At 66.8% G+C, this 57,671-nt stretch carries 46 protein-coding genes (2 of these 46 cut by a window edge); 9 read left to right on the forward strand and 37 right to left on the reverse strand.

Annotated elements, in window-relative coordinates; genetic code table 11:
- From AC5P8J_RS09130 to AC5P8J_RS09140, 3 genes are all read right to left on the reverse strand, one after another.
- Positions 1-839, reverse strand: the start of a protein-coding gene (locus tag AC5P8J_RS09130; RefSeq protein WP_495216764.1) for a TonB-dependent copper receptor. The gene continues 1,225 nt to the left of window position 1, outside the view; 839 of the gene's 2,064 nt are visible here — the first part of the coding sequence; its start codon is at positions 837-839; its stop codon lies beyond the left edge, outside the window.
- A 72-nt stretch (positions 840-911) separates the two neighbouring features.
- On the reverse strand, positions 912-1,343 hold the full coding sequence (locus AC5P8J_RS09135; RefSeq protein WP_312546216.1) for a DUF2946 domain-containing protein: 432 nt from the start codon (positions 1,341-1,343) through the stop codon (positions 912-914).
- A 595-nt stretch (positions 1,344-1,938) separates the two neighbouring features.
- Positions 1,939-2,922, reverse strand: coding sequence for a LysR family transcriptional regulator (locus AC5P8J_RS09140; RefSeq protein ID WP_019660022.1), 984 nt, complete (start codon positions 2,920-2,922; stop codon positions 1,939-1,941).
- Positions 2,923-3,129: 207 nt separating this feature from the next.
- Between AC5P8J_RS09140 and cysK the strand changes: the two genes are divergently transcribed.
- A complete protein-coding gene (gene cysK / locus AC5P8J_RS09145; RefSeq protein WP_495216765.1) occupies positions 3,130-4,089 on the forward strand; it encodes a cysteine synthase A in 960 nt (319 codons plus the stop codon).
- Positions 4,090-4,302: 213 nt separating this feature from the next.
- On the forward strand, positions 4,303-4,902 hold the full coding sequence (locus AC5P8J_RS09150) for an O-acetyl-ADP-ribose deacetylase (protein WP_019660020.1): 600 nt from the start codon (positions 4,303-4,305) through the stop codon (positions 4,900-4,902).
- Between the two features lie 91 nt (positions 4,903-4,993).
- Here AC5P8J_RS09150 and AC5P8J_RS09155 read toward each other — a convergent pair whose 3' ends face one another.
- The 8 genes from AC5P8J_RS09155 to gap all read right to left on the reverse strand — a co-directional run bounded on the left by AC5P8J_RS09155 (position 4,994) and on the right by gap (position 16,727).
- Positions 4,994-6,106 carry an ABC transporter substrate-binding protein gene (locus AC5P8J_RS09155; RefSeq protein WP_495216766.1) on the reverse strand — a complete coding sequence of 371 codons (1,113 nt, stop codon included), beginning with the start codon at positions 6,104-6,106 and terminating at the stop codon, positions 4,994-4,996.
- Between the two features lie 129 nt (positions 6,107-6,235).
- Complete coding sequence (locus tag AC5P8J_RS09160; protein WP_019660018.1) at positions 6,236-7,240, reverse strand: class I fructose-bisphosphate aldolase; 1,005 nt, start codon at positions 7,238-7,240, stop codon at positions 6,236-6,238.
- 161 nt (positions 7,241-7,401) lie between these two features.
- Complete coding sequence (gene pyk / locus AC5P8J_RS09165) at positions 7,402-8,868, reverse strand: pyruvate kinase (RefSeq protein ID WP_495216767.1); 1,467 nt, start codon at positions 8,866-8,868, stop codon at positions 7,402-7,404.
- A 210-nt stretch (positions 8,869-9,078) separates the two neighbouring features.
- On the reverse strand, positions 9,079-9,732 hold the full coding sequence (locus AC5P8J_RS09170; protein WP_495216768.1) for an HAD hydrolase-like protein: 654 nt from the start codon (positions 9,730-9,732) through the stop codon (positions 9,079-9,081).
- The gene (locus AC5P8J_RS09175; protein WP_171953518.1) at positions 9,729-10,904 is read right to left on the reverse strand and encodes a phosphoglycerate kinase; all 1,176 of its coding nucleotides are present in this window, start codon (positions 10,902-10,904) and stop codon (positions 9,729-9,731) included. Before AC5P8J_RS09175 ends, AC5P8J_RS09170 begins: the two co-directional genes overlap by 4 nt.
- Positions 10,905-11,548: 644 nt before the next feature.
- Complete coding sequence (locus tag AC5P8J_RS09180) at positions 11,549-12,925, reverse strand: DUF3999 domain-containing protein (RefSeq protein WP_155030036.1); 1,377 nt, start codon at positions 12,923-12,925, stop codon at positions 11,549-11,551.
- Positions 12,922-15,597 (reverse strand): DUF2339 domain-containing protein, encoded by a 2,676-nt coding sequence (locus AC5P8J_RS09185; RefSeq protein WP_495216769.1) that lies wholly within the window; start codon positions 15,595-15,597, stop codon positions 12,922-12,924. The genes AC5P8J_RS09180 and AC5P8J_RS09185 overlap by 4 nt, the downstream gene beginning before the upstream one ends.
- 125 nt (positions 15,598-15,722) lie before the next feature.
- Positions 15,723-16,727: a type I glyceraldehyde-3-phosphate dehydrogenase gene (gap, locus tag AC5P8J_RS09190; protein ID WP_313298707.1), complete on the reverse strand. Its 1,005-nt coding sequence runs from the start codon at positions 16,725-16,727 to the stop codon at positions 15,723-15,725.
- Between the two features lie 192 nt (positions 16,728-16,919).
- Here gap and AC5P8J_RS09195 point away from each other — a divergent pair, with 192 nt between their 5' ends.
- Positions 16,920-17,549 (forward strand): OmpW/AlkL family protein, encoded by a 630-nt coding sequence (locus AC5P8J_RS09195; protein WP_495216770.1) that lies wholly within the window; start codon positions 16,920-16,922, stop codon positions 17,547-17,549.
- A gap of 230 nt (positions 17,550-17,779) precedes the next feature.
- Here the strand turns inward: AC5P8J_RS09195 and AC5P8J_RS09200 are convergent, their stop codons facing one another.
- Positions 17,780-18,907: a GGDEF domain-containing protein gene (locus tag AC5P8J_RS09200; RefSeq protein ID WP_021203680.1), complete on the reverse strand. Its 1,128-nt coding sequence runs from the start codon at positions 18,905-18,907 to the stop codon at positions 17,780-17,782.
- Positions 18,908-19,020: 113 nt separating this feature from the next.
- On the opposite strand from AC5P8J_RS09200, the gene AC5P8J_RS09205 reads away from it, so the two are divergent.
- A complete protein-coding gene (locus tag AC5P8J_RS09205; RefSeq protein WP_111103958.1) occupies positions 19,021-19,839 on the forward strand; it encodes a S1/P1 nuclease in 819 nt (272 codons plus the stop codon).
- Between the two features lie 11 nt (positions 19,840-19,850).
- Entirely contained in the window at positions 19,851-20,651 is an 801-nt protein-coding gene (locus AC5P8J_RS09210; RefSeq protein ID WP_111103960.1) for an MBL fold metallo-hydrolase, read from the forward strand.
- A 57-nt stretch (positions 20,652-20,708) separates the two neighbouring features.
- Here the strand turns inward: AC5P8J_RS09210 and AC5P8J_RS09215 are convergent, their stop codons facing one another.
- The 3 genes from AC5P8J_RS09215 to AC5P8J_RS09225 are packed head-to-tail and all read right to left on the reverse strand — an operon-like array spanning position 20,709 to position 22,868.
- Complete coding sequence (locus tag AC5P8J_RS09215; RefSeq protein ID WP_111098870.1) at positions 20,709-21,272, reverse strand: hypothetical protein; 564 nt, start codon at positions 21,270-21,272, stop codon at positions 20,709-20,711.
- Positions 21,269-22,510, reverse strand: a complete 1,242-nt coding sequence (locus AC5P8J_RS09220; protein ID WP_478418896.1) for a TonB family protein — start codon at positions 22,508-22,510, stop codon at positions 21,269-21,271. Before AC5P8J_RS09220 ends, AC5P8J_RS09215 begins: the two co-directional genes overlap by 4 nt.
- The gene (locus tag AC5P8J_RS09225) at positions 22,503-22,868 is read right to left on the reverse strand and encodes a BlaI/MecI/CopY family transcriptional regulator (RefSeq protein WP_010484077.1); all 366 of its coding nucleotides are present in this window, start codon (positions 22,866-22,868) and stop codon (positions 22,503-22,505) included. Before AC5P8J_RS09225 ends, AC5P8J_RS09220 begins: the two co-directional genes overlap by 8 nt.
- Positions 22,869-22,986: 118 nt before the next feature.
- Between AC5P8J_RS09225 and AC5P8J_RS09230 the strand changes: the two genes are divergently transcribed.
- A complete protein-coding gene (locus AC5P8J_RS09230) occupies positions 22,987-23,544 on the forward strand; it encodes a flavin reductase family protein (RefSeq protein ID WP_111098868.1) in 558 nt (185 codons plus the stop codon).
- A 34-nt stretch (positions 23,545-23,578) separates the two neighbouring features.
- The gene (locus AC5P8J_RS09235) at positions 23,579-25,531 is read left to right on the forward strand and encodes an acetyl-CoA hydrolase/transferase C-terminal domain-containing protein (RefSeq protein WP_227854436.1); all 1,953 of its coding nucleotides are present in this window, start codon (positions 23,579-23,581) and stop codon (positions 25,529-25,531) included.
- 86 nt (positions 25,532-25,617) lie between these two features.
- On the opposite strand, the gene AC5P8J_RS09240 is transcribed toward AC5P8J_RS09235, so the two are convergent.
- The 15 genes from AC5P8J_RS09240 to AC5P8J_RS09310 form a co-directional block, all read right to left on the reverse strand.
- Positions 25,618-25,923, reverse strand: a complete 306-nt coding sequence (locus AC5P8J_RS09240; protein WP_021203687.1) for a HigA family addiction module antitoxin — start codon at positions 25,921-25,923, stop codon at positions 25,618-25,620.
- An 11-nt stretch (positions 25,924-25,934) separates the two neighbouring features.
- Positions 25,935-26,213, reverse strand: coding sequence for a type II toxin-antitoxin system RelE/ParE family toxin (locus AC5P8J_RS09245; protein ID WP_010484073.1), 279 nt, complete (start codon positions 26,211-26,213; stop codon positions 25,935-25,937).
- Between the two features lie 271 nt (positions 26,214-26,484).
- Positions 26,485-28,482 carry a transketolase gene (gene tkt, locus AC5P8J_RS09250; protein WP_227854437.1) on the reverse strand — a complete coding sequence of 666 codons (1,998 nt, stop codon included), beginning with the start codon at positions 28,480-28,482 and terminating at the stop codon, positions 26,485-26,487.
- 336 nt (positions 28,483-28,818) lie between these two features.
- Positions 28,819-30,138: a dicarboxylate/amino acid:cation symporter gene (locus AC5P8J_RS09255; RefSeq protein WP_021203689.1), complete on the reverse strand. Its 1,320-nt coding sequence runs from the start codon at positions 30,136-30,138 to the stop codon at positions 28,819-28,821.
- Between the two features lie 57 nt (positions 30,139-30,195).
- On the reverse strand, positions 30,196-31,902 hold the full coding sequence (locus AC5P8J_RS09260; protein ID WP_227854438.1) for a BatD family protein: 1,707 nt from the start codon (positions 31,900-31,902) through the stop codon (positions 30,196-30,198).
- Positions 31,899-33,737, reverse strand: coding sequence for a vWA domain-containing protein (locus AC5P8J_RS09265; protein WP_227854439.1), 1,839 nt, complete (start codon positions 33,735-33,737; stop codon positions 31,899-31,901). The genes AC5P8J_RS09260 and AC5P8J_RS09265 overlap by 4 nt, the downstream gene beginning before the upstream one ends.
- Positions 33,734-34,738: a vWA domain-containing protein gene (locus AC5P8J_RS09270; protein ID WP_227854440.1), complete on the reverse strand. Its 1,005-nt coding sequence runs from the start codon at positions 34,736-34,738 to the stop codon at positions 33,734-33,736. Before AC5P8J_RS09270 ends, AC5P8J_RS09265 begins: the two co-directional genes overlap by 4 nt.
- Entirely contained in the window at positions 34,735-35,184 is a 450-nt protein-coding gene (locus AC5P8J_RS09275) for a DUF4381 family protein (protein ID WP_019659998.1), read from the reverse strand. The genes AC5P8J_RS09270 and AC5P8J_RS09275 overlap by 4 nt, the downstream gene beginning before the upstream one ends.
- Positions 35,181-36,110 (reverse strand): DUF58 domain-containing protein, encoded by a 930-nt coding sequence (locus tag AC5P8J_RS09280; RefSeq protein WP_227854441.1) that lies wholly within the window; start codon positions 36,108-36,110, stop codon positions 35,181-35,183. The genes AC5P8J_RS09275 and AC5P8J_RS09280 overlap by 4 nt, the downstream gene beginning before the upstream one ends.
- A gap of 8 nt (positions 36,111-36,118) precedes the next feature.
- Complete coding sequence (locus AC5P8J_RS09285; protein ID WP_227854442.1) at positions 36,119-37,144, reverse strand: AAA family ATPase; 1,026 nt, start codon at positions 37,142-37,144, stop codon at positions 36,119-36,121.
- 173 nt (positions 37,145-37,317) lie between these two features.
- Positions 37,318-39,291: a type IV pilus secretin PilQ gene (locus AC5P8J_RS09290; protein ID WP_111098865.1), complete on the reverse strand. Its 1,974-nt coding sequence runs from the start codon at positions 39,289-39,291 to the stop codon at positions 37,318-37,320.
- 21 nt (positions 39,292-39,312) lie between these two features.
- Complete coding sequence (locus tag AC5P8J_RS09295) at positions 39,313-39,846, reverse strand: pilus assembly protein PilP (protein WP_019659994.1); 534 nt, start codon at positions 39,844-39,846, stop codon at positions 39,313-39,315.
- A complete protein-coding gene (locus tag AC5P8J_RS09300) occupies positions 39,846-40,523 on the reverse strand; it encodes a type IV pilus inner membrane component PilO (RefSeq protein ID WP_019659993.1) in 678 nt (225 codons plus the stop codon). Before AC5P8J_RS09300 ends, AC5P8J_RS09295 begins: the two co-directional genes overlap by 1 nt.
- Entirely contained in the window at positions 40,520-41,410 is an 891-nt protein-coding gene (locus tag AC5P8J_RS09305; protein WP_021203697.1) for a PilN domain-containing protein, read from the reverse strand. Before AC5P8J_RS09305 ends, AC5P8J_RS09300 begins: the two co-directional genes overlap by 4 nt.
- Positions 41,410-42,468, reverse strand: coding sequence for a pilus assembly protein PilM (locus AC5P8J_RS09310; protein ID WP_005410860.1), 1,059 nt, complete (start codon positions 42,466-42,468; stop codon positions 41,410-41,412). Before AC5P8J_RS09310 ends, AC5P8J_RS09305 begins: the two co-directional genes overlap by 1 nt.
- Positions 42,469-42,687: 219 nt before the next feature.
- Between AC5P8J_RS09310 and AC5P8J_RS09315 the strand changes: the two genes are divergently transcribed.
- A complete protein-coding gene (locus AC5P8J_RS09315; RefSeq protein WP_227854444.1) occupies positions 42,688-45,111 on the forward strand; it encodes a penicillin-binding protein 1A in 2,424 nt (807 codons plus the stop codon).
- Between the two features lie 212 nt (positions 45,112-45,323).
- Positions 45,324-45,968: a hypothetical protein gene (locus AC5P8J_RS09320; protein ID WP_021203700.1), complete on the forward strand. Its 645-nt coding sequence runs from the start codon at positions 45,324-45,326 to the stop codon at positions 45,966-45,968.
- A gap of 597 nt (positions 45,969-46,565) precedes the next feature.
- On the opposite strand, the gene AC5P8J_RS09325 is transcribed toward AC5P8J_RS09320, so the two are convergent.
- The 7 genes from AC5P8J_RS09325 to AC5P8J_RS09355 form a co-directional block, all read right to left on the reverse strand.
- On the reverse strand, positions 46,566-47,309 hold the full coding sequence (locus AC5P8J_RS09325) for a hypothetical protein (protein ID WP_109814413.1): 744 nt from the start codon (positions 47,307-47,309) through the stop codon (positions 46,566-46,568).
- Positions 47,310-47,378: 69 nt separating this feature from the next.
- Positions 47,379-51,788, reverse strand: coding sequence for an ESPR-type extended signal peptide-containing protein (locus AC5P8J_RS09330; RefSeq protein ID WP_495216771.1), 4,410 nt, complete (start codon positions 51,786-51,788; stop codon positions 47,379-47,381).
- 68 nt (positions 51,789-51,856) lie between these two features.
- Positions 51,857-52,564, reverse strand: coding sequence for a pilus assembly protein (locus tag AC5P8J_RS09335; RefSeq protein ID WP_109814415.1), 708 nt, complete (start codon positions 52,562-52,564; stop codon positions 51,857-51,859).
- Between the two features lie 16 nt (positions 52,565-52,580).
- Positions 52,581-53,726: a CblD like pilus biogenesis initiator family protein gene (locus AC5P8J_RS09340; RefSeq protein ID WP_227854029.1), complete on the reverse strand. Its 1,146-nt coding sequence runs from the start codon at positions 53,724-53,726 to the stop codon at positions 52,581-52,583.
- The gene (locus AC5P8J_RS09345; protein ID WP_478436028.1) at positions 53,723-56,449 is read right to left on the reverse strand and encodes a TcfC E-set like domain-containing protein; all 2,727 of its coding nucleotides are present in this window, start codon (positions 56,447-56,449) and stop codon (positions 53,723-53,725) included. The genes AC5P8J_RS09340 and AC5P8J_RS09345 overlap by 4 nt, the downstream gene beginning before the upstream one ends.
- Before the next feature lie 50 nt (positions 56,450-56,499).
- On the reverse strand, positions 56,500-57,009 hold the full coding sequence (locus tag AC5P8J_RS09350) for a CS1 type fimbrial major subunit (RefSeq protein ID WP_021203706.1): 510 nt from the start codon (positions 57,007-57,009) through the stop codon (positions 56,500-56,502).
- 358 nt (positions 57,010-57,367) lie between these two features.
- Positions 57,368-57,671: the 3' portion of a NirD/YgiW/YdeI family stress tolerance protein gene (locus AC5P8J_RS09355; protein WP_021203707.1), read on the reverse strand. It continues 59 nt past the right edge of the window; 304 of the gene's 363 nt are visible here — the last part of the coding sequence; its start codon lies off the right edge, out of view; its stop codon occupies positions 57,368-57,370.

Here is a 57,671-nt window from a genome sequence, read left to right on the forward strand (position 1 = left end):
GCGCCCGGCAGGTTGCGCTTCTCGAAGCGTGCCGCGTAGCTGGTGCGCTCGAACGCGGCGCCGTCCATGCCACGCCCGGCATAGCGCGCGATCGCATCGCCGGCACCGGCGGAGATTTCCAGCAGCGTATCGGCGTCCGGCGTCCAGCCGATGGCCACGTCGCCGTTCCACTTGCGCCACTTCGACGGCACCACGTCACCATGACCATCCTTGTAGTCGTCCGCTTCCGAGCGATTGCCGCTGGCACGCACGTAACCGGCCGGATTGCCCAGCGTCAGGTCCAGCACCTGGTCGTTGCGGTTGCGCGAGCCGACCAGTCCACTGGCATCGGCACGCAGACCGGGTTCCTCGAAGCGCGGCGTATCGCGCTCGAAACGGATGGTGCCGGCCGAGGCACCTGCGCCCCAGCGCACGCTCTGCGGGCCCTTGATGATGGTCAGCCGGTCGAAGCTCTCCGGCGCGATATAGGAAAGCGGATTGTCCATGCGCGACGGGCAGGCACCGATCAGGTTGCCATCGTTGCTGAGGATGTTCAGCCGCGAACCGAACATGCCGCGCAGCACCGGGTCACCGTTGGTGCCGCCGTTGCGGATGGCGGAGAAGCCAGGCACGGTCTTCAGGTAATCGGCGCCATCACTGGCGGGGACCGGCTGCCGCGGCAGGCGCGGATCGGTCACCCAGTGCAGTGGCGACGAAGGCGCGGCGGCAGTGACCACCATCGTGTCGAGGGTGCGCGCTTCTTCAGCAGGCGCAGCGTGGACCAGTGACGCGGCCACGGCCAGGCCAAGGGCAACCGGCAGGCGCGCGCAGGCGCCCGCGGGGCGGGAAGTCATTTTCATCGGAACAGCTCCAAGGTACGCACGCGCGCACGGCGCCCGGTCAGGCGTCGTGCGGCAGATTCGATAGGGACATCAGCGGACGATGGAGGAGCGTGGTGGTCCACGTGCGGCATGCGCCGGCCAGCGCAGTGCCGGCAGCACCTGTTGCGACCACGGGAACACCAGGCGCGGCCGCCACAGCAGCGGCAACTGCAGCACCAGCACCGCCAGCCACGGCAGCAGGCGCATGGCCAGCACGCAGTATTCGCAGGCTTCGCCATGCATGGCGTGGGGGTCGGCTGGGCGGTTGGGTGCTGCCTGCGAAGCGCCATGCGGGTCGTGCCCGGCCATGGTCATGTCGTGCATGCCATGGCCCATGGCGGCGTGGTCCATGCCCGCCATTGCGGTGTGGTCCATCGGCGGCGCCTGCAGCGCGCGGCTGACCAGCGGCGCAAGCACCATCAGCAGCGTCGCCAGGACGGCGAGCTGGAGCAGAAGGCGCTGCGGGCGGGACAGGCGGGTCACCGCGCTAGTGTAGAGGCGGGTCCAGGGTTGCCCTGTGCGACGAACCGTCGCAGGAGGAGGTTTGTCGGCAGGGCTTGCAGCCCTGCACCTGCTGCGGACCACGGCAAGAGCCGAAGCAACAGCAAAAGCGGTTTCCTGAGGGTAGGCGGGGTGGGTCCGGTTGCGGGAGACGCCGTAAACCCATCCATGGGGGCTTGGCCGCGGCATCCATGCCGCGGACACTCCCGCAACCGGACCCATCCCGTCTTCGACAGATCTCCGCGATCTGCAGTAGATCCACGCCATGCGTGGATGCTTTTCGATTTCAATTCGAAATATTCGATTTCGATGGAGATTCATCCACGCATGGCGTGGATCTACCGTGTCGACCAAAGTCGACATCTACCAACAGCCGCCGGAATCTGTCAGAGGTGGGGCGGTGTCGGAGTGCGGGGTGTCAGCCGCATGGATGCGGCTGCCAAGCCCCCAGGGACGGGTTTACGGCGTCCCCGCACTCCGACACCGCCCCGCCATCCCACGGAATACCGCTTCTGCTGTTGCTGTTGCTTGAATGCCGCAGCAGGTGCAGGGCTGCAAGCCCTGCTCGACCAACCCCTCACACCGTGATGGTCTGGGTCAGTGACTCCCACGTCGGCGGCACCGGCCACGCTGCGGCCTGGTTGCCATCCAGCACCCGCCGCAGGTCGCGCGGATCAATCTGCGGTGCCAGCACGTGCACCAGTTCCAGCGCGTAATCACGCAGCACCCGGTCGCGCGGCAACACCGCCCAGGCGATGCACTCGGCGATCGGGTCCGGGGCCGGCCACGAACGCAGGTCTTCATCGTTGGAACTGACCGCCATCTCGGCCAGCAGGCCCACGCCCAGCCCGGTGCGTACGTAGGTCTTGATCAGGTCCGCATCCAGCGCGGTCAGTGCCAGATCGGGCACCAGCCCATTGGCGGCGAAGGCGCGTTGCAGCGACGAGTTCGGTCGGGTCGAGGATTCGTAGCTGATCAACGGCTGGCGGGCCAGCGCGGCCAGGTCCGGTGCGCGGCCGGCGCGGTCCAGCGGATGGCCCTTGGGCACCACCACCAGGCGCCGCCACCGGAACAGCGGCACTGCGATGCCATCGGTGGGCTCACCGCCTGCGGTGCTGATGATCGCAATATCGGCATCACCCTGGTTCAAGCGGTCCAGCGCGTCGGCTTCACCGGCCTGCTGCAGGTGCACGCTGACCTGCGGGTAGGCCTGCTTGATCGCCGCCACCGCCGGCGGCAGCACGAAGCGCGCCTGGGTGTGCGTGGTGGTCAGGATCAGCTGACCCTGGCTCTCGCGACGCTGGTTTGCCGCGTAGGTGCGGATGTTGTTGGCCTCAGCCAGCACCGCGCGGGCGCGGGCGATGACCTCGGTGCCGGCCGGGGTGACCGACTCCAGGCTGCGGCCCTTGCGCACGAACAACAGAAAGCCGAGCTCGTCTTCCAGCTGCTTGAGCTGCTTGGACAGGCCGGGCTGGGTGGCGTGCACGCGCGAGGCAGCGAGCGTGATGTTCAGCTCGGCATCGGCAATGGCAACCAGGTAGCGCAGCTGGGTCAGCGTCATGGGAGGCAGGCGGCGTGGGGCGGAGGTCCACTCTAGGGTCAATTGCCGTCACCAGCTTATAACCAAAGGTTGTTTAAGAAAGGTATCTGGTCATTTCCGGGCGTCATATGCCGGCGCTACGGTCAGCCGGCAGCCGCTGGCCTGAACAGCCAGCCCTCCCCCTTTGCCCGCCGAAGCCCGGCGCGGCCCCGTTTCCGGAGCGCTTCCATGGCCCTGTACGAGTCCATCCTCGATACCGTCGGCAACACCCCCATCGTCAGGCTGCAGCGCCTGGCACCGCCACAGGTCAGCGTCTACGCCAAGGTCGAGTCATTCAATCCGGGCGGCTCGGTCAAGGACCGCCTGGCGCTGGCAATCATCCTCGACGCCGAAGCGCGTGGCCTGCTCAAGCCAGGCGACACGATCGTGGAGGCCACCTCGGGCAACACCGGCGTGGCGCTGGCGATGGTCGCTGCCGCGCGCGGCTACAAATTCGTGGCCACGATGGTCGAGACCTTTTCGGTGGAGCGTCGCAAACTGATGCGCGCCTATGGCGCGAAGGTAATCCTGACCCCGGCCGCCGAGCGTGGCAGCGGCATGGTGCGCAAGGCGCGCGAACTGGCCGAGCAGCATGGCTGGTTCCTGGCCAGCCAGTTCGCCAACCCGGCCAATCCGGCTTATCACCGCAACACCACGGCCGCCGAGATCCTGCGCGACTTCGCCGGCAAGCGGCTGGATTACTTCGTCAGTGGCTGGGGCACCGGCGGCACGCTCACCGGCGTGGGCGAAGTGTTGAAGGTCGCGCGCCCGCAGACCCGCGTCATTGCTACCGAACCCGCCGGCGCCGCCCTGCTCAAGGGCGATGATTGGAAACCGCACAAGATCCAAGGCTGGACCCCGGATTTCGTGCCGGACGTGCTCAACCGCGATGTGGTGGATGAACTGGTGTTGGTGGAGGATGACCGCGCCATCGCCACCGCGCGCCGACTGGCGGCGGAGGAAGGGATCTTCGTCGGCATCTCCGCCGGCGCCACCGTGGCCAGCGCGCTGGACGTGGCAGCCCGCGCTGAGCCGGGCTCGGTGATCCTGGCGATGCTGCCGGACACCGGTGAACGCTATTTCTCCACGCCGCTGTTCGCCGATGTGAACGAGGGTTCCGACGACGACTGGCTGGCTGGCCTGCCATGACGCAAGCCGCCGGGCATTGCCTGGCGCCACCGCCTGCCGCGGATCCATGACCGCTTCAGCCTGCGTGAAGGCAGCGACCGCCATCGTGCGTGAAGGCCGTCGGATCGCAGCGCGTGAGACGGTCATGACGCAGTATCGATGCCCTGTCCCCTACCGTGGGGTACAGCCGGCGCAGAGGCTGCGCGGAACACCTCACAGGCAGGAGACGGACGCATGAAGATCGAAGTTTGGCAGGGTGACATCACGACCCTGGCGGTGGATGCGATCGTCAACGCGGCCAACGAAACATTGCTCGGCGGCGGTGGTGTGGACGGCGCGATCCATCGTGCGGCCGGCCCCGCATTGCGGGCCGAGTGCGAGCGGTTGCCCGAGCTGCGCCCGGGCGTGCGTTGCCCGACCGGCGAAGTGCGTGCCACCGGCGCTTACGCCTTGCCGGCACGGCATGTACTGCACACGGTGGGCCCGGTCTGGCACGACGGCCAGCGCGACGAGCCGGCATTGCTCGCCAACTGCTACTGGAAATCGCTGCAGCTGGCCGAGTCGCTGGGGGTGCAGTCGATCGCCTTCCCGGCGATCAGCTGCGGTGTGTATGGCTATCCGCTGTACCAGGCGGCGCAGATCGCCGTGACCGAGACACTGGCCTGGCAGCGCAGCCATGCGCAGCCGATGCGCATCGTGCTGGTGGCGTTCAATACCGCGACGGCCAAGGCGTACCAGCAAGCGTTGAGCGCCGCCGGGCAAGGCGCAGACGGCGAACCGCGCGGCTCGATGCTGTCGCCGCTGGGTGATGCGGGCTTCGCCGCCGCGCACTGAATCCGGCGGTCAGCTTCAAGGAAAAGGCCGGGCATTGCCCGGCCTTTCCTGTTGCGCCGTTGTCCACACTCCCACGGAGTGTGGAACACGCTCAACGGCTGGCAGCTTCCACCGCGGCGGCATCATCGGCCGAAGCAGCAGCCCCATCGGCGCTGGCGCCGTCCACCTGCACACGCACTTCCACCATGCCCGCGCCGTTGCTGAGGCTGGACACCTCGACGGTGTAATGACCGGCAGGCAACGCTTCTTCCAGGCGTGCGTTGGTATCGTTGCCACCGTCATCGTCGGTCAGTTCGACATCGCCGCCAACCACGCGCAGCACGGTATCGACCTGGCCGGAGATTGCATCCAGCCGCACATTGGTCGGACGGTCCAGCGTCAGCAGGAAGCGGCGGACGCCATCGTTATCGAGCATCGTGTACACGCTGCCGGACTTCGGCAGTGCGGTGCCATCGCGATCGACCAGGTTGCCCGGCAGCTCGATCCGATTGGCCGACAAGGTGAACATGCCACTGACGCCGTCGCCGAGGCCACGCGCGGTCAGCGTGTACTTGCCCGGCTTCAGCGACAGGGTCAGGCGCGAGTTGGTGCTGTCCCCGCCGTCGTCATTCTCGGCATCCACGCCCTGCCCGGACAGCTTCAGCACCGGGTCGAAGGCGTCCGAGACCAGCCGGATCTCGTACAGGCCCGCCTTGTCCACCTGCAACGTGTAGTCCTGCGAGTTGCTGGCCAGCATATCGACGATCTCGCCACTGCCCGCCAGCGGCTTGCCGTCGTACGGCTTCAGCTTCTCGGCGCGAAGGCGATAAGGGCCGAACGCGGTCGGGCCATCGGCGTTGACTGCCACCTGGTAGGTACCACTGCCGTTGGCACGGAAAGCCAGCGAGACGTCCCCCTCGCGCTCATAGCCTGTGTTGCTGGTGGATACCAGGCTGCCGTTGTTGAACACCGCAATCGAGCCGCTGAGGGCACCAGTGAGCTTCAGGCCGACCAGATCCCTGTCTTCCAGCTTGATCTGGTAGAGCTGGTGATGGCTGCCGTCATTGAAGTTGATGCCGCTGCGCGAGGTGATCTCGCCGGAGACCGGCTTGTCGAAATCGAGCGACGCGGCCTTGCCTGCCTCGGCACCGCCGCCACCGATGCGGTTGCACCCGCCGGCGACCAGGACCGTGGCTACGGCCAGTGTGATTGCTGCCAAACGCATGTTGTTTCTCCTTGGCCTTCCATGTGGTTCCCACGCACCGGCCGGGCGCATGGGGGCGGAAAAGATACCCGCAAAAGCAAACGCCGGCGTGATGCCGGCGCTGCCTTGTTTATCCAGCGATGGGACGGATCACCCGTTCCACTTGCCCAGCGCGGCCAGGCCATTGTCCCTGGCGCGCTCGTACACGGTCTTCTGGGCAGCAGCGTAGTTGCCCTTCATGTCCTTGGCCCACAGCTTCAACGCGGCCTGCTGCATGGCACGGCCGTAGGAGAAGCTCAGCGGCCACGGCAGGTTGCCCAGCTGGTTCATCGCGTTCAGGTGCTCGGTGGACTGCTCGTCGCTCTGGCCACCGGACAGGAACACCACGCCCGGCAGGATGGCCGGCACGGTGCTCTTCAGGCACATCACGGTCGACTCGGCCACTTCCTCGACGTCGGCCTGCTCTTCACAGTCCTTGCCCGAGATGACCATCGAAGCCTTCAGGATGGTGCCTTCCAGCAGCACGTTCTGCTGGTACAGGGCGTCGAACAGCGAACGCAGGGTCGCTTCGGTGACTTCGTAGCAGGTCTCGATGTCGTGGTCGCCGTCCATGATCACTTCCGGCTCGACCATCGGCACCAGGCCGCATTCCTGGCACAGCGCTGCGTAGCGGGCCAGCGCATGGGCGTTGGACTCGATGCAGGTGCCCGACGGGATGCTCTCGCCGATGTTGATCACAGCACGCCACTTGGCAAACCGCGCGCCCAGCTTGTAGTACTCCTGCAGGCGCTCGCGCAGGCCATCCAGGCCTTCGGTCACCAGCTCGCCCGGGCAGCCGGCCAGCGGGTGCGCGCCCTTGTCCACCTTGATGCCCGGAATCATGCCGTGGTCGGCCATGTACTTGGCGAACGGCACGCCGTCCTTGGTCGACTGGCGGATGGTTTCGTCAAACAGGATGGCGCCGGAGATGTGCTCGTTGAGCTTCGGCGTGGTCAGCAGCAGTTCGCGGTAGGCACGACGGTTCTCCTCGGTGTTCTCGATACCGACGCCAGCGAAACGCTTGGCGATGGTAGCGGTGGATTCGTCGATCGCGATGATGCCCTTGCCCGGGGCAACCATGGCCTGGGCGGTTTCAGCCAGCTGTTCGATGCTCATGTACTTCCTGTGGCGGGTGCGGGAAAAACACAAGTATAGCCCCGCCGCCCGTTGCGCCGGCGTGCAGGCCAGAATGGAAACGATTCCAATGTCGGCGCAGGACAAGCGATGTCCTGCGGCACGGGGTCAGAGCCCTTGCGGGGATCCGACCCCGGCGGGCCTCAGAGGTCGCCCAGGCCGATGGCGCGGCCGTCCTCTCCCACTTCCAGCAGGCGCAGGGTATTGGTGGCACCGAGGGTTTCCATGTGCTCGCCACTGGTGAACACGACGCGGTCACCGGCCTGCAGCAGTTCGGCTTCCACCAGCAGGCGGATGCTGCCGCGCGCGGCTTCGCGCGGGGTCAGCCCGCGGCTGTCGAAGTTGATCGGGAACACATCGCGCATCAGGGCCATCTGGCGGCGCGCGCCGTCGTGGCGGGTGACTGCGAACACCGGCGCCTTGGCGCGGAACCGCGACAGGTAGCGGGCGGTGCCACCGGATTCGGTCATCGCCACGATCGCACGCACGCCCACGTGCTGCGACAGGAACATGGTGGCCATGGCAATCGCCTGGTCGGCACGTTCCAGATTACGCGGCGAGGCGTTGAAGTCGGTCTCGGTCTGGAACTGGCGCTCGGCACCCAGGCAGATACGCGCCATCGCTTCCACCGCCTTGACCGGCCAGGCACCGGCAGCGGTCTCGGCAGACAGCATCACCGCGTCGGTGCCATCGATGACCGAGTTGGCCACGTCCAGCACTTCGGCGCGGGTCGGGATCGGGCTTTCAACCATCGACTGCAGCATCTGCGTGGCGGTGATCACCACCTTGTTCTGCGCAAGCGAGGCCTTGATGATCTTCTTCTGCAGGCCGGGCAGCTCGGCATCGCCGATTTCCACGCCGAGGTCGCCACGGGCGACCATCACAACGTCACTGGCCTCGACGATCTCTTCCAGGTTCTCGATCGCCTCGGTGCGCTCGATCTTCGACACCAGCGCGGCATCGCAGCCGTGCGAGCGGGCGATCTCGCGCGCGTCGTTCATGTCCTGCGCGTTGCGGCAGAACGACACGGCGATGAAGTCGACACCGATCTTGGCGACGATGCCGATCAGTTCCTTGTCGCGCTCGGTCAGTGCGCCCAGCGAGAGGCCACCGCCCTGCTTGTTCAGTCCCTTGCGATCAGACAGCGCGCCGTCGTTGAGCACGGTGCTGATGATGCGCTCGCCCTGCACCTCCACCACCTGCAGCTGCATCAGGCCATCATCGAGCAGCAGGACATCGCCCGGGCCGACGTCCTGCGGCAGGCCGAGGTAGCTGACGCCCACCTGGGTCGCATCGCCGGGGCCGGCGTTGGTGCTGGCGATCAGGTCGAAGCGGTCACCCGCCTTGAGCTGCACCTTGCCTTCGGCGAAGCGCTCGATACGGATCTTCGGGCCCGGCAGGTCGGCCAGAATGCCCACTTCCACGCCCACGCGGGCAGCGGCGGCACGCACTTCGGCGGCACGCTTGGCCTGGCCGGAGGGGTCGCCATGGCTGAAGTTCAGGCGTACCACGTTGACGCCGGCGCGGAACAGATCCTCCAGCACGCCCGGCGGATCAGTGGCCGGACCGAGGGTGGCAAGGATCTTGGTGCGACGCTGACGCTCGAACATGGTGAATGGGCCTCTCCCGGTAAAGGACGGAAATTAGCACATCCTTCACGTCGCATGTATACGGTTACAGCCTTGTGCCGCTTGTCTTCGCGGGTCATGGAACGGACATCACCTGGACATACGCCGGCGCAGGCAGTTCTGTAGAGCCGAGCCCATGCTCGGCTGGGCATAGGCCGAAGCAGCCGAGCATGGGCTCGGCTCTACAGGAGCCTAGGCCAACAGCGTCGTCAGCTGCGCCGGCTCACGGGCCAGCTGACCCGCGCCGGCTTCGGTCAGTTCGGCCTCACCGCCAAAGCCCCACAGCACGCCCACACTGCGCAGGCCGTGGTGGCGCGCGCCTTCGATGTCCATGCGGCGGTCGCCGATCATCCAGCACTGCGCAGGCTGCACCTGCAGCCGACGCAACGCCTCGCCGACCAGTTCCGGCTTGTGGCTGCGCGAGCCGTCCAGGGTCGAACCGACGATCTCCTCGAACAGCCCGCCGAACGGCAGGTAAGCAAGGATGCGGCGCGCATGCGGCTCGTTCTTGGCCGTGACCACCGCCAGGCGGTGGCCGCGACCATGCAACGTGCGCAGGGTGTCCTCCACCTGCGGGTACACCGTGTGCTCGCGCCAGCCTTCGACATCGAAGCGCTCCCGGTAGTAGCCCACTGCCTGTTCCACCCGCGCCGGTTCACCGAACAGCGGCATGAAGGTGGTACGCAGCGACGGACCGATCCAGCCCCGCAGGGTGTCCTGCGGCGGCACCGGGTACTCCATCTTCTGCAGCGCATAGGCGATGCAGGCGGTGATGCCCACCTGCGAATCGATCAGCGTGCCGTCCAGGTCGAAGAACAGCACATCCTTGCCGCGCTCGCCACTCATGCGCCGCGCGCGTCGAGTGCGGCCACTGCAGGCAGGGTCTTGCCTTCCAGGAACTCCAGGAACGCACCACCACCAGTTGAGATGTAGCTGACGTCGCCGGCGATATCGAACTTGTCGACCGCGGCCAGGGTGTCCCCACCGCCGGCGATGGAGAACGCCCTCGAGCTGGCGATCGCGCGGGCCAGCGCTTCGGTGCCCTTGCTGAAGGCCTCGAACTCGAACACGCCGACCGGGCCGTTCCAGACCACGGTGCCGGCCTTCTCGATCAGCTGCGCGTACTGCGCGGCGGTCTGCGGGCCGATGTCCAGGATCAGGTCGTCTTCGGCAACGGCATCGACCGCCTTCACTTCCGCGGCAGCGTCGGGCAGGAACTGCTTGGCGGTGACCACGTCCACCGGCAACGGAATGTCGGCGCCACGCGCCTTCGCATCGGCCACGATCTTCTTCGCCGTGTCCAGCAGGTCCGGTTCATACAGCGACTTGCCGACGTTATGGCCAGCGGCAGCAATGAAAGTATTGGCGATGCCGCCACCCACGATCAGCTGATCGACCTTGCCGACCAGGTTGGCCAGCAGTTCCAGCTTGGTGCTGACCTTGCTGCCGGCGACGATGGCAAGCAACGGCTTGGCCGGTGCATCCAGCGCCTGCGCCAGCGCGTCCAGCTCGGCCATCAGCAGCGGGCCACCGGCCGCGACCGGTGCGAAGCGGATGACACCATGGGTGGAGGCCTGCGCACGGTGCGCGGTGCCGAAGGCATCCATCACGAACACATCGCATAGCGCCGCGTACTTCTTCGACAGGGCTTCATCGTCCTTGCCCTCGCCGACGTTCATGCGGCAATTTTCCAGCAGCACCAGCTGGCCCGGCTGCACCTCGACGCCGTCGACCCAGTCACGCACCAGCGGCACTTCGCGGCCGAGCAGCTCGGACAGGCGCGCAGCCACCGGGGCCAGTGAATCGGCTTCGCTCCACACGCCTTCCTTCGGGCGCCCCAGATGCGAGGTGACCATCACCGCCGCGCCCTGCTCCAGCGCACGCTTGAGCGTCGGCAGCGAAGCGGTGATGCGCTGTTCGGAAGTGATGCGGCCATTCTCGATCGGCACGTTCAGATCCTGGCGGATCAGCACGCGCTTGCCGGAGAGGTCGAGGTCGGTCATGCGGACGATGGACATGGGCAACTCTTTGGCTCAGGGACGGGATGCCGGGGTACGGCAGACGGCCATTGTATCGGGTGCGGGTGGTGGGAGGGTCGATGCCTGCGGCAGGCAGAGGCGCACGGCAACGGCAACAGCAACTGCCAAAGCGCTGACGCTTCATGATGCTGGGGGTGGGCCGGGGCGGTGTGGGCTGGCAGGGGGCGCCGTGAATCCGTCCATGGAGGCTTGGCAGCCGCATCCATGCGGCTGACACCCTGCCAACCCACACCGCCCCGGCCTCGACAGGTTCATGTGACGGAGCGGATGGCAAAGGCAAGAGCGGTTTCTGATGTCGGAGAAACTAATGTAGAGCCGAGCCCATGCTCGGCTGGGTCTACCGCGAGCAGCAGCCGAGCGTGGGCTCGGCTCTACAAGAAGCGCCCAGCGAAGCTGCTTTGCTTTTGCTCTTCTTTTTTCTCTTCCGTGGGTGGACGCAACCGGAAACTGTCAGAGGCCGGGCGGGGTGGGTTCACGGGGTGTCAGCCGCATGGATGCGGCTGCCAAGCCTACAAGGACGTACTTGCGGCGTCTCCCGCGAACCCACCCCGCCCGGCCAAGCACGGCTTTTGCTTTACGCGACCAACCGCCCACCCACGAGGGGCTGCGCCGTTCGCCGGAACCTACGCCGAAGGCGCCGGCTTCTGCCGAAGCAGGCTGACCGCCAGGCCGCCAACAACCAACACACCCAGCCCCAGCAGCGCCCACAGCAACCACGCCTTCCAATCGTGCTGAGGCTTCAGCGCCGCATCGCCGGCCAGCGGTTCCGGACTGCCTTCCAGGCGCGCCAGCGTCGGCTGCCACGACGGATCATTACGCTGCCGCAGTTCCTCGATCAGCACGCCGATCGGCGCTTCCATGCGGCGCGCGGTCGCGCTGCCCACTGCCAGTGCATATGGCGCTGCTCCCTGGCTCAGGAACACCAGCACTTCGGGTTGATAACCCAGGCGCAGGGTGGGTGCGGTTGCCGTTTCGGCGGGGTTCGCCACCAGCTTCCAGTAACGATCGCGGTGCACGCCGCCCAGCGGTTGCGCGGCCGATTGCTGCCGTTGGCCCTGCGCGCCCTGCTGCAGCTGATAGGCAATCCACGGCGCACTGCGCCGCTGCCACTCTGCACTCTCGTCATCGCGACTGAACAATGTCCACTGCACCAGGCTGTTGTCAGTGCTGGCCACGTCGGCACGCGCCGCCGGGAAGCGGCCATCCATCTCGAAGGTGTACTCGCCCTTGCCCTTCGAGGTCGGTGCCAGCGACAACCACTCCCATGGCAGTGTGGCCGGTGCCGGCGGCAGCTCGGCCAGTACGCTGCGCAACGTTGGCAGACGGGCATCGCCCTGCGCCAGCACGCGCAGATAGCGCGCTTCCCCATCCACCTGCAGGCGGCGCTGCAGCAGGCGCTTGCCGGCGCGCTGCAGGTCCACCAGCGGAATGTCGCGGCCAAGTGCACGCCAATGCTGCAGGTCGTCGCTGACGTCCAGCTGCACCTGAGCCTGCAACGGCTGGCCACTGTCGGCCCAATCCAGTACCAGCGCCGCCAGCGGCTGCTGGCCCAGCACACTGGCGTCGATCAGCCAGCCGCCCTGCCCGTTGGCCCTTGCACCGCCAGTCACACGTGCTTCCACGCGACGGACACGGCCATCGGTATCGCGCTCGGTCAGCAACTGCAGGTCGTTACGCTGTGCTTCGGCCAGCGGCGGCAACGCGAACCACGGCAGTTCCCGCTGCACCGGCGGTTGTGCCAGCGGCTGGTCCGGCGCGAGCAATGCCGACGGCAACGATTGGCCGGCGGCATTGAACACCTGCACGTCACCCAGGTCTGCGCTACCGGAGCGACGGTAGATCGCCGGTTCCAGCACGACACGGTAGGCACCCGATTGTGCGCTGGACAACGTCAGCGGCCACTGTTCGGCATACTGGGTACGGTAATCGGCAGCCTGTGCGGTGACGGCGGCCAGCATGCCGAACATCGCCGGCAGCAGCGCCCTGCTCCACGTCTTCATTGTTTTTCCTCCACGGTCGGCGCCGCGCTGGGCGGTGCCGGTGCCAGATAACCCACGACCGTGCACAGCAGGCCGTAGGCGATGAACGATGCAATGCCCAGCAGGTTGCCCAGGTGCTGGCGATCAACAATGACCAGTTTGGCCAGTACCACACCCATCAGCACGGCACCGACCATCCACAACACGCGCTGGCCGCGGCGCGAACCCCAGACCCAGGCGATCACGCCGAGCACGCTCCACAGCACGGTCAGGCTGGTCTGCGCCAGGCTGGAACGCATCATCGACGAACTCCACGACAGGCCGCCCCACTGATGCACGCCATGCAGCACCAGGCTGGTCAGCGCGACGAAGATGGCCAATGCCAACAGCGGCAGCCGGATCTTCACCAGTGCCTGCGGCGCCTGTCCGCGGTACAGCCACCGCGCCAGCAGCGCCAGGCTCAACCACTGCCCCAGCTCGGCCGGGTTCAACACCGGCAGCCACGGCAGCGGCGCTGCGTCACCCGGCAGCAACTGGCCGAACAGCCAGCCTGAGGACAGCAGGCCGAACAGCACGCACTGCAACGGCAGGCGCACGCTGTCGAAGGCAGCCCCCAGGGGCCACCGCAGTGCGTCCCAGCGCCACAACGACAGCGCCGCCATCAGCAGCCACGGCAGCGTGAACAGCAGCAGCGTCCAGCCCTGTGCCAGCCCGGCCTCGCCACCGCCCCACAGGGCCAGCAGCGAAAGCAGCGACGGCCACAGCAGCCACCACAGGAACTGCGCGATACGTGCCACGGTGTTGCCGCCCTGGCGCAGGCACAGCAACGTACGGACGCCCAGCGCCGCGAACACCGCCCAGGCCAGCGCGCCATAGCCGGCGAACGGCTGCTGGTGCGCATCGCTCTGCATCAGCGCCAGCGGGAAGCCCAGGGCCAGCATCGCCAGCGCGGTGACGCCCAGCGCGCGTGCCGGCTGGCGGCGCTGCACTTCAGCCGCCAGCCAGGCCGTGGCTGCGACCAGCACAAGCAGCGCGTCGGCCTGGGTGCGGTGCGGGAAGAAGCGGAAGATCTCGTGCACCAGACCGCCCAGCCACCACAGCAGACCCCACAGATAGTAGACCAGTGCGATCTCATGGCGCTCCCTGCGCTGGTAACTCCACGCCGACGCGAAGCCGGCAATGGCCAGCAGCAACGCGCCGATGGCGGTCGGGTTGAGCAGGACGCGTGCGTCGTCGAGCCAGTGGTCGGCGCCGGCCACAAAGGCGAACGCAGCACCGATCTGCAGCAACGCGCCGGACACCTGCGGCAGCCAGCGCTTCTGGCGCAGGCCCAGCCAGGCCAGGCCCGCACCTTCCAGTGCGAACACCGCGCCGGTGGCACGCGCAGACAATGCCAGCGGCACCGCCAGCGTGGCGAAGCCCACCGCCAGCACCGCATGCGACTGCGCCAGCACGGTGTAAGACGCGCGCGCGATCAGTGCCCGCGCCAGTACGGCGTAGATCGCCGCCAGGCCCAGCGCGCACAGCGCCAGCGTCATCGGCTGCTCGTGCAGCATGCCCGCCTGCATCGAGAAGGCAACCAGGGGCGTGCCGAACACCAGGCTGCCGTCGACCAGGTCACGTCGCCCGGCGGGCTGCCGGCGCGCGTACAGCAGCGGGATCAACAGGTAGAAGGCGAAGAACAGCAGCAGGAACGGCTCGGTGCTGCTGAACTTGTCCGGCGCGTACTGCAACACGCCCCAGAACGTACCGATGCCGAAGGTAAAAGCGAAGCCAAGCAGGTTCAGCGCACGCCACGGACGGAACCAGGCGATGGCGAAGATGCCAGCGTTGAGCACCGCGTAGTAGCTGAACAGCCCCACGTGGTTGCCACTGCCGGTGGACAGCCACAGCGGTGCCATGAAGCCGGCGAGGATGCCCAGCACCGCCAACGTGCGCGAGTTCTGCACCACCGCCAGCACGCACAGGCCGGCCACCAGCGCGATCGAACTGGCGAAGACAAACCCGGGGTTGAGCAGCTCGAACCGCTTGAACGCGGCGAAGATGGTCAACAGCAGCACGCCGATGGCACCGCCCTGCAGCGCCAGCGCGAACAGGCGCCGGCGCTCGCGCTGATGCCAGCCGAACGCCAACAGGCCCAGCGCACCCACCGTGACGCCGGCCAGGCGCAGCTCGATCGGCAACACCAGCCAGCCTTGGTCGCTGACGTACTTCAACAGCGCAGCAACACCGGCCAGCAGTACCAGCATGCCGATCTTGACCGGCACGTTGCCCTCGGTGAACCAACGCTTGACCGCGCCAATGCCGCGCTCGATGAAGTTGGGCAGTGCCGGTTCGGGGGGCAACGGCGGCTGCACCGGCGCGGGTGGCACCGGCGGTGGTGCGACCGGGCGCGGCGCCTCCACTGCCGCAGACACCGCTTCGCGCACCGGCGGTGGCGTTGGCTGGGGCGGAGGCGGTGCGGCAGCCGCCACCGGCCGCAGGAACGGCGGATCGACGCCGGCCACAGGCAGGGGCGCAGACCGTTCCGGCGCAGGCTCGGCTGCAACCGGCCGGGCGGCCGGCGCGGCAGCCATGGCGGCCTCCAGCGCGGCCACACGGCGGCGCAGGCCAGCAATCATCACCAGCGCCACCACCAGCAGCAGCGGGATGGCCAGCAGAACCAGTACCACCAGGGCTATGAGTGCTTCCATTGCATGCTTCCATTGCAATCCCGCGCCCCAGCGGCAGCGGTCGACCGGCCCATGCTACGACAGGGCTGGCCCCATAAACGACGAACCCCGGCCAGGCCGGGGTCCGCGTGCGATCTTCGCCGGCCTTACTTGGCGGCGACGACCTTGGCCATTTCCAGGCACTTGTTCGAGTAGCCCCACTCGTTGTCGTACCAGGTGACCAGCTTGACGAAGGTGCCGTCCAGGGCGATGCCGGCCTCGGCGTCGAACACCGAGGTGCAGGTCTCGCCGCGGAAATCGGTGGCCACGACCTTGTCTTCGGTGTAGCCCAGGATGCCCTTCAGCGGGCCTTCGCTCTGTGCCTTCACTTCGGCGCAGATCTCGGCGTAGGTGGCTTCCTTTTCCAGCTCGACGGTCAGGTCGACCACCGACACGTCGGAGGTCGGGACGCGGAAGCTCATGCCGGTCAGCTTCTTGTTCAGTTCCGGAATGACCACGCCGACGGCCTTTGCCGCACCGGTGGACGACGGAATGATGTTTTCCAGGATGCCACGGCCGCCGCGCCAGTCCTTGTTGGACGGGCCATCGACGGTCTTCTGGGTGGCGGTGGCCGCATGCACCGTGGTCATCAGGCCACGCTTGATGCCCCACTTGTCGTTGATGACCTTGGCCAGCGGGGCCAGGCAGTTGGTGGTGCACGACGCGTTGGAAATGATGGCCTGGCCGGCGTAGGTCTTGTCGTTCACGCCGAACACGAACATCGGCGTGTCGTCCTTCGACGGGGCCGACATGATGACCTTCTTCGCGCCGGCATCGATGTGCTTCTGCGCGGTTTCCTTGGTCAGGAACAGGCCGGTGGCTTCCAGCACCACGTCGGCGCCGACTTCGTCCCACTTCAGGTTGGCCGGGTCGCGTTCCTGGGTCAGGCGGATCTTCTTGCCGTTCACCAGCAGGTCGTTGCCCTGCACGGCCACGTCGGCCTTGAAGCGGCCGTGCACGGAGTCGTACTTGAGCATGTACGCCAGGTAATCCGGCTCCAGCAGATCGTTGATGGCCACGATTTCGATGTCGTCGCCGAAGTTCAGCACCGCCGAGCGCAGGACGTTACGCCCGATGCGACCGAAACCGTTGATACCAACCTTGATTGCCATGTTCTCAAGCTCCTGCGGCCGCGACGGGTGCGGCGGGATGGATAGGGCCCACAAGTCTAGCAAACCGGGGCTGGCCACCGTGGGCCAGCCCCCGCGCCAGAGGGCGGGCGGACAGGATTTGATCCGGATCAAAGCGTTAGCGCGGCGTGAGGCCGAGACTGTCGCCATCCACCCAGCAACGAGATCACCCCCATGCGCAAGACCTCCCCCCTGATCCTGGCCGGCCTGGCCGCTGCCCTGTCCCTCGCCGCCGCCCCGGCCATGGCCCAGTCCAAGCGTGACTGGACCGTCTCGGCCGGCGTCCACCAGGTGGCGCCGAAGTCGAACAACGGCTGGCTGGCCGGCCACACCCTGAAGGTCGACGTCGACAACGACGTCAAGCCGACCATCACCGGCGAGTACTTCATCGCCGACAACCTGGGCATCGAAGTGCTGGCCGCGCTGCCGTTCAAGCACGACATCAACATCAACGGCCTGGGCCGCGTGGGCAGCACCAAGCAGCTGCCGCCGGTGGTGACCCTGCAGTACCACTTCAACAGCAAGGGCAAGGTCTCGCCGTTCGTCGGCGCCGGCGTGAACTACACGACCTTCTTCAGCGAAGACACCACCGGCGCATTGGCCGGCAGCAAGCTGAAGCTGCAGGATTCGTGGGGCCTGGCCGCGCATGCCGGCATCGACTTCGCGATCGGCGAGAAGGGCGCCCTGCGCGTGGACATGCGCTGGATCGACATCGACAGCAAGGTGAAGTTGAACGGCGAGAAGATCGGCACAGTCAACATCGATCCGCTGGTCTACGGCGCGTCGTACGTCTTCAAGTTCTAAGCGTGTGCCGGGCGCGGGGGCTTCCCCCCGCTCCCCCGCTGAACGCAAAACCCTCGCAGCATGTTGCCCCGGTCTTTGCCGGGGCTTTTTTTTGGAAATCATGCAGAGGCGCGCTCTTCTGTAGAGCCGAGCCATGCTCGGCTATCGCGCGGAGCGCGCAGGTACCCGAAGAAGATCAGCCGAGCATGGCTCGGCTCTACAGAAGCATGAACGGGCCGCCTTTCAGTCGATTATTGATCCGGCGCCACTTCCACCCGGTTGCGGCCGCCTTCCTTGGCGCGGTACAGCGCTGCATCGGCCCGCGCCAATGCCTGTTCCAGCGTATCGCCACCATCGTCATGCCAGCGTGCCACACCGATGCTCACGCTCACCACCGGGGCCGCATCCGAATCGGCATGTGCGATCGCCAGCGCCTGCACCTCTTGCCGAAGCTGCTCGAACGGCGCTGATTCCGGTTGTCCCGGCGCCCAGTGCCCCAGCGCCACGAACTCTTCCCCGCCGTAGCGTGCCACCACCGAGTCGCTACCACGCAGCTGAGCAGCCAGGGTCGTCGCCACCGCATGCAGCACGGTGTCACCGGCGGGATGGCCGTGGTGGTCGTTGTAGCGCTTGAAGTAGTCGATATCGATCATGGCGATGCGCAGTGCGCCACGCGCATGCGGTGTACGCAGATAGCGCTGGAAGATCTGGTTGGCCTGGCGATCGAAGGCGCGCCGGTTCAGCAGGCCGGTCAGCCCATCGTGGTTGGCCAATGCATCCAGGCGTTGCTCGGCCCGCCACGTTGCACGCGCCTGCCGTTCGGAAATGTAGCTGCCGACAATGCCGGCCAGGTTGCTGGCCAGCACGAACATCACGCTCTGCAGCATCTGCGCCCAGTGCCGGCCCACCTGCAGCTCGGCCAGCACGAAGGCCAGCGCGATCAGGGTTCCGGTCAGCGTCGCTACCCCGAAGCGCAGCCCGCACAGAAAGTAGTTCAACAACAGGAACAGGCTGATGCCTTCGTAGGGGTAGTCCACGCCGGCACGGTGCGCGGTCCAGATCATGGTCACCAGCGCCAGCCCGCTGACCAGCACGACGCTGCCGCCCAGCCACTGCAGGTGGCGCCGCAGCACCGGCACGAAGGTCAGCGCGACGCCGAGCAGCAGTGCCGGCAGCAGAACGCCCAGCCGCCAGCGCAGCACCGGCGCGTGCACGTCCGGCGGCAACCAGTAGGTATCGAGCACGGCAAAGCCCAGCGAGAACGCCCCGGCCACGGCGCAGGCCCAGCGCATGCGCCAGACCACCTGGGCATCGAACGCGGCAGCGAACCCGTCGTCATCGGGATGCCCGGCCATGATGCGCCTGTCCGTGATCGCCATCGGCCCCTCCCCGCATGTGCACGGGCCACCCTAGCGGCCGCCGCATCAAGGCCGCGTGGCGAACACCAGGCGTGATCAAGCCCGGGCCTGCCGAGGCCCGCTAGAATGTGCGCATGAAAGCCCTGCACTCCCTGTTCCTCGCCGCCGCCCTGGCGCCGGCCCTGCTGTCCGCTTCCGCCCCGGCCCATGCCTGGGGCGCACAAGGCCACCGCCTGGTTGCCGAAGTCGCCGACGCCCGCCTCAACCCCGCCGCCCGCGCCGAAGTGGACCGTCTGCTGGCCACCGAGCCAGACGCCACCCTGGCCAGCATCGCGCCCTGGGCCGATCAGCTGCGCGCCAAGGACCCCGGCCTGGGCCGTCGCTCGGCCGGTTGGCACTACGTCAACATCGCCGAAGACAACTGCCACTACGAAGCACCGAAGCACTGCAAAAGCGGCAACTGCATTGTCGAGGCACTGAAAGCACAGAGTGCCATCCTCGGCGACCGCAGCCTGACCGACGGCGAGCGCCTGCAGGCGCTGAAGTTCGTCGTGCACCTGGTGGGTGACATCCACCAGCCGATGCACGCCGGCTACGCCCATGACAAGGGCGGCAACGATTTCCAGCTGCAGTTCGGCAACCGTGGTACCAACCTGCATTCGCTGTGGGACAGCGGCATGCTGAACGCCCGCAAGCTGGACGATGCCGGCTATCTGCCGGTACTGCAGAGCCAGCGCGCGCCGAAGCTGGCGCGCCAGTCCAACCCGCAGCGCGACCCGCAGACGTGGGCCGAGGCCAGCTGCCGCATTTCCATGCAAGCTGGCGTTTATCCGGCCACGCGTAAAATCGGTGACGAATACACCGAGCGCTATCGGCCGCTGGCCGAAGCGCAGCTGCGACTGGCCGGTGAGAACCTGGCGCAGTTGCTGAACCGCGTGCTCGGCACGCGCTGAGGAGCGTTCCAATGTCGGTCCAGGTGCAGTCGTTCTTCCACCGTGACAGCAACACCTTCAGCTATCTGGTCAGCGACCCGGCAAGTGGCGAGGCAGCGCTGATCGACCCGGTCCTGGACTACGACCCGGACACCGACGCCAGCAGCGAGTCACCGCTGCGCGACGTGCTGCAGGCCATCGAACAGCAGGGCCTGCAGCTGCGCTGGCTGCTGGAAACCCACGCCCACGCCGACCATGTGTCGGCGGGGCGTCGGCTCAAGCAGCGCTTCCCGCAGGCCACGCTGGCCATCGGTGAAGGTATCCGCGCGGTGCAGGCCACGTTCGCACCGCGCTATGGCCTGCAGCTTCCCGCGGCCGATGAGATCTTCGACCACCTGTTCAGCGATGGCGAGACGTTCGCTTTGGGTGAACTGCGCTGCCAGGTGATCGCCGTGCCCGGCCACACCAGCGACAGCATCGCCTATCTGATCGACGATGCGCTGTTCACCGGCGACTCGCTGTTCATGCCCGATGGCGGCACCGCCCGCTGCGATTTCCCGGGCGGCGATGCCGCGCAGTTGTACCGCTCGATCCAGCGTCTGCTGGCCCTGCCCGATGCGACGCGCGTATTCGTCTGCCACGACTACGGCCCGGGTGGCCGCGGGTTCGCCAACGAGACCACCATCGGCGAACAGCGCGCGCACAACATCCACGTGCACGACGGCGTAGCCGAGGCAGAGTTCGTCAGCGTGCGCCAGGCCCGCGATGCGACGCTGGAAGAACCGAAGCTGATGCAGCCCGCAGTGAAGGCCAACATCCAGGGCGGGGCCTGATCCACGCCGCTGCGCCCGCCGGGCATGGCCCGGCGCTACCCCGGTCATCGCGAGCGATCATTTTCCCTGCGTGCGCACCACGTGCTGGCCCTTCACGATCTCGAAGGTGAAGGCATATTGCAGGGTGACCGCTACCGGCTCGACGCGCTCGGCGCCGCGGCAGTCGCCGCGGTCGGCAGGCACCTTGCCGGCCGCGAAGTGGCAGACCGCTGCGGACGAGTACTTCCACATCGCCACGGCTTCCTGCGCAGCCTGCAGCAGGGGCGCGTTCTCGCGTGCAGCCCCTGCCGCGCACTCCGGACGATCGGTCAATGGCAGGCTTCGCTCCACGGCGCCATTGGCATCAACCACCACCTGCAGGCAGATGGTGGTCGGCGCCAGTTCCGCGCGCGGGTCGCTATCCCCGACCTCCGGGTCCGGTGCCGCGTACAGTTGCGGCATCCGGTAGCCCTCGGTCGCACCCAGCGAATACACCTGCAGCTGCCCACTGTCGCCGCCCGCCTGCGGCTGCAGCCGCTGGTGACCGACATTCTCGCTGCGGGTATCGACGGTGGTCAGGCGATCCTGGGTTGCACACCCCACCAGCAGCGCTGCCATCATCAACAGCGGCGCGGACTTCACTTCGCGTCCTCGGTGTCATCCATGGCGTAGGTGATCGGAATGCGTACGGCACCGGCCACCGGCTTGCCGTTCTTCACCGCGGGACGATAGGTCCAGCTGCGCGCGGCGGCGACGGAGACGGCGTCGAACACCCCCGGATTGGTCGCACTGAGTACCCGCACATCGGTCGGATGGCCCTGTGCATCCACTTCGATGCGCAGATTGACCACGCCTACCTGGCGTTGCTCGACGGCGGACTTCGGATAGGACGGCGGCGGCATCTTGTCCACCTGGATCGGCCGGTCCAACCCCACCTTGGCCGCATCGTCCTGCGCATGTTCGAACGGCTCGACACCGATCCGGGTGCCACCGGCCGCACCGCCCTGGCTGGCCCATGCCACCGCCCCCATGCCCACACACAACCCGACCACCAGCACCTGCCCGGACACCCACGGCAATGCCTTCCGCTTGGACTGCTTCAACATGGCGATACGCTCCTTCAACACGGGTTGGCTGCGCCAATGGCAAACCGCGGGCGCAACCGGGTGGACCAGCTGCGCCTTCAGCAGCGTGCTGGCATACAGGCCGCGCAGCGCAGGCTGCGGACCGATGGTGCGGGCATCGCAGGCCAGTTCCTGATCGCGCAGGAAGCGGCGTGCGGCCCATGGCAGCAGCGGGTGGAACCAGAACACCACGCGCGCCAGCAGCAGAGCGCCGTTGGCCCAGTGATCGCCGTTGCGACGGTGGTTGCGCTCGTGCTGCAGGATCAGGCCCTGCTCCTGTGCACTGAACTGCTGGTCGAATGCCGGGCCGACCACGATGCGCGGCCGCCACAGGCCCACCAGCGCGGGCAGGCCGGGATCGCCGCTGGCCTGCCAGCTGCCATCGGTGCGCGGCGTCAGGGGACCCATCCGCCGTTCGAAACGACGTTGTGCGTGCAGGTCGCGCAGCAGGCAGATACCCGCGCCAAGTGCCCACAGCGTGAACAACAGCCCGGCCCATGAAAGCGAATGCCCGGCCACGCTATCAAGCGCACCGGGCATCACTTTCAGTGGCAGCGTGGGCACCTGCTGCAACAGCGCAACCTGCGGCAACGGCAGCATCAGTGCCACCAGCAGCATCGGCAGCAGCCACCAGCTGCGGTAGGCCAGCCCCGCACCGCCCATCCGCACCAGCAGCGGTCGCATTACTGCCAGCAGGATCACGCCCACCGCCAGCCACAGGCTGGCCTGCCACAGTCCGTCGAGCAGCTCAGTCATGGTCCAGCTCCTGGATCAGCTTCTTCAGTTCGGCAATGTCCTGCGCGCTCAGCTGCCCACGTTCGCTGAAGTGCGCCACCAGTGGCGCCACGCGGCCCTCGAAGACGCGCCCGATGAAGTCCTGGCTCTGCGCCTCCACCCAGGCCTGGCGCTGCAGCAGAGGCCGGTACAGATAGCGTCGTCCATCGCGCTCGGCGGCAATCGCGCCCTTGGTCAGCAGGCGGTTGAGCAGGGTCTTGATGGTCGGCTCGGCCCAGTCGCGATGGGCCAGCGCGGCCACCACGTCATCGGCACTCCGTGGTGCCTGCTGCCACAGCACCTCCATCACAACGGCTTCGGCTTCGCTGATCGGGGTCATGGTTTACATCCGTAATCGACATCTCGATTACGCGCGTAATCGAATCATCTGTCAAGCCCCTCGACTCCGGGTTCATCCCGGCTGCGCCAGCATCGATTCCTCCCGCCCCAGGCCCCGGATGAAAGCGCTGCCCAAGAAGGATTTCCCGGTCGAGCAGGCGCGCCGCTTCCTCGAACCCGGCCCGATCGTGCTGGTCAGTACCGCGTGGCAGGGCCAGCGCAACCTGATGACGATGGGCTGGCACATGGTGATGGGCTTTTCGCCGTCGTTGGTCGCCACCTACCTGTGGAATGAAAACCACAGCCATGCACTGGCCGTCAGTAGTGGCGAGTGCGTGATCAACGTACCCGGCGTGGAGCTGCTCGATACCGTGGTCGACATCGGCAACTGCAGCGGCCGCGAGGTCGACAAGTTCGCCCGGTTCGGGCTCGACGCGTTGCCCGCACGCGAGGTCGGCGCGCCACTGGTCGGGCAATGCCACTCGAACTTCGAATGCCGCTTGTACGACGACAGCCAGGTGGCATCGAGCAACCTGTTCATCTGGGAAATCGTGCGCGCCCACGTCGCGCCCCGGCCGAAGCTGCCGCGCACGGTGCATTACCGCGGCGATGGGCAGTTCATGGTGTCCGGCGCGGAAGTCTCGCGTCGACGGCGGTTCAAGCCCGACATGCTGTAATGCCCGCACTCCCCCACACGCAGGACCGCCCCGCATGACCGAACACCTCACCGACCTGGACGCCGCCGTCGACTGGTTGTTTGCGCGCGTGGACGGGCCGCTGCGGATCGGGGCACCGCTGGCACTGGGCAAGCCGCACCGGCTGCTCAATGCCCTCTACGCACGCGTCGAGCACGACCCTTCGCGGCCGCTGCAGCTGTATACCGCACTGTCGCTGAACCCGCCGAAGGCGCGCGGCAACGGTCTGGAAGCGCGCTTCCTGGCGCCGTTCGCGCAGCGCCATTTCGGCGACGATTTCCCGCGCCTGGCCTATGCCGATGCGATCGCGCGCGACGCGTTGCCGGCACATGTGCAGGTGGAAGAGTTCTACATGCAGTCCGGCGCCCTGCTCGGGTCGCGGCAGGCACAATCCAGCTATACCAGCCTGAACTACACCCATGCCGCCGACGCGGTGGCGCAGCGCGCACCGCAGGTGATCGTGCAGAAGGTGGCGATGCGCCCGAACGACCGCCGGCTTTCCCTGTCGTGCAACAACGACATTACCCAGGACACGCTGGATGCGATGACCGCGCGCGGCCTGCCGCGCCCATTGATGATCGCCGAGATCGATCCGCAGCTGCCCTATCTGGGCGGCTCGGCAACGGTCGATGTGTCGTTCTTCGATCTGGTGATCACTCCGCCACCACCGTACCCGGCGCTGTTCGGGCTGCCGCGGCAGCCGGTCGGCGATGCCGACTACGCCATCGGCCTGTACGCCAGCACGCTGGTGCGCGACGGCGGCACCCTGCAGATCGGTATCGGCACGCTGGCCGATGCACTCAGCCATGCGCTTGTGCTGCGCCACACCGACAACGCGCGCTACCGCCGCGTGCTGCACGCGCTGGATCCGCAGCTGGCCAGCCACCCGCTGGTGCAGGAGATCGGCGGGCTGGATCCGTTCGAGGTCGGCCTGTACGGCTGCAGCGAGATGCTCAACGAGGGCTTCCGCCGGCTGGTGCAGACCGGGGTGATCAAGCGCAAGGTGCACGACGACCTGGCGCTGATGCAGCGCATCGAGAACGGCAGCACGTTGTCGATCGACCACGCCACCCTGGCCGCCGAGGGTGAGTACCTGCACGGCGCGTTCTACCTGGGCTCGCCGGAATTCTACGAATGGCTGCGCACGTTGCCGGAAGACGAATGCCGCGCGATCGGCATGCGCCGCATCAGCGAGATCAACCAGCTGTACGGCGGCAACGAAACGCTGGAACGCCTGCAGCGCCGCCATGCGCGCTTCTTCAACTCCTGCATGATGGCCACCGCGCTGGGCGCGGCGGTGTCGGACGCGCTGGACGATGGCCGCGTGGTATCCGGCGTGGGCGGCCAGTACAACTTCGTGGCGATGGCACATGCCCTGCCGGAAGCGCGCAGCGTGCTGATGTTCCGCGCCGCGCGCGATGACAAGGGCCGCCGCGAATCCAACGTGCGCTGGAACTACGGGCACACCACCATCCCGCGCCACCTGCGCGATATCTACCTGAACGAGTACGGCATCGCCGACCTGCGAGGTCTGACCGACGAGGACTGCGTGCATGCGATGACCGCGATCACCGAAGCCCCGTTCCAGGGCGATCTGCTGCAGCAGGCACATGCCGCGCGCAAGCTGCTGGCGACCGCGCAACCGCACCCGGTGCGCCTGCAGCGCAATACGCCGCAGGCATTGGCGGCAGCGCTGGCACCGTTCCGCGCCGATGGCAGCCTGCCGGACTATCCGTTGGGCAGCGACTTCAACGAGATCGAGCAGGTGCTGGTGAAAGCGCTGGGTTGGCTGAAGGCCAACACGCAGACCCGCGGCGACAAGCTGCGTACCGTCTGGGCAGCGTTGCGGCAACCGGCCGGCGACGGCGATGCGGTGTACCTGCAGCGCATGGGTCTACAGGCCCCGACGGATTTCGCAGAGCGCCTGGACGCGCGACTGCTGCGCCTGGCGCTGGCACGCACTGCCTGAGAAAGGGGGACGGAGGGGATCAAGTCGTTCATGCACAGACGACTTGATCCCCTCCGTCCCCTTTTTCATCCATGCATGGCGTGGATCTACCGCTCTATCCTCACTGCATCCTCAAGATACAGGCGGGCAATGGGCGGATGCTCTCGATGCTCGACCTGCCACAGGTCATAGGCCGCCTGCATCGCCAGCCACATACGAGCACTGCCGAGGCCCGCAAGTTCAAGACGGTACGCGAGTTCAGCAGAGATGCCGGCGTGCCCGTTGATGATGGTCGACAGCTGTCCACGGGAATAACCAAGGTGCTGCGCCAGCGCACTGATGGACATGCTGATCGCCGGCAGGATGTCTTCGCGCAGCGATTCTCCTGGATGCGGCGGATCATGCAACGGCATCGAGCAGACTCCTAGTGGTAATCAAGGTAATCGACCAGTTCGACGTCGAGCCCACGAAAGCGGAACACCAATCGCCAACTCGCCGAGACATTCACAGCCCAGTAGCCGCTATAGCTTCCGTGCAGGGGATGCAGGCGATTTCCGGGCAGCCCCATGTCTCCAGGCAGCCGGGCTTGATCCAACTGCAGAAGCAAACGCCGCAACCGAGCCACATGATCGGCACGGACTCCGGAAATGTCGCCCCGCTCATAGAGCGCCTTCAGGCCCTTATGCCTGAAGCTGACGATCATGCAGCACCAGTGTAAGGCCACACCTTACACTCCGCAAATCCAGTATAGGTTTCTGCGCCGCGCTTGTTGACCATTTTTACTATTGAGGTTGTCTCGGCAGACTCTCCTTTTCGCAAGGAACGCAGGCCAGATGAAGAGGCCAACGCGACAGCGGCGCCGTCGGGCGGAACACGCCGTCCCCTTTTCTCGTCCACGCATGGCGTGGATCTACCCAGGAAAACGAGAAAGGCCGGCTTGCGCCGGCCTTTCCTGCATCACGCTGCGATGCTGCTTACAGCGACTTGGCCGCTTCCACCACGTGGGCGGTGGTGATGCCGAAGTGCTTGTACAGCTGGTCGGCCGGCGCCGAGGCACCGAAGGTGTCGATACCGACCACCGCGCCGTCCAGGCCGACGAACTGGCGCCAGAAACCGGTCACGCCGGCTTCCACGGCCACGCGCTTGCGCACGGCATTTGGCAGCACCGATTCACGGTAGGCCGCATCCTGGCGCAGGAACACGTCGGTGGACGGCATCGAGACCACGCGGGTCTTGAGGCCGGCCGCGTCCAGCTGGGCCTTGGCTTCGGTTGCCAGCGACACTTCCGAACCAGTGGCGATCAGGATCACGTCCGGGGTACCGGCGGCATCGGCCAGCACGTAGCCACCGCGCTCGATCTGGGCGATCTGCTCGGCGTTGCGCGGCTGGTGCGGCAGGTTCTGGCGGCTGAACACCAGGCAGCTCGGACCGTCCTGGCGGGTGATCGCGGCCTTCCAGCTCACTGCCGACTCGACCGCATCGCACGGACGCCACACGTCGTTGTTCGGGATGTAGCGCAGCGAAGCCAGGTGCTCCACCGGCTGGTGGGTCGGGCCGTCTTCGCCCAGGCCGATCGAGTCGTGGGTATAGACGTGGATGGCGTGGGCCGGGATCAGCGCGCTCATGCGCACGCCGTTGCGAGCGTAGTCGCTGAACACCAGGAAGGTGGCGTCGAACGGAATGAAGCCACCGTGCAGGGCCAGGCCATTGGCAATGGCGGTCATGCCGAACTCGCGCACGCCGTAGTACACGTAGTTGGCGTTGGCGTCGTCGCTGGCAACGGACTTGCTGCCCTTCCACAGGGTCAGGTTGGAGTGCGCCAGGTCGGCCGAGCCGCCGACGATTTCCGGCAGCAGCGGAGCATAGGCTTCAATGGCCAGCTGCGAGGCCTTGCGCGAGGCGATCGTCGGGCCTTCAGCCGCCACCTGGGCGATGTAGGCATCGGCCTTGGCAACGAAGTCGGCCGGCAGTTCGCCGTGCGAACGACGGGTCAGTTCGGCGGCCTCGCCCGGGTACTGGCTGGCGTACTTGTCGAACAGCTGTTCCCACTCGGCCTGGCGCAGGGTGCCGGCGCCATTGGCGCGCCAGCCGTCGTAGATCGCCTGCGGGATCTCGAACGGACCGTATTCCCAGCCCAGCTGCTTGCGGGTGGCTTCCAGTTCGTCCTTGCCCAGCGGTGCGCCGTGGCTGGATTCCTTGCCCGCCTTGTTCGGCGAACCAAAACCAATGGTGGTGCGGCAGCAGATCAGGGTCGGCTTGTCGCTCTGCGACAGCGCGGCCTCGATGCCGGCCTTGATGCTTTCCGGGTCGTGGCCATCGACGTCACGGACCACGTTCCAGCCATAGGCTTCGAAACGCTCCGGGGTGTTGTCGGTGAACCAGCCCTCGACGTTGCCGTCGATGGAGATGTGGTTGTTGTCCCAGAAGCAGACCAGCTTGTGCAGGCCCCAGGTACCGGCCAGCGACGCCGCTTCATGCGACACGCCTTCCATCAGGCAGCCATCGCCCATGAACACCCAGGTGCGGTGGTCGACCACTTCCAGCTCCGGGCGGTTGAAGCGCTGTGCCAGCAGCTTCTCGGCCAGGGCGAAGCCCACGGCGTTGGCGAAACCCTGGCCCAGCGGGCCGGTGGTGGTTTCCACGCCCGGGGTCTCATGGCGCTCCGGGTGGCCGGCGGTGTGGCTGCCCAGCTGGCGGAACAACTTGAGCTGCTCGATCGGCAGGTCGTAACCGCTCAGGTGCAGCAGCGCGTACTGCAGCATCGAACCATGGCCGTTGGACAGCACGAAACGGTCGCGGTTGAACCAGTGCGGGTTGCTCGGGTTATGGCGGAGGTAGTCGTTCCAGAGGACTTCGGCGATGTCGGCCATGCCCATGGGCATGCCGGGGTGGCCGGACTTTGCGGTTTCAACCGCATCGGCGGCAAGGAAGCGGATGGCGTTGGCCAACTGGCGACGGGTAGGCTGCGTCATGGTTCTGTCGGAATCGGGAGGCGGCCGCGGACGTGCGGGCGGCCTATTGTCCCATAGTCGCCGGGCGGGGGGTCGGTTCACCTTGTCCGGTCGTGCCGGCCGCTGGCCGCCAAGTGCGCAGAATTCAATGAAGATCATGAAGTTGCCGGCCAGCGGCCGGCACTACAGCCCCCGGAGTCCGGGGGCTGCGCCCTAGGCGCGGGGGTGTGGAGGCCGGTAAGGGGGGCCTACGATTCGCATCGCGGAACGTGGGAGCGGCAGCGCGCATGCGATGACGCGTACCCGGCCAGCGGCCGGCACTACCCGCCCCCGGAGTCCGGGGGCGGGAATCCGGACTCAGTCCTGCTGCGGGCCCAGCGCCGGGCCATCGTGGCCTTCGCCCTTGGCCACCAGGGTGGTCAGGGCCAGGTCGCCGGTCACGTTCAGTGCGGTACGGCACATGTCCAGGAAGTGGTTCACGCCCAGGATCAGGCCGATGCCCAGCGGGTTCACGCCCACCATGGCGCAGATCATCGCCACCACCGGCAGCGAGCCGGATGGCACGCCAGCGGTACCGATGCCACCGAGGATGCAGACCGCCATCACCATGATCTGCTGGCCGATGCTCAGGTCCACGCCGAAGAACTGGGCCAGGAAGATCACCGTCACGCCCTCGAACAGCGCAGTGCCGTTCTGGTTGGCGGTGGCGCCCACGGTCAGCACGAAGCGCGACACGCGCTGCGGCAGGCCCATCTGGTCGGCCACGCGCAGCGCGGTCGGCAGGGTGGCGTTGCTGGAGGCGGTGGAGAACGCCATCACCGTCGCTTCCTGGGTATCGCGGAAGAACGACAGCGGCGAACGGCCGGACAGCCACACGGCGGTGCCGTAGGTCACGATCATGTGCAGGCCCAGCGCCAGCACCACCACGCCCACGTAGGCACCGAGGCGGATGATCAGCTCGAAGCCGAACAGTGCGGCCAGGTTGAACATGAAGCAGGCCACCGCGTACGGGGCCAGGCGGATGACCAGGTTGATCAGGGTCATCGAGATTTCAAACACGCCTTCGATGGCGCGGCGCAGCGGGGCGACCTTCTCGTCGTCGGTCAACACCATGCCGATGCCGAACATCAGCGCGAAGAACATCAGCGACAGGATCGCGCCGTTGTCGGACGCGGCCTGCAGCACGTTGCTCGGCACGATCGACAACAGCATGTCCATGCCCTTCGGCGTGCCATGGATGCCGGCAACGATTTCCTTGCTGCGCTCGGCGTTCTCCGAAAGCATCATGGCGGCGACCTGCGGATCGACGCCGGCGCCCGGCTTGAGCAGGTTGACCAGCACCAGGCCGATGCCCACGGCAATGCCGGACAACAGCACGGTATAGGCCAGGGTCTTCCAGCCGATGCGGCCAAGGGCGCGGATGTCGCCCATCTCCGACACGCCCATGATCAGCGCCGAGAAGATCAGCGGCACGATCAGCATGAAGATCAGGTTGAGGAACAGGCCCGAAGCCGGGGTGGTGACGTAGTCCATTACCCACTTGGCACCGGCCTGCAGACCTTCGACGCTGCCGCCCAGGGCGTGCACGATCAATCCCAGGATCAGGCCGATCGCAAAGCCGATGCCCATCTTCCAATGCAGGGGCAACTTCTTCTTGTCGGCAGCAGCTGCTGTCATGCGCGGGTTTCCTCGAAAAATGAATGCACTCTAACAAAGCGCGCAAGCGGCGCCGGTTCAGGTTCGCCGCGGCGGATACAGCGGCGCCAGGCCAGTGTCAGCGGTGATCGCCGCCGCCGACCAGTGCGGTCCGTCACGGAAGACCCCGCGCAGGCGCGTGCGCAGCGGCGCCAGATCACCCTGCCCGCCCCAGCGGGCCTGTTGCAGGTCCTGCAGCACCTGGCGCTGGGCCGGGTCATCCAACCGGGCGATGACCTGCTCGATGCGTTCAACGCCGGCCATCGCGCATAGCTGAGCTTCTACCTGATCGAAGCCTTCGCCATCCAGCGCGCGGCGCAGTTCGGCCAGGCCGGCACGTCCAGTCGCCACAGCCCCCCTGCCCGCCTCAGGCGGCGCCACGCGCGGGCGACGGCCACGCTGCCAGCCCCACAGCAGGGTCAGCAGCCACAGCAGCGCCAGGCCGATAGCGGCGCCCATCCATGGCCACGGACGCTCGGCCAGGCCGCTGGCGCGCGGATCGGTGGCCGCGATACGGCTGTCCTGGCCATCGCCCCCCGGCAGCGCAGCATCTGTGTCGATCGGCGGCAGCGGCGCAGGTGAAGCACTGCCACCGCCATTACCGGCTGCGACGGCGAGTGTCAGGTCCGGCAGCTTCGCTTCCTGTGGCTTGCCCGCACGAACATCCCACCACGGCAGGCGCGGCCCCGGCACCACCAGCGAACCCGGCTGGCGCGGCACGATCGAATAACGGCGGGTGATCTTCAGGCGCGGCGTGCTGCCGTTGAAGCTCTCTTCGTACTGCGCCGGTTCGGCGAACACCTGTGCGGCGCTGCCGACGTCGGGCACCGGCAGGTCGGTGAACTGCGCGCGGGTGGCACCGTCGGCAATCGCCTCGACCACCACGTTGGCCGCCTCACCGGTACGTGCGCTGGTCGGTGCACTGGTGTAGCGCAGCTGCAGGCCCTGCAGCGGCAGCCACGGCTGCGGCGCCTGTGCCGGCTGTGCCTGAACCTGCAACGTGCGGTCGGCGCCGGTGGCATTCATCCGCCCGTCGCCGCCGCCAAAGAAGTCGTCGAAGAAGCCACCGGCACTGCGCCCACTGAAACGCGCACCGGCCAGCCGAAGTGCACCGCTGCGCTCAGGAATCAGCAGGAAGCGCCGCTCGACCACGTTGTAGCGGCGGCCATTGACCTGCCGCACATCGGTGCGGTCATCGCCCACCCGCTGCAACGACGCACCGGCCGGGGTATCCAGCACCAGTTCGCCGGAGGCCAGCTGCGAAGCGAAATACAACCGCACCACCACGCCTACGCTCTGCTGCACATACGGCGTCTCGTCATCGACGACGGTTTCGATGAAGGCCACTGCGTTGCTGTCGGGGCCGGCCACGGCAGCGGCATCCACCTGCAGGGTCAACGGCGCAGTACGTACGCTGCCCACCTGCAGGCCCGGCACCACCAGCGCACCGCTACGCCGCGGCGTGAGTGCCACGCCATACAGAGTGCGCTGCTGCATGCTGCCATTGCTCCACTCCACCTGACGGCTGCTGGTCTGGCCGCTGAGATTGAAGTCGGTACGCAACGACGTGAAGTCCGGCGCGCCCTGGTCGCTCTCGACATTGAGCATGACCGTGTCACCCAACGCGATGCGGTCGCGGTCCAGCCACGCGCGCGGCTGCGCCCAGGCCAGCAGCGGCAGCCACAGCAGCAACGCCGCCAGTACCTGTCGGGGCCAGTGCCTGTGCATGTTGATCGCCCGCGTCATCGCCCTTCCCTCTTCCTGCGTTGGTTTTCCAGCTGGAACTTGGCCCGCAGCAATGCACCCGGATCATCCGGCACGCGTCGCATCCACGCCTCCACCGCCTGTTGCTCCTCGCGCTGGCGCGCAGTGCTGCCGTCGCTGCCGGGCACGGGCTTGCCGTCCTGTTCGCCCTTGCCCTCACGTGCCTGCTGCATTGCCCGCTGCATGCGCTGGCGCTGCTGCTCATCGGCCCGGGCCTGTGCCTTGGCATCCTCCACCTGTGGTGGCGCCGGCTGTCCATCGCGGCCGCGCTCGCCGGGCTGCGGGCTCGACGGGTTCTTGTCGTCACCGGGCTTGGGCTGCCCCTGCTGGCCCGGTTGCGGCTGGCCCTGGCCAGGATCCTGCTGGCCCTGCTGCGGCTTCTGGCCCTGCGGATTCTGCTGCCCCTGGCCGTTCTGCGGTGGCTTCTGCTGCCCGTTCTGCGGTGGTTTCTGCTGATCCTGGCCTTTGCCACCGGACTGCTTGCGCTTGCGCGCGGCATCGACCACGGCACGGTTGGCGACCGCATCGGCCATGCCGGGATGCAGCGCCAGCGCGCGGTCGTAGGCGGCAATGGCTTCGTCGTAGTGGCCTTGGCGGGCCAGTGCATTGGCCAGGTTGTACCAGCCCGCATCGCTGTCGATGCCCTCGAACTGCTTGCGGGCACTGGCGAAATCGCCATTGCGGTACGCCTGCGCACCTTCGGCCAAGCGCTGGTGCTGCACCTGGTCGGCGCGTTTCCACAGCGTGCCCTGCGCTGGCGGTGCGGCGGGCGCGGCAGGCGCCTGCGCCTGCACGTCGCTCATCCATGGCAGCAGACCCACCGCCAGCACTGCCACCAGCAGCGCGCGGCGGCGGAAGGCCAGCAGCGCCAGCAGCATCACCGGTGGCAGCAGCCAGAACCCTTCATCACGCCATTGCTTGCCCTCCCCGGGCCGCTGCGCCGCAGTACCTTCGCGTGCATCCAGTACACCCAGTGCGCGCAGATCACTGGCATCGGCGGCGATGCGGACATAGCGGCCACCACCGGCCGTAGCCACCGCACGCAGGCTGCCTTCATCCAGCGTCGCCTGGCGGATCTGCCCACTGCCATCCCGGTACGCCGCACCGGCAGATGTGCCCAGGCCCAGTACCGACACCTGCAGGCCGAGGCTGCGCGCCTGCGCGGCGGCCAGTGCCGCTTCATCATCCGCCTGATCGCTGACCAGCAGGATCTGCCCCCGCAATGCCCCGATCTGGCGCATCAACCGCGTCGCCCAGTCGATACCGCGGTCGGCACGCTGGCCGTCGCGTGGCATCACATCCGGCGACAACGCGTCCAGATACAGCGCAACGTTGCTGCCGTCGTCGGTCAGTGGCGCCACGGTGTAGGCATCCTCGGCGTAGACCACCAGGCCCACCTGTCCGCCCTGGCGGGCACGCAGCAGATCACCCACTTTCGCCCGGGCCTGCAGCAGGCGCGACGGCGGCAGGTCGGTGGCATTGATCCGGCTGGACAGATCCAGCACGACCAGCAGCGGTGCGCTGGCCTGGAACATCGGCTGTGCCTGCTGGCGCCAGCTCGGCCCGGCCATGGCCAGCGAGGCCAGCGTCCAGCCCAGCAGCACGGCCCAGGGCAGGCGTACGCGGCGGCGCGTGCCCGCGGCCAGCAGATGCGGCAACAGGTGGGCATCCACCGCTGTTCGCCACACATCGCTGCGCCGCTGCCGGTACAGCGCCAGTGCAAGAATGACCGGCAAAGCCAGCAAGGCCCACAGCCATTCCGGGCGCAGGAAGTGCAGCGCATTCCAATCGGGAAGATTCGAAGCAAGCGCGATCATCGGCGACGCTCCGGCCACAGCCACGCCAGCACGCCCAGCAGCAACGCCACCCCCAATGGCCAGGCATAACGTTCTTCGCGCGGGCGCAGGCTCGGCCCCTTCGCGGCGATCGGCTCCAGCCGGTCCAGTTCAGCGTAGATCCCGGCCAGCTGCGCGGTGTCACGCGCGCGGAAGAACTGGCCACCGGTCATGCTGGCAATCTTCTTCAACGTGGTCTCGTCGACCGGGTCCTGGTCGGCGGAAATGGGAATACCGAACAGGCGCATGCTGCCATCGCCACCAAACGCGACGGTGTGGATGCGCACGCCCTCGGCGCGGGCCACCTCCGCCGCGCGTAGCGGTTCCAGCACGCCGGCGTTGCTGACGCCGTCGGTCAGCAGGATCAATACGCGCTGGCCTTCGGGTTGGCTGCGCAGGCGCTTCACCGCCAGGCCGATGGCATCACCGATGGCCGTCTCGCGACCCGCCAGGCCAACCACGCTGTCGCGCAGCTGGTCGCGCACGCTGGCCAGATCGGCCGTCAGCGGCGTAAGCGTGTAAGCGCGGTCGCCGAAGATCAGCAGGCCGATGCGGTCGCCGGCACGACGATCCAGGAAATCGGCCAACACGGCCTTGGCTGCGGTCAGGCGATCCACCGCCTGTCCACCCAGCACCATGTCGCCCTCGCCCATGCTGCCGGACACGTCCATCGCCAGCATCATCTGCCGGCCCTGCTGCGGCGGGGTGATTGCTTCGCCCAGCTGTTGCGGGCGTGCCAGTGCGACGCACAGCGCGCACCAGCCCAGCCACAACAGCAGCGTGCGCAGCCACGACACATCAACGCGGCCGCCACCGGCCAGCGCTTCCAGTTCCGTCGCCGCATAGGGCACGCGCAGTGCTGCGCCGGGATCGGCACGACGCTTCCACCAGTGCACCAGCAACGGCAACGGCAGCGCCAGCAGGGCCAGCGGCCATGCCAGCTGCAGGTCCGGCCATGGCCAGTAACTTGCCAGCAGGTTCATCGGCGCCGCTCCAGCAGCATGGCCAGGTAGCGCTCGCGCGCCCAGCTGCGCAGCGCCGCCACATCGTTGGCGTCCACGCGTGGGCGATAGGCACCTTCGGCCAGCAGGCTGCGACGCGCCGCGGGCAGCGTGCCTTCCGGATCCACGCGCTGCCACCAGGCATCATCGCGCAGGGATTCACTGCCGGGCTGTGCCTGGCGCGCGGCGCGACGCAGCAGTCCTGCAATCGCCGCCAGTTCTGCAGCCGCATCGGCGGTGGTTGCCAGCTCCTGATCGAACAGCTGCAACCAGCGTTGGCAGCGTCGGCGGCGCTGCCACCACACGAAGGCCATCGCCGCCAGCAACAGCAGCACCCCACCGCCGATCATCAGATAGCCCGGCGCCGGTGGCCACCACGACGGAGGCGGTGGCACTTGGACGTCGCGCAGCGGCAGGTTGGCACTCATGCCGGCACCTCGGTGGGCGATGGTGCCAGCCAGGCATCGCTGGGCGCATCGGTGGACAGCACCTGCACATCGACACGGCGCGCCCCCAGCTGGCGCCGCAGTTCCTGCAATGGTTCGACGAAGTGGGCCTGCCAATGGGCCTGCACCTCGCTGCGCCGCAGGTCCAGGCCGATGCGCTGCTGCAGGGTCTGGAACTGCAGCGCAGCCGATGGAGGCTGCAGTTCCAATGGATCGACCAGCAGCACCAGGCTGAGGTCATGGTGCTGGGCCAGCGCACTCCAGCGCGCAGGCGGAATACGGATGGCCTGCTGCGGGTCGGCCAGCACCAGCACGCGTGCACCCGGGCGCAGGACGCGACCGGCATGGTCCAGCGCGCGCTCCAGGCCAAGGTCATCGGCCGGTGGCTGCGCATACCACCGGGTGAGCGCATCCAGCACGCGCAGCACGCCGCGCGGGCCACCTGCCGGTGCGATCGGTGGTTCACGGTCGCTGCCACGCAGGGCGCCGATGCGATCACCACGACGCTGTGCCGACCACGCGGCGACAGCACCGGCACGTGCGGCCTGCACCGATTTGAAGCGCACGCGGGTGCCGAAGTACAGCGCCGGCGAGGTATCGGCCACGATCAGGCTGACCCGCTCGCGTTCGGCCTGGAACAGTTTGGTGTGGGCACGACCGGTGCGTGCGGTCACCCGCCAGTCGATATGGCGCGCATCATCACCGGCCACGTACTCGCGTGACTCGGCATACTCCATGCCACGCCCACGCAGCGGCGACGGCGCCTGCCCCGCGTTGCCGGCGCGGCCACGGCGTGGCGGCGGCGGTCGCTGTGCAAGGCGGCGCAGCGCTACCAGTTCGGCCAGCTGCGGGCGCAGCCCGTCACCGTCGCTGACGGAAGAGGCGTGGTGCAGGGATGGATCGGCCATGCGCAGGCTCAGGGTGCCGGCACCCGGGCCAACAGTTCCTGCACCAGGCGTTCGCCGTCCCAGCCTTCGGCGGTGGCTTCGTAGCTGGGCAGCACGCGATGGCGCAACACGTCAGCAGCGACCGCACGCACATCATCAGGGGTGACGAAATCGCGGCCGGCCAGCCAGGCGCGCGCACGCGCGCAGCGTTCCAGTGCGATGGAACCGCGCGGGCTGGCGCCCCAGGCAATGCGGCGGCCCAGGCCAGCGTCATAGCGCGGCGGATCACGCGAGGCCAGCACCAGCTCGATCAGGTAGCGTTCCAGCGCCGGCGCCATGTGCAGGTCCAGCACTTCGCGGCGGGCATCGAACACATCCTGCATCGGCAGCTTTTCCGCCGCCGGTGCGGCTTCGCCCAGCGCGCCACGGGCGCGGTCGCGGGCCAGCCGAAGGATCTCCGATTCGGCGGCCTGGTCCGGGTAGCCGATGCGTACATGCATCAGGAACCGGTCCAGCTGTGCTTCGGGCAGCGGGAAGGTGCCTTCCTGCTCGATCGGGTTCTGCGTGGCCATCACCAGGAACAGCGGCGGCAGCGCGTAGGTGTGGCGGCCAACGGTGACCTGGCGCTCGCCCATCGCTTCCAGCAGCGCCGACTGCACCTTGGCCGGCGCGCGGTTGATTTCATCGGCCAGCAGGATCGGGTGGAAGATCGGGCCGGGTACGAATTCGAAGCGGCCCTCCTGCGGGCGCCAGATCTCGGTGCCGGTCAGGTCGGCCGGCAACAGGTCCGGGGTGAACTGCACGCGGGCGAAATCCGCCTCCAGGCGCGAGGCCAGCGCACGGATCGCCGTGGTCTTGGCCAGGCCCGGAGCGCCTTCCACCAACAGGTGGCCATCGGCCAGCAGCGCGATCAGCAGGCGTTCGACCAGTGCCGCCTGGCCGACGATCTCGGCCGACAGGGCATCGCCCAGCTGGGTGAAGGCGCCATGCAGGCGGGAGGCGGCCGGCGCGGGCGGCGGCGAGACGGTTTCGGGCATCGGCGGTGGCAGGTTCATGGGGGCCTTTGACCGGCGCGGGACGGCACGGGTTCCCGACATCATCGCAGGGTGCCCTGCGATTGGCATCAAGAACGGCTGAACGGCCCATCCACGCATGGCGTGGATCTACGGGTGGAAACGCAGAAGGGCCGCGCATGGCGGCCCTTCTGCGTTGCGCGGGTGGCGCGGGCTCAGTTCTGCTTGGCCACGCGCAGCACCTTCGGCGTGACGAACACCAGCAGCTCGGCCTTGTCCTTGTTGCGGCCGCGCTTCTTGAACAGGTTGCCCAGGAACGGCACGTCGCCCAGGAACGGCACTTTGCTGATGCTGCTGCGGTCGGTGAACTCGTACACGCCACCGATGACCACGGTCTGCCCATCCTCGACCAGTACCGCGGTGTTGACCTCGCGGCGGTTGATCGACGGCACCGTGCCGTAGCCCTGCAGTTCGATCAGGCGGTCGACCTCATCCTTCTTCACCTGCATGTTGAGGAACACGCGGTTGTCGTTGGTGATGGTCGGGGTCACCCGCAGTTCCAGCACCACTTCCTTGAACTGCACATTCGGGGTGGAGCCGGCGCCACCGGCAGCACCGGTGCCGCTGATGGTGACGTAGCCGATTTCCTTGCCTTGCTTGATCATCGCCTCGCGCTGGTTGGTGGTAACCACGCGCGGGTTGGAGATCACCTCGCCTCGCGACTCTTCCTGCATGGCCGACAGCTCCACGTCCAGCAGGTAGCCTGCGTTGAGGATCGACAGCGCCAGCGAGCCAGGGTTGTTGGCTGCGGCCACCGGCAGGTTCCAGTTCAGGCCGCGCTTGATGGTCGGGCCGCTGGGAATCGGCGCCGGGCCGACGCTGCCGCCGGCCTGCCACTCGCGAATCGCCTTGGCGTTGGCCTGCGCCGTATCGACCTGCGACTTGCGGGTTTCGGCATTGGCATCCAGGCTGCCGCTGAAGTACACGTTGTCGCGGCTGCCGCTGATGCCGAACTTCGCACCCAGCTCGCGGGCGAAGGTATCGGTAGCGATGACGATACGGCTTTCGATCAGCACCTGGTCAACCGGACGGTCGATCACGCCGATCAGCTCACGCATGCGCGCGATCTTCTTCGGGATGTCGCTGATCATCAGCGTGTTGGTGCGCTCGTCGGCCACGATACGGCCGCGCGAGGACAGGAAACCACTGTCTTCCTGCGACGAACCGCCGCCACCGCCATTGCCGCCACCACCACCGCCGCCGATGCCCTTGGCCTCGGTCAGCGCTTTGAAGATCTGCGTGGCGCTGTGGTAGTTGATCTGGACGTAATCGGTGACCAGGTCTTCGCGGTTCTCGATGGCGATGCGCGCGTCTTCCTTCTCCTGCTCGAACTTGGCCAGCTCAGCCTGCGGAGCGACCCAGATCACGCTGCCATCGCGACGCTTGTCCAGGCCCTTGGCGCGCAGCACGATGTCCAGCGCCTGGTCCCACGGCACGTTGACCAGGCGCAGGGTCACATTGCCCTGTACCGAATCGGACGCCACCACGTTGAGATTGGATTCCTCGGCGATCAACTGCAGCACGGTGCGCACCGGCACGTCCTGGAAGTTGAAGGTCACCGGCTTGCCGGTGAAGCCACGCTGCCCCACCGCCTTGGCGGCCTGGGTGACGCTGCCGGCGGTAACCGCGCCCACCGCGGCGGGCGCCTGCCGCGGGCTGATCTCCACCACGTACTCGTTGCCGCTCTGGTAGGCCAGCGACTCCACCGCGCCACCGGTACTGAGCACCAGCTGCGTACCGGCACCGGACGGCTTGGCGTCGATGCGCTGCACCGGCGTGGCGAAGTCGGTAACGTTCATCGGCTTCTGCAGGTTGGCCGGCAGCCGGGCGTTACCGACATCGACCACCACGCTGTTGCCCTGCGTACGCAGATCCGGCACCGCGCCCTGGCCGTCGAACTGGACGATCAGGCGCCCGGCGCCATCATCGCCGCGCTTGAAATCGATCTTGGCCACCGACAGGCCGGCCGGCGCTGCCGCCGGAGCCACGGTGGCGCCCACCGGCTTCTCGGCCGGTGCGGCGGCCAGCGCCGGAGCGCAGGCCAGCATCAGCGCGACTCCCAACGCGCTGACACGGTTCAAGGTAGAGCGCCGGATGGGACGCAGCCCCTTGGCTTGGTGAAAGGTCATCGTGCTATCCCCAGTAAACGATCATTGATCTTCAAGCGAGAGCGTTGCCGGCCGTTCCAGCCAGCCGCCCGCGCCATCCGGCACCAGTTCGATCAGCTCCACGTGGTCTTCGAAGACCGCCGTGACCCGCCCGTCGCTCTGCCCCAGGTACCCACCCGGGCGTACCCGGTAGGTCACCTTGTCCGGCCCCATCACCAGCGCCACGGTAGCGGCGCCGGTGCCGATGGTACCGACCATGTCCAGTGCATCCAGCGGGAAGCCTTCCAACGGCTCCTTGCGCCGGTTCGGATCCGGACGCAATCCGCCATTCCCCTGCTGCGGATTGGTCCAGGCATCGGTGAACGGGTCGCGCAGGCCCTGTGCGGAGTATTCGAAGGTTTCGAACTGCTGCATCACCGGCAGCGGCTCCAGCGGCTGCGCCGGTCGGGCACGCTCGCCTTCCACCCACTTTTCAAGGTTGGGCGCATCACCCGGCGTGCTGGTCACGCCGCGGCCACAGGCGGCCAGCAACAGGACCGCCAACGCCACTGCACTGCGTGCGATGTACGTGCGCATCACTTCTTGCCCCCCTTGCCGTTCTTCTTTTTCGCTTCGGCATCGGCGACAGCCTGCTGCGCCTGCACTTCCGTCTCATCCAGATAGCGATAGGTCTTGACCGTGCCGGACAGCTCCAGCGCACCGCTGCGGGCATTGCCGCTGGTCTTGTCCTTGGGCTTGAGGTTGATGTCGTGCATGGTCAGGATGACCACGCGCGGCAGCGACGCCACGCCACTGACGAAGGCACCGAACTGGTGGTAACTGCCCACCATGCGCAGCTTGATCGGCTTTTCGGCGTAGAACTCCTTGACCTGCTCCTGCTCCGGCTCGAACAGCTCGTTGGTCAGGCCGCTGGACAACGCGGTCTGCGAAATGTCGATGATCAGGTCCGGCATTTCGGTCTTGCTGGGCAGCTGCCGCAGCATCTGCTGCAGCACCTGTTCCATCTGTGCCAGCTGCTGCTTCAGCGGCGCCAGGTTCACCGCGCGTTCCTGCTGCTTGGTGAACTCGGCACGCAGGTCGACTTCCTTTGATTCCAGGCCGGCCAGTTCCTCGCGCTTGCCACTGATCAGCAGCATCCACGCAACGAACATGATCACCAGCGCCAACAGCGAGCAGAAGACGATCTTGGCCTTCTGCGGCCAGTTGCCGATGTCGTTGAAATCCAGGTTCTTCAGATCGATTTTCTGGCTCATGCGCGATCCCCCTGCAGCGGGGCGTTGAAGGCCTGCGGCGGCTGTGCAAGGCGGCTGCCCTCGGGCTTCGGCGCAGGCTTGGCAGCCGGGGCTGCCGGCGGGTTCGGCGCGGCCGGGGTGGCAGCAGGTGCGTTGGCCGGAGCGGCGGCGGGGGCGGGTGCAGCCGGAGCAGCAGCGGGCTGGCCTGCGGCCGGCGCGGCGGGCGCCGCTGCATCCGGGCCGGCGGCAAGCGGGGCCACTGCGGGCGGCGCCGGCGTTGCCACCGAACCATCGGCGTTGAGGCCTGGCGTAGCGGCCACTTCCTCACTCTGCGCCGGCAGCTTCACCTTGACCACGAACACGTAGGGCAGCGCCTTGATGTCCGCAACCGGGCCGGTCTTGCCGTCCTTGTCCTTCTCGGGGTCACGCGCTTCGATGATCGACAGTTCCGGGTTGGTCATCCAGCCGGACGTTTCCAGGTTGCGCATGTACGCCGAAACACGGGCGTTGGACTGGGTGCGCCCTTCCAGGGTCAGCACGTCGCCTTCCTGCTTCAGCGCGGTCAGCACCAGGCCATCGGGAATCGTGCGCACCAGCGCATCGAACAGGTGCACCATCTGCGAGCGCTTGGCCTGCAGTTCCTCAATGACCTTCTTGCGGGCCAGCAGGCGTTCCTTCTGCGCGTCAAGGCGGTCGATCTCCTTGTTCTGTTCCTTGACCTTCTCGATCTCGGCTTCCAGATAGGCGTTGCGGTCCATCTGGCCGCTCACCTGGCGGTCGTAATAGAACCAGATCACCAGCGACAGCAGCAGGCCACCGATCGCGGCCATGCCCAGCATTGCGTAGAACTCGCGCTGGCGTTGCTTGCGCCGCTCGGCGCGCCAGGGCAATAGATTGATGCGTGCCATCAGTCGAAGCTCCTCAGCGCCAGACCGGTGGCGATCATCAGCGCGGGGGCATCCTGGGCCAGCGCATGTGCGTTCACCTTCGGCCCCAGGGTCATCTGCGCCAGCGGGTTGGCGACCACGGTCGGCACGCCCAGCTGTTCCTCGACCATTTCCGGCAGGCCACCGAGCACGGCGCAGCCGCCGGCCAGCACGATGTGATCGACGCGGTTGAACTCGCTGCCTGCGTAGAAGAACTGCAGCAGGCGGCTGATCTGCTGGACCGTGGCTTCCTTGAACGGCTCCAGCACTTCCATCTCGTAGCTTTCCGGCAGCCCACCCTGGCGCTTGGCCAGGCCGGCCTCCTCGTAGCTCAGGCCGTAACGGCGCATGATCTCGTCGGTCAGCTGCTTGCCACCGAACACCTGTTCGCGGCTGTACAGGCTGCGGCCGCCGCGCAGGACATTGAGCGTGGTCATGGTGGCGCCGATGTCCACCAGCGCGACCACGCCGTCGATGGACACCGGCAGCTCGCTGGCGACCAGGGCGTAGGCGTTCTCGACCGCGAAGGCCTCCACGTCCATCACCTTGGCCTGCAGGCCACCCAGTTCCAGGGCCGACTGGCGCAGTTCCACGTTCTCCGAACGCGACGCGGCCAGCAGCACCTGGACCATCTCCGGGTTGTTCGGGATCGCCCCGATCACCTCGAAGTCCAGGTTCACTTCCTCGATCGGGTACGGAATGTAGTTGACCGCTTCCAGCTCGATCTGGGCTTCCATGTCGTTCTCGTCGAGCTCGGCCGGCATCGGGATCACCTTGGTGATCACCGCCGAACCGGCAACGGCGGCAGCGGCCAGCTTGGCCTTGCTCCCCGAGCGGTTCATCGCACGGCGGATGGCCTCACCTACGGCCTCCACTTCGACGATGTTCTTTTCCACCACCGCATTCGGCGGAAGAGGTTCCACAGCGTAATGTTCCACGCGAAAACGATTGCCACTGCGGGACAGCTGCAAAAGCTTTACCGCAGTCGAACTGATGTCGACGCCTACAAGCGGCGACTGACTTTTTGGGATGAGCCCCACGGTTTCTCCCCTGCCGACGGGCACTTGGACGCAAGACCTGCGCCCGAGCATTAATAACGTATTCTTAGCAAATGGTAACGGCCCTGCTGTGAAGTTCCTCACGGATTCACGATGCAGCCCCTGACTGTTCCCCTTGCGCTCCCCGGTGCCGACCCCAGCCGCCACCTTGCGTAATCTATACTCTGCGACCACGAAATTCGCAATCGGAATCTGAACCCGATGACTCGACTCCGCCGCTGGCTGCGCTGGATCTTCCTGATTGTCCTGGTCCTGGCGCTGATCGGCGCGGCCGCCGTGGGCGGTCTGTACTACGCCGTGTCCTCCAAGCTTCCCGACGTGCAGACCCTGCGCGACGTGGAAATGCAGGAGCCGATGTACGTCTATGCCGCCGACGGCAAGCTGATGGCGGTGTTCGGCGAGACCCGGCGTACCCCGATCACCATGAAGGACGTGCCGGAGAAGCTGAAGCAGGCCTTCCTGGCAACCGAGGACGCCCGCTTCTACGAGCATGGCGGTGTGGACTACAAGGGCATCGGCCGCGCGGTCTGGCTGCTGGCCACCACCAACGACAAGCGCGTGCCCGGTGGTTCCACCATCACCCAGCAGGTGGCCCGCCAGTTCTTCCTCAGCTCCGAGTACAGCTATACCCGCAAGCTGGCCGAGATCCTGCTGGCGCGGAAGATCGAATCCGAACTGAGCAAGGACGAGATCTTCGAGCTGTACCTGAACAAGAGTTTCTTCGGCAACCGCGCCTACGGCGTGGCCGCCGCCGCCGAGTTCTACTACGGCAAGAAGCTCAACGAGCTGGACCTGGACGAGATGGCCTCGCTGGCCGGCATCCCCAAGTTCCCGTCCTCGGGCAACCCGATCTCCAACCCGGAGCGCGCCCGCCAGCGTCGTGACAACTATGTGCTGCAGCGCATGGCCGACCTGAAGTTCGTCAGCCAGGCCGAAGCCGACGCGGCCAAGGCCGTGCCGATGCACGCCACCGCGCATGAGCCGCCGGTGCAGGTCGACGCGCCCTACGTGGCCGAGCTGGTGCGCCAGGAGATGATCGCCCGCTTCGGCGGCGATGTGGTCAACAAGGGTTACCACGTCACCACCACCATCGACTCCACCCTGCAGACCGCCGCCAACCTGGCCGTCCGTGATGGCCTGCTGCTGTACGACCACCGCCACGGCTGGCACGGCGTGGAGAAGCAGGTGCAGGTGGGTGCCGGCGAAGACGCCGCCGCCCTGGCCGAGCACCTGCGTGGCCTGTACGGCCAGGCCGGCCTGCTGCCGGCCATCGTTGCCAGCACCGGTGCCGATGGCAGCGCCACGGTGGTGCTGGCCAACCGGACCGAGATCGTGCTGCCGGCCGGTGCCGCCAAGTGGACCAACAAGACCCCGGGCAAGCTGGTGCAGCGCGGTGACATCGTGCGCGTGCGTGCCGGTGCCAAGGAAGGGGAGTGGCTGCTGGATCAGCTCCCGCGCGGCCAGTCCGCGCTGGTCTCGCTGGATGCCCACAGCGGTGCACTGAAGGCGCTGGTTGGCGGTTTCAGCTTCTCCGGCAACAAGTTCAACCGTGCCACCCAGGCCCGCCGCCAGCCGGGTTCGAGCTTCAAGCCCTTCATCTACGCCGCGGCCTTCGACAAGGGCTACAACCCGGCCTCGATCGTGCTCGACGCCCCGGTCGTGTTCCGCGACCGCCGCGGCAAGACCTGGGCTCCGCAGAACGACGGCGGCGGTTTCCGCGGCCCGATGCGCCTGCGCGAAGCGCTGGTGCAATCGCGCAACCTGGTCTCGGTGCGTCTGCTCGATGGCATGGGCGTGGACTACGCGCGCAAGTACATCAGCGAATTTGGTTTCGCCGAATCGGAACTGCCGCCGAACCTGTCGATGTCGCTGGGTACCGCCTCGCTCACCCCGCTGTCGGTGGCCCGTGGCTACGCGGTGTTCGCCAACGGCGGCTCGCGCGTGGACACTTGGCTGATCGACCAGGTGAACGACCGCGACGGCAACCTGGTGTTCAAGGAAAACCCGGCGATGGCCTGCCGCGACTGCGCCGGCAGCAGCGACCAGCCGGTCAGCCAGGTGGTGGACGGCTTCAACTTCGGCGCCCCGGCCCCGAAGGTGGCCCCGGCTGCTGCGGCCAAGGCCGAAGCCAAGGCCGAGACCCCGGCCGCGCCGGTCAACCCCGATGCCCGCACCGCCCCACGCGCGATCGACGCCCGCACCGCCTACCAGCTGGTGTCGATGATGCGCGACGTGGTCCAGCGCGGTACCGGCGTGCAGGCCAAGGTGCTCGGCCGCGAGGACGTGGGCGGCAAGACCGGCTCCACCAACGACCACCGCGATGCCTGGTTCTCCGGCTTCGGCGGCCCGTACGTGACCACCGTGTGGGTGGGCCGCGACGACTTCCGCTCGCTGGGTTACCGCGAATACGGTGGCAAGGCCGCCCTGCCGATCTGGATCGACTACATGCGCACCGCGCTGAAGGACACCCCGATCGCGCAGAACGAGCCGCCCAGCGGCATGGTCCAGGCCACCCTCAACGGCGCGACCGAGTGGGTGAAGGTGGAAGACATGGACCGCCTGACCGACTACGACCTGAACCTCAATACGCCGCAGGCCGACGCCGCCGCGTTCGATATCTTCTAAGAGGCAGGATTCGGTGGGTGCCAACCGTTGGTTGGCTCCGCCTCTGTAGAGCCGAGCCCATGCTCGGCTCCATGCGCCGGCGGTAGAGCAGCCGAGCATGGGCTCGGCTCTACAGGATCAACGGCACCCGCTTGCTCGCCTCCGTGAAATACCCACGCGGATGTCACATCCGTGCGCTACTCTGTAGCCAGGTCGCAACAGGGAGTCATCGCATGCATCGCGCCCGTCAGCATGCTGCCAGCCAGACCCGCGAGCGGCGTCACCGCCTCGCCCACGAAGCCGCCCGCCTGATGGCCGAAGGCGGCATCCGCGACTACCACCAGGCCAAGTTGAAGGCCGCCAGCCGGCTCGGCATCCACGACGATGCCTCCCTGCCCCGCAACACCGAGATCGAAGACGCCCTGCGCGAATACCAGCGGCTGTTCGCTGGCCCCCAGCACGGCAGCGAACTGCAGCGCCGCCGTGAGGCTGCCATGCGTGCGCTGGAGTTCCTGCACGGCTTCTCCCCGCGCCTGGCTGGCCCAGTGTTGGAGGGCACCGCCGACGCCAACAGTCCCGTGCAGCTGCACCTGCACAGCGACGACCCGGAAGCCGTGCACCGCTTCCTGGAGGAGCACGGCATTCCCGCCGAATCGCGGACGCGCCGCCTGCGCATGGACCGCGAACGCTGCCTGGACGTGCCGGTGTGGGTGTTCAGTGCCGAGGAGCTGACCTTCGACCTGGCCGTGCTGCCGTACGACGCCCTGCGCCAGGCCCCACTGTCACCGGTGGATGAGAAGCCGATGCGACGTGCGTCCGTGGCGCAGTTGCGGCAGGTGCTGGCCGAAGCGGAGATCAGCGCGTACATCGGCGGATGACGGTAGCGCCGGCCCATGGCCGGCAAGCGCAGCGGTACCTGCCAGTGATGGGTGCGGACCGTTGGTCCGCACCGTGCTTCAGGCATTTCGATTGCTGGCCGGAGAGCAGTCGAGCACGGCTCGACTCTACAGAAGCTCTGCACCCGTGTTCGGTAGGTGCGGACCGTTGGCCCGCACTGTGCTTCAGGCATTTCGATTGCTGGCCGGAGAGCAGTCGAGCACGGCTCGACTCTACAGAAGCGCTGCACCCGTGTTCGGTAGGTGCGGACCGTTGGTCCGCACTGTGCTTCAGGCATTTCGATTGCTGGCCGGAGAGCAGTGGAGCACGGCTCGACTCTACAGAAGCGCTGCACCCGTGTTCGGTAGGTGCGGACCGTTGGTCCGCACTGTGCTTCAGGCATTTCGATTGCTGGCCGGAGAGCAGTGGAGCACGGCTCGACTCTACGGGAGCGTTGCACCCGTGTTCGGTAGGTGCGGACCGTTGGTCCGCACTGTGCTTCAGGCATTTCGATTGCTGGCCGGAGAGCAGTGGAGCACGGCTCGACTCTACAAAAGCTGCGCTACCTGCGCTGGCAGATGATGCCCATCATGCTCCCACTACCAGACAAAACGGGTATCGCGCAGCGGGTCGCTGAGCAACCGCGGCAACCACGGCGCGGCGGCTCGCTGCGGATACTCCCGCATCATCTGTGCATGCATGACCTGCAGGCCCCGCAGCAACCAGATCTGATCATAGATGTCGTTGAACCCATCCGACCACCCACTCTTCACCCGCTCATGCTCGACCGCCTCCAACGACGGCATCTGGTCCAGCGACACCTCCAGGATCGTCAACAGTGCTGTGTTGATCTGCGCATTCTCAACACCCGCCCTGCGCACATCCTCCAATCGAGCGCGAATCCGTCGGCAGTCGTACGGGACGCACCCACCCGTGGCGGTGATGTAGTCGGCGATGTCCGCCAGCATGTCGGCTTTCAGCCGCCACACCACTTCGCTGTCCATCACCTGCCGCACCCGCATCGTGCGCAACGTGCTCGCCCTTACCTCCTCCGGCGTGGTGAACGGTGCACCCGGCGTGCGGCCCGCGTGGCGCACCAGCACGATGCGATGGATCGCCTCGCTGGTGACGCCCTCGATCCGCAGCGCCGCTGCCTGAGGACGCACGCGCGGCGGCGGCACGCCCAGCATCTGCCACAGATACCACAGCACCAGCAGCAGACCGGCGATGCATAGCCCGCTCATCAGCGTCCACAGGTCCAGGTTCCGGGTGTAGTAGCGAAAGCGCGCCCGCCAGATATAGAACGTGCGATAGCTGACGATTCCACTTACCCATCTGTACATTGCCTTCTCCTCGGCAAGGACCCCGGCGCGACGGGGTTCATTACGCGCACCACGCCGGGGCCGCATGGCTTACCAGCCGATGCCCACGCCGACGCCCATGCTGCGTTCACCACTGTTGGTGAACGCGCCATTGAGGCTGAAGGTGGCCGAGCCCTTCTCGTTGAGCACACGCTGGTAGCCCACCGCCATCGCCGACTCACCCTCGCTGTATCCCACGCCCGCACCCAGGCGGTTGTAGGTGGCCAGGCCGGCGGTGTTCATCGCCATCGCGGTCTGCGCGCTGCTCATCGCCGCCATGCGGTTGAAGCGCTTGTCCATCTTGTCCAGGCGACGCTCGAAGTTGCTGATCGCGCCATCGGTATACTCGTTGGCGCGGGCCAGCATCTTCTCCAGTTCAGCGGTATCGACCTGCGGCTTCGGGGTGTCCTCCTTCTTCGTCTTCGGCTGCGGCGTGGGCTTCTCACCCTCGCCTGCCGACGCCACCTGCTGGCCGCCTTCGGCCTGCGGCACCGGCGCTTCCGGTTCGGGCACTGAAGCCACCGCCATTGCCTGCGGCTGCGGCGCATCGATGCGCTGCTCCAGCCCGTCCATGCGGCCGTTGAGCTGCTGCTGCATCGAATGCAGCTGACCACCATTGACCGCATCGCGGCTGCCGGCGGCGATCAGGCCATTGGCCACGTTGGAAATGACCATGCCGTGGGTTCCGGCCAGGGTGAGCTGGTTGAGACCGTCGGCGCGGACGGAGGGCGTGTCCTGGAACACGCTGCGCAGCTGCGACTCGACCTGGTTCACCCTCGAGCGGTTGCTGACTACTGCACCGTCGAGCGCCTCAAGCGCACCATTGAGCGTGGACTGGGACTGGCCCTGCACGGTGAAGCTGGGGCCGACGATGTTGCCGTTGGCATCGACTTCACCGCCGAGCGCGGACAGCGCACCGCGCAGCTGGCCGACGGTGGCGGCATTGTGGTTGGCGGTGCCGCTGGCGATGTTGGTGAGACGGCGCTTCATCTCGATATTGCCGAATGAAACGGTTCCTGCTTCATCCGCAACTGAGTGGACGCCAATAGCTACGCTAGAGCTTGCCCCCTGCTCGACCGTACTGCCAACACCGATTGCAATACCGTTTGCTTCATGGACAGAGGAATAGACGCCGACAGCAAAGCCATGCTCAGCCGTAGCATCAACGTAAGCTGCTCTACCGAGCGCCACTGAGTTCTTTCCGTCGGCCCTCGCGAAGCTTCCAATGGCAACGGCCCCTTCACTTTGCAAAGAAGCCTGAGCGGAGTCACCAATCGCAACCCCGACTGCCCCTGCCTTCGCTGCCTTCCCGGGCCCTTGATCACCGACAGCAACAAATCGCGACGCGGAAGATAGCTTCTGTAGCTCCTCATTCGTTGCATAGAGCTGGCTGCCGCGTACAACATCCGAGCTGTCAGCCGACAACTTCGCCTCGGCCACACCAGTCAAACGCACACCGCCGAAGTCGATTGGGCCATTTGCATCCAATCCACGCATCGCCTGCTGCCCCATCTCCCGCTCCTTGCGCATCGCCTCCAGATCATTCCGATTCTGCGAGATCTTCTGCTCTGCGGCGTACAACTGGCTGCCGTTCACGGCATCACGGCTTCCTGGCGCTACCCGACCGTCAGCCAAGTTGGTCAGCACCATGCCGTTCGCGCCACTGAGCGCGATCTGGTTCATGCCATCGGTACGGGCCGACGGCGAGTCCTGGAAAATCGAGCTGAGCTGATCTTCCACCTTGCCCGCGCGACGACCTGCAGTGATGACGGCGCCATCAAGCGCCATTAGTGCGTCTTCGACCGTGCTCCGCGTTCCGCCCTGCACCAAGTAGGTTGGGGCGATGATATTTCCGCTGGCGTCCATGCCTGCCCCGCCGCCAAGGGTAGCGAGGGAGTCCTTGAGCTGAGAGACGGTGGAAGCGTTGTGGTCGACGGTGCCTCGGGCGACGTTTACCAGGCGGCGCTGCATGCCTGAATTCCCAAACGACGCAACTCCATCTTCATCTGCTTGGGAGCTATTGCCGAGTGCTAGCGAGCCGCGCGCCCCACTTTCAACTCTTGCTCCAGCACCAATCGCGACACCTCCACTTGCACCGCCCGCGTGTCCGCCGACCTGTGCACCGGTCCCCAATGCGAATCCGTTCTCGGAATCCACCGAGACAGCTGCCCCTCTACCAATTGCGGTGGAGTTCTTTCCCATGGCCTCCGCAAGCGTACCCACTGCAGTTCCTCCCTCCAGCCAAGTCTTTGCAGAGTTCCCGATCGCAACGCCTGCAACACCCGCTTCTGCGCGTTCACTGATGGGTGCTGATCCGATACTCACAAACTTTGCGACCTCCTCCAGCTCAGAGATCCGCGAATTTGTTGAATAAAGCTGTCTCCCAGACACAGCTTCAGCGCTGCTGGCGTTCAACAATCCATCCGCCACACCACTGATCCTCCGGTTGGCATTGGCGCTGTTGCGCACGTCCAACGTTGTACCGCCGTTCTTCTCACCCAGACGCACATTGCCAGTCGTAGACACTTGTGCCACCAGCCCGCCAAGCGCTGCGGTCTCGACCAACGCCTTGGCTGCATCCGTCTTTGCCGCCGCCGCCTCTGTGCCCGCAGTTCTGGCAACACTCTCCACCGCCGCCACCTTGTCATTGGTGGCATTGAGCTGCCTGCCGTTGACGGCCTCAAAGCTGCTGTCGCTGACCACGCCTTCGGCCACGCCGGTCAGTTTCCGGTTCGCATTGGCGCTATTGCGCACATCCAACACCGTTCCGCTGTTCTTCTCACCCAAGCGGACATTACCGGTTGCCGACACCTGCCCCACCAGGCCGCCCAGCGTCACCACCTGAGTCAGCGCCTTGCTCGCATCAGATTTGGCCTCTCCCGCAGCGGTCTGTGCCTTGGCAACATTCTCATTGGTCGTGTTCAACTGCCTGCCGGTCACTGCTTCCGTGCTGGAGGTGCTCAGCGTGGCATCGGCCACACCGGTCACCTTGCGGTTGGCATTGGCACTGTTGCGGACATCCAGCGAGGTACCGCTGTTCTTCTCGCCCAGGCGGACACTGCTGGTGGACGAAGTCTGGCCGATCAGGCCGGTCACCGTGGTGACCTGGGCCAGCGCCTTGCTGGCATCAGCCTTGGCCGCATCCGCAGCGGTTTGCGCCCTGGTGACATTGCCATTGGTCGTGTTGAGCTGGCGTCCGTTCACGGCTTCGGTGCTGGTCGTCGTCAGCGCGCCGTCGGAAACGCCACTTACCTTGCGCGTGGCCAGCACCGCATTGCGCATGCTGACTTCCGTACCGGTATTGCTGTTGGCGATGCGTACGACGCCGCTTGCGGAATCCTGCTTGATCAGGCCATCAACCCGCTCATTCATGGCATGCAGCTGCTTGCCGGTGACCGCATCGGTGCTGGAGGCGGTGACACTACCATCGGCCACGTTCACGATGCGACGGCGCACCGAGGCGCTGCCTACCGACACCGTATTGGCTTCCGTGGCCACCGAGCGGACACCCAGGGCCACGGCGCCCTGCGCGGAAGCAGACGCCGCATAGCCCAGCGCGACGCCGTCGATGTACGCGCGCGTATCGCCGCCGATGGCGATGGCACCGGTGTAGCCCAGGCTTCCCGCACGGGCACCGCCACCGATGGCGACCCCCCCCGTGCCTGCACCGGTGTCGACCATTGCCTTGGCACCAAGCGCCACCCCACCGGCACCGTTTGCGATCGTGCTCGCGCCCAGGGCAACTGCGTCCTCCTGCTGCGCCACGGAACTCAACCCCAGGGCGATGGCATTTGTACGGCTGGCAGACGCCTTTGCACCAACCGCCATCGAACCCGCAGCCGAAGTGCTGGAGTTGGCACCGAGCGCAAGGGCATCCACGCCACGCGACGACGAGCCGCTGCCGAGTGCGATGGCATTTTGTGCCCTGGCCTCTGCTTTGTTCCCCAAGGCAGTGGCACCAATGTAGGCGGCATAGGCATTGGCACCAACGGCCACGTTGTGGCCACCATCAGCGGAGGTCCTGGCGTTGTAGCCTACCGACACGCTATCCACGGCATAGGTGCTTGCCTTGAATCCAAAGGCAGCGCTGTTCTGACCGTTGATACTGGCGCCAACACCGAATGCGGCAGTGTTATCGCCATTGACCACGGAGCCCGCACCGAAGGTCAGGGTATTCCAGCCCCCTGCCAGTGCAACAGGAGAGAATTTTGTGTCATCAAAATGCCCCGACATCGGGATGCAGTTGATGATCGTTCCATTTCCTACATTGAAAGGATCGCAACCCGGGATCCGTCGCTCCTTCGCGGCTGCATCCGCGCCCAACGCAGCAAGCAACAGCACCGGCAAACTGCAGATTCCATGAGTTCCTGACGCTCTCTTCCCACAGGGCTTGGCCAGTTCGCTGGCTACGTCCCAGCAGCCTTTGGCGTGATTCCAGATACGACGATAGATTCGATTCATGTGTTTCTCCTTAACAGGACAAGGAAAGTGAGGCCCCGTGCCGGGCACGGGGCGGGCAAAGTGCGGGCTCAAGTCGTTGTCGGCGCGATCGTCCGCACGTGTTCGCGATAGCCATCGCGGGTGAGCCGGTAACGCAGTTGCAGCGAGTTGCCCGGCTGAAGCTGGAACGGCAGCGTCAGTGCGGCATCGGGATAGAGGCTGTGCGACACGGGGTGTGGCGTGCAGGTGCCCGCGGCCGTGCACTCCTCGGCACCGATGATTCCCACGCGCAGCGTGCCGGTGTTGTGCAGCGTGTTGTCCTGGAGGCGCAGGTCCACCACACCGTCGTCGGGGGTGACGTTGACCAGCGCCCCCCAGACCAGGCTGACGCCGATGTTTGCCTGTGCGCCTTCGCCGTCTTCGAGGGGAGCGTCATCCGGCCCGCGCACGCCTTCGAAGTAGAGGCGGTAGGCCGTTTCCTTCTGGACCTGCTGCAGCGGAATCACCCGGATCAGCCGGTTGCCGCCGCCGGAAAGTGCGAACTTGCCGGGGGTGATGGCAATCGCCGCATCCGAGGCTTCCATCTCCTGTTCTTCTTCGGCAGGCGTGGCAGGATTGACGATGCGCCGCAGGCGGGTCTGCACGTACTGCGGAATGGTCGACTGCGAGTACACACGGATATGGGTGCCGCGCTTGGCATCCACCGCTGCGCGCATCGGGTGGATGGATAGATTGGCGTATGCCGGCAGTGCAAGCAGGGCGCTCACCGGCAGCAGGCAGAACAGCAGCTTCTTCATGGCAGGCTCCTCGGGATCAGGGTTTGGCGGTGGGGACGTCGAGCACCACGGTCAGCTCGCCCTCGTACAGGCCGGGGCGCTGGCTGGCGATCGGGGTGGGCGGTGTTTCCAGGGTCAGCGGCGTCGGCACGCAGTACACCGGCTGGCTGATGCCCGGCAGCATCACCAGCCGCAGCTGTGCGCTGTCGATGCCGCGCAGCTGCTGCTTGACGTTGTGCTTCATCGCCAGGCGGTGGCCGCCGTAGTCCAGGTGGACGCGGTAGTCCAGGCGCTGGCTGGCATCGCTGCCGCCATCGCGGTGCCAGAGCGAGAAGTCCGACCCTGCAGGTGGGCGTGGACCGCTGTCGCGAACCGTGACGTCGAGGTATTCGCTCTGCGAACCCAGGCCGTCGTACAGGCACATATCCAGCTGTTTCCTGCCACCCACCACCTTCTGGATGGGGTCGTAGCGCAGATCGAGATTGACCAGCGGCGCGACGGTGTCGAAGGTCGGGAAGTAGATCGAGATCGCGTCGTAGTCGGTGACGGTGAAATCGAAGTTGAAGGTGGCTGTGGCGACGGGTGCTGCGGCGGGATCGGCCTTGATGTTCAGGCGCATCGTGGCCTTCCAGTGGCCTGCGACGAGCCGCGAGATTTCGCGTTGAGGCAGGATCAACTGGACGCCAGTTCCAATCGGCTTATCTGCCCCGCTTCCTAGACCACATTCGTACCAGAATGCTGCATTCAGCGTGCGCTGCTCGCCGTCCCAGTAGTCGAAACTACAGCGGATGCCCGACATAACCCGCCGCAGACTTCCCACAGCACTGATATCCGTACGCAGACCAGTCCTCAGATCAACGAGACGCAACGCAATCTTTGTTTCCCCCCCCGAGATGAGCGGCGCACCCTCCGTCGGGCACCGACCGAATTCACTATCTGAAGCAGACTCACAAACCACATGGATCTGCCCATACTTCAGCGCCAGGTCGTGACTGAATCCCAACACCGTCCGCGGCGCCCACAACTCCACATCACCGGGTACCGCCGAGCGATCCCAGCTCATCACGATGTCCCGGCTCTGGTCGGCCGGATGCGTTTCCGGCGGCCACTGCGCCCACGCCCGCGGCATCACCAGCGCCAGCGCACACACCAGCATCAACACGAACATCCAACGCCGGTTCATGGCGTACCTCCTACAGCAGCGGTCCGGGGCGTGGCGGCGATCAACGCGCGTTCCTGCAGCAGCCGGGTCACGCGGGCCTGCTGGCGGATCTCGGCCGGCAGCTGGGCCACGGCCAGCGGCTCGCAGTGCACGGCACCGACCAGCAGCACCACCTGGCGGCGCTCGCGCACCTGCAGCGGGCAGTGCAGCAGGCGGTCGTCCTGCAGCAGGTACAGCGTCGTTTCGCGACGCGGGAAATCGGCGACGAAGCCGCCGTTGGCGCTGGTGCCGGGCACCGGCGCGTTGAGAATGCGGGCGCCGCCCAGCGGCGCACCGGCCAGGTCACGGGCATGGCCGATGAAGGTGTAGGTCACTTCGATCGGCACCGGCATGCGCATCAGCTTGCCGGGCGTCAGGAACATCGGCCGTGCCCCGCCCACGCCGGTCACGCGGATGGCGGCGACGCTGTCCAGCGTGCTGGCGTCCTGCACTTCGGCACGTTGCGATTGATAGGCCGGCAGCGGCAGCAGCCGGCGCTCGCCGATCTGCAGGCGTTGCCTGCGCAGCCCGCCCACCTGCAGTTCGGCGGCCACGCCGCGCAGGTCGGCGTCATCGGTATCGGCCACCTGCACGGCAAGGCCGGCATCGGCGCCGTTGGCACCGCTCCAGTAGAAACCGCGACGGCCGAGCGCGAAGCCGGAACTGTGTGCGCCGCTGTAGCCGGTTTCGCTGCGGCCACGCTGCTGGTAGCGCGCCACGCTGGCGCTGGTGTGGCCGACGCCATTCTGCAGCTGGCCACCCAGTGAAGCGCTGTAGCGCTCGTTGTTGTTGGCGCGCAGCTCGCCCGACAGCTCGCGATACTGTGTATCCAGTTCCTGGCGCAGGCTCTGGCCAACGCTGTAGTCGATCGCCGGGCGCTGATGCTGCGGCTGGCGCACATCCACGGCATAGCGGCGCTGCCCATCACCGGCAGCGCTGCGGTGCCGACGGCTCAGGCTGAGGTTGACGTAGATGCCACGGTCGCGCTCGGTACTGCCACGCACGCTGTCGGTGCTGTGCTGCCGCCACACACCCACGCGCGTGGAGACGCTGAAATCCTGCCAGCGATGGCTGCGGCTGAAGCTGGCCTGCCAGGTGCGGCTGAGCAGCGGCTCGCGGCGCGGTTCCAACGGCCCCGGCGGCAACAGCGGCTCAAGCCCGAACAACGGATCCTGCTCGAACTCTGGCCGGTGCCAGCCGGTGCGCCAGGTCTGGCGCCGGGTGTAGCCCACGTAAACATTGCCGCCCGCCAGCGGCAGCGACATCGAACCACTGAGCGCGTTGGTGCAGCCCAGCTGGTCGTGCGCCTCGGCCTCGAACTGGCAGGCCTTGCCACGCATGCGCTGCTGGTAGAGATTCCACGACGCCGTGCGCCGGTACGACAGCTGGTGCTGCTGCCCGTTGCTGCCGTCGCTGCCGCGCATGCCGCTGAAGGTGGCGCGTACTTCCTGCGTGGCCATCACCCGGCGCAGGTCCAGGCGCAGCTCGCCGTAGCGGTGCCCGCCGAACGTGGCGGCACCGGCGGTCATGGCCGCGTCGCGGCCCAGCGGCACGCGCACGCCGGCCATCGCGATGCGCTCGCCATCGAAAGCATCGCTGCGGCGTTCGTTGCGGTGGCCACCCTGCACGAACCATTGCCACTGGCTGTTGGTCCAGTCGCCGCCCTTGTCGAAGGGCGCCTCCTCGGTGCGCACCAGCACACCGTCCTCGTAGATGCGCATGCGCACCAGGTAGTTGCCGAACGGGAAATTGCGGGTGTCGATCTGGTTGATGCCGGCCTGCAGGTAGAAGGTCTGCAGCAGGCGCTCGCCATCGAACACGTCCACCCGCGCATCGCGCGCCAGCAGCACGGTCAGCGGGCTGGCCTGCACCGCCGCGTCGGTGTCCACATAGGCCTGGGTGGTACCCAGGCGTGCGCCCTGGAAGCGGTCCAGCGGCAGCATGCTGAAGCTGAAAGTGCCGCCCTGCGGGCTGGACAGGTTGCGGCGGTCCATGCGCCCGGCCTGCAGGTAGTGCGCCGGCCCCAGGTCGTGGCGGTAATAGACGTTGTCGAACTGGAAATCGTCGTCGCTGTGGCTGCGATAGCGCTGCTGGTTGTAGTACCACTCGGCCGACAGGTGGCCGCGATCGAACAGGCCCAGCGTGCCGACGCCGCGTGCCGACAGCGACTGGTAGTCACGGCCACCACTGAGGTTGAGCGTCTGCTGATGCAGGAACGCGTTCTCGGCATTGGCGGTGACCGTATGGAAACGCTCGGCGGCAGGCTTGCCGGGAATCCACTGGCGCGCCACGAACAAGCGCACCGCGCCCTCGCCTTCGTCATACAGCGCGCGCACCTCGTCGGGAGCTTCCGGCGGATCGATGTAGCCGCAGCCGGCACTGGCACCACCGAAGCGGCAGGCCAGGTGGCTGTTGCGCGGCAGCGGCTGCGACAGCGCAGGCAGCAGGGCGGCCTGCGCCTCGGCAGGCAGGTCCAGTGCCTGCAGCACGCGCGCGGGATCTTCCAGCTGCACGTGCTCCAGGGTCACGCGCACCGGCGACAGCCCGGCCGAGCGGCCGAACAGCTGGATGTCGAGTTGTTCGGTCTGGCCTTCGACCAGATCTTCAAAACCGGGCGGGACGCCGCGCGCGGCCGCCAGCGGAGTGGACAACGCCAGGGCGAGCGCGACCGCCAGCCGGGTGACGGCGGGGGCGTGTAGGGTCATGGGGGCACCGCTGCAAGCGGCCGGCCCGGGATGCGGGCCGGCGCGGGGGATTACGGCGTAGCCGCCTTCTGGTTCAGCACGACGTTGACCAGGCCGCTGTACGCGCCCTTGGTGAGGATCGGCGCCGGCGTGGTCTGTGCGATGGTCAGCGGCATCGAGATCGAGGCGCCCGGGGTCGAGCCCGCACCGTTGAACAGGTCAGTTGCCTTGTACTCGATGGCGGCTGCACCCAGCGCGCGGTTGTTCAGGCTGATGGTCATCGGCACGGTCACGGCGCCGGTCTCGTTGGCCAGGAAGAAGCTGCCATCGATGCGGGCTTCGATATCCGCGGTTTCATCGTTGGAGTGGATGCGCACGCGCTGCGTGTTCGGAATCAGGCCGCGCAGCGGGTCGTGGGTGAGGGTGACCATGTCCGGCAGCGGCGTGCCGTCGTCGCGCAGCAGCGCCAGGGTCGGGTCGACGTCGGCGTAGACGGAGATCTTGGTTTCCACGGCGTGCGCGGACAGCGAAGCAGTGGCCAGCGCTGCAGCGAGCGCGGCCTTCTTGATAATGGCGTGCATGGGTGTCTCTCTCGGACAGGGGGAATATGAAAGCCCCCCTCCCCTAAGGAGAAAGGGAGGGAGGCGCCGCCCGCAGAGGTGGTTGCGGGCGACGGAGAGAATGTTAGGAATCCATTGCCATGCAGACTATTCAAGCATTCCTAAAACGTGGAACGTTAAGGAGAATTCTTGAAGGTGTTCAATGTTTGAGGGCTATGCAATTCCCCTCACTGCTTGAATGCAATAAACCTCATTGCTTCGCATTTGTAGAGTCGAGCATGGCTCGACTCTACAGACAGCTTTTCCGGTCGTTTTGACGTCATCCACGCATGGCGTGGATCTACTGTGGCGCCGGGCCCATGCGCGGCTGCCGTTCGCTTCAACCTGCGGGCACCACGGTGACGTGATCGACATCGATGTCGGTCGGCTTGAATCGATGCGTGTCGACCTTGCCACGCAGCTCGACCACGGTGTCGGCGCCAATGGCCTGCGGCGGCAGGTCTTCGTCATCGATCTCGACTTCGATCTGGCCGCTGGCATCACGGAACTGGTAGCGTTCGTCCCCGATCTTGGAGATGAGGGTGCCACGCAGCACCACCGGATGGTCATCGCGCTGCGCGCGTGCGTCGGCGACGGTGCTGGCAGCCGTTCCCGCGCCTGGTCCGGTGTACTGCGCAAAGGCC

This window comes from Stenotrophomonas sp. YJH_SMC_37 (genome assembly GCF_059370035.1).

Bases quoted from the DNA above. Each gene is read 5' to 3' on its own strand.
- AC5P8J_RS09140 (WP_019660022.1), bottom strand. From the start codon at position 2,922: ATGACGCTGACCCAGCTGCGCTACCTGGTTGCCATTGCCGATGCCGAG.
- cysK (WP_495216765.1), top strand. From the start codon at position 3,130: ATGGCCCTGTACGAGTCCATCCTCGATACCGTCGGCAACACCCCCATC.
- AC5P8J_RS09150 (WP_019660020.1), top strand. From the start codon at position 4,303: ATGAAGATCGAAGTTTGGCAGGGTGACATCACGACCCTGGCGGTGGAT.
- AC5P8J_RS09155 (WP_495216766.1), bottom strand. From the start codon at position 6,106: ATGCGTTTGGCAGCAATCACACTGGCCGTAGCCACGGTCCTGGTCGCC.
- AC5P8J_RS09160 (WP_019660018.1), bottom strand. From the start codon at position 7,240: ATGAGCATCGAACAGCTGGCTGAAACCGCCCAGGCCATGGTTGCCCCG.
- pyk (WP_495216767.1), bottom strand. From the start codon at position 8,868: ATGTTCGAGCGTCAGCGTCGCACCAAGATCCTTGCCACCCTCGGTCCG.
- AC5P8J_RS09170 (WP_495216768.1), bottom strand. From the start codon at position 9,732: ATGAGTGGCGAGCGCGGCAAGGATGTGCTGTTCTTCGACCTGGACGGC.
- AC5P8J_RS09175 (WP_171953518.1), bottom strand. From the start codon at position 10,904: ATGTCCATCGTCCGCATGACCGACCTCGACCTCTCCGGCAAGCGCGTG.
- AC5P8J_RS09180 (WP_155030036.1), bottom strand. From the start codon at position 12,925: ATGAAGACGTGGAGCAGGGCGCTGCTGCCGGCGATGTTCGGCATGCTG.
- AC5P8J_RS09185 (WP_495216769.1), bottom strand. From the start codon at position 15,597: ATGGAAGCACTCATAGCCCTGGTGGTACTGGTTCTGCTGGCCATCCCG.
- gap (WP_313298707.1), bottom strand. From the start codon at position 16,727: ATGGCAATCAAGGTTGGTATCAACGGTTTCGGTCGCATCGGGCGTAAC.
- AC5P8J_RS09195 (WP_495216770.1), top strand. From the start codon at position 16,920: ATGCGCAAGACCTCCCCCCTGATCCTGGCCGGCCTGGCCGCTGCCCTG.
- AC5P8J_RS09200 (WP_021203680.1), bottom strand. From the start codon at position 18,907: ATGGCGATCACGGACAGGCGCATCATGGCCGGGCATCCCGATGACGAC.
- AC5P8J_RS09205 (WP_111103958.1), top strand. From the start codon at position 19,021: ATGAAAGCCCTGCACTCCCTGTTCCTCGCCGCCGCCCTGGCGCCGGCC.
- AC5P8J_RS09210 (WP_111103960.1), top strand. From the start codon at position 19,851: ATGTCGGTCCAGGTGCAGTCGTTCTTCCACCGTGACAGCAACACCTTC.
- AC5P8J_RS09220 (WP_478418896.1), bottom strand. From the start codon at position 22,510: ATGACTGAGCTGCTCGACGGACTGTGGCAGGCCAGCCTGTGGCTGGCG.
- AC5P8J_RS09225 (WP_010484077.1), bottom strand. From the start codon at position 22,868: ATGACCCCGATCAGCGAAGCCGAAGCCGTTGTGATGGAGGTGCTGTGG.
- AC5P8J_RS09230 (WP_111098868.1), top strand. From the start codon at position 22,987: ATGAAAGCGCTGCCCAAGAAGGATTTCCCGGTCGAGCAGGCGCGCCGC.
- AC5P8J_RS09235 (WP_227854436.1), top strand. From the start codon at position 23,579: ATGACCGAACACCTCACCGACCTGGACGCCGCCGTCGACTGGTTGTTT.
- AC5P8J_RS09240 (WP_021203687.1), bottom strand. From the start codon at position 25,923: ATGCCGTTGCATGATCCGCCGCATCCAGGAGAATCGCTGCGCGAAGAC.
- AC5P8J_RS09245 (WP_010484073.1), bottom strand. From the start codon at position 26,213: ATGATCGTCAGCTTCAGGCATAAGGGCCTGAAGGCGCTCTATGAGCGG.
- tkt (WP_227854437.1), bottom strand. From the start codon at position 28,482: ATGACGCAGCCTACCCGTCGCCAGTTGGCCAACGCCATCCGCTTCCTT.
- AC5P8J_RS09255 (WP_021203689.1), bottom strand. From the start codon at position 30,138: ATGACAGCAGCTGCTGCCGACAAGAAGAAGTTGCCCCTGCATTGGAAG.
- AC5P8J_RS09260 (WP_227854438.1), bottom strand. From the start codon at position 31,902: ATGACGCGGGCGATCAACATGCACAGGCACTGGCCCCGACAGGTACTG.
- AC5P8J_RS09265 (WP_227854439.1), bottom strand. From the start codon at position 33,737: ATGATCGCGCTTGCTTCGAATCTTCCCGATTGGAATGCGCTGCACTTC.
- AC5P8J_RS09270 (WP_227854440.1), bottom strand. From the start codon at position 34,738: ATGAACCTGCTGGCAAGTTACTGGCCATGGCCGGACCTGCAGCTGGCA.
- AC5P8J_RS09275 (WP_019659998.1), bottom strand. From the start codon at position 35,184: ATGAGTGCCAACCTGCCGCTGCGCGACGTCCAAGTGCCACCGCCTCCG.
- AC5P8J_RS09280 (WP_227854441.1), bottom strand. From the start codon at position 36,110: ATGGCCGATCCATCCCTGCACCACGCCTCTTCCGTCAGCGACGGTGAC.
- AC5P8J_RS09285 (WP_227854442.1), bottom strand. From the start codon at position 37,144: ATGAACCTGCCACCGCCGATGCCCGAAACCGTCTCGCCGCCGCCCGCG.
- AC5P8J_RS09290 (WP_111098865.1), bottom strand. From the start codon at position 39,291: ATGACCTTTCACCAAGCCAAGGGGCTGCGTCCCATCCGGCGCTCTACC.
- AC5P8J_RS09295 (WP_019659994.1), bottom strand. From the start codon at position 39,846: ATGCGCACGTACATCGCACGCAGTGCAGTGGCGTTGGCGGTCCTGTTG.
- AC5P8J_RS09300 (WP_019659993.1), bottom strand. From the start codon at position 40,523: ATGAGCCAGAAAATCGATCTGAAGAACCTGGATTTCAACGACATCGGC.
- AC5P8J_RS09305 (WP_021203697.1), bottom strand. From the start codon at position 41,410: ATGGCACGCATCAATCTATTGCCCTGGCGCGCCGAGCGGCGCAAGCAA.
- AC5P8J_RS09315 (WP_227854444.1), top strand. From the start codon at position 42,688: ATGACTCGACTCCGCCGCTGGCTGCGCTGGATCTTCCTGATTGTCCTG.
- AC5P8J_RS09320 (WP_021203700.1), top strand. From the start codon at position 45,324: ATGCATCGCGCCCGTCAGCATGCTGCCAGCCAGACCCGCGAGCGGCGT.
- AC5P8J_RS09325 (WP_109814413.1), bottom strand. From the start codon at position 47,309: ATGTACAGATGGGTAAGTGGAATCGTCAGCTATCGCACGTTCTATATC.
- AC5P8J_RS09330 (WP_495216771.1), bottom strand. From the start codon at position 51,788: ATGAATCGAATCTATCGTCGTATCTGGAATCACGCCAAAGGCTGCTGG.
- AC5P8J_RS09335 (WP_109814415.1), bottom strand. From the start codon at position 52,564: ATGAAGAAGCTGCTGTTCTGCCTGCTGCCGGTGAGCGCCCTGCTTGCA.
- AC5P8J_RS09340 (WP_227854029.1), bottom strand. From the start codon at position 53,726: ATGAACCGGCGTTGGATGTTCGTGTTGATGCTGGTGTGTGCGCTGGCG.
- AC5P8J_RS09345 (WP_478436028.1), bottom strand. From the start codon at position 56,449: ATGACCCTACACGCCCCCGCCGTCACCCGGCTGGCGGTCGCGCTCGCC.
- AC5P8J_RS09350 (WP_021203706.1), bottom strand. From the start codon at position 57,009: ATGCACGCCATTATCAAGAAGGCCGCGCTCGCTGCAGCGCTGGCCACT.